Source organism: Kribbella lupini (genome assembly GCF_039529595.1).
GTDB classification, from domain to species: domain Bacteria; phylum Actinomycetota; class Actinomycetes; order Propionibacteriales; family Kribbellaceae; genus Kribbella; species Kribbella lupini.
Map to the genome: position 1 here is coordinate 2,656,446 of NZ_BAAANC010000001.1, position 56,195 is coordinate 2,712,640.

Sequence of the window (56,195 nt, forward strand, 5' to 3'; positions counted from 1 at the left end):
GCGAGTCGATACCGGCGATCTCGGCGACCACCGCGTCGGTCTTGCCCTTCAGCTCCTGGCAGATGTAGGTGCCGGCCGAGACGCCCATGCCCTTGTTGTCACCGAGCACGGTGGTCCGGGCGGCGAAGGTGCTGCCGAACTCGCGGTCGACGTTGACCACGATGATGCCGGCGTCCATCGCCTTGGTGGCGACCGCGGTCAGCGCGGCGCCGTCGAACGGCAGCAGCACGATCGCGTCGACCTTCTGGTTGATGAAGGTCTCCACCTGGCTGATCTGCAGGTTGACGTCGTTGGTGCCCTCGGCCACCACCAGCTCGACGTCGGAGAACTTCTTCGCCTCGGCCTGGGTGGCCTTGGTGATCGCGCCCATCCAGCCGTGGTCGGCGGCCGGTGCGGAGAAGCCGATCTTGACCTTCTTGCCCGGTTCGTCGTTCTTGCCTCCGGCCACGGCCTGGGTGGCGCCGGTGTCGGAGGTCTTCTCGGCCTCCGGGGTGTTGCTGGTGCAGGCGATCAGCGCCAGCGAGCTCAGGCCGGCGATACCGGCAACCTTCAGGAACCGCGCGGGTCGTGCGGACATCATCGTCCTCCAATGTGCGAACTGCTCTACAGGGGTTACGAAACTCATGGGGTGGTGGCGCGGGCGGCCAGGCGCTGCTGGAGGAGGACCGCGATCACGATGATCAGGCCCTTCGCCACCGACTGCGCGGAGATGCTCAGGTTGTTCAGGGTGAAGACGTTGTTCAGGGTGGTGAAGATCAGGACGCCGAACACGGTGCCGACGATCGTGCCGCGGCCGCCGGACAGCAGCGTGCCGCCGATCACCACCGCCGCGATCGCGTCCAGCTCGTACAGCTGGCCGTGCGTCGAGCTGCCGGTCGTCGTACGGGCCATCAGCATGACGGCGGCGATGCCGCAGCACAGGCCCGCGAGGACGTAGAGCGCGACGGTGTGCCGCTGGACCTTGATGCCGGCCAGGCGGGCCGCTTCGGCGTTGCCGCCGACCGCGAACGTCCGGCGGCCGAAGGTGGTCCGGTTGAGCAGCACCCAGCCGAGCGCCGCGACGATCACGAACATCCAGACCAGGACCGGTACGCCGAGGAACGAGCCGCCGAAGAAGTCGAGGAACGGGTTGACGGTGATGATCTGGGTCTTGCGGTCGGAGATGATCTCGGCCAGACCGCGCGCCCCGGCCAGCATCGCCAGCGTCGCGATGAACGGCACGACCTTGCCGTAGGCAACGAGAAGGCCGTTCACCAGTCCGCAGGCGGCGCCGACCAGGAGCGCTGTCGAGACCATGAAGATCACGCCGTAGTCGGCGGCCATCTGCTGGGTGGCCAGGGTGGTGGCCCAGACCGAGGCCAGCGCGAGCATCGCGCCGACCGACAGGTCGATCCCGCCGCCGGTGATGACGAAGGTCATCCCGATGCTGACCACGCCGACCACCGCGGCCAGCCGCAGGATGGTGAGCACGTTGGCGCTGGTGGCGAAGGTGTCGCCGGCGGTGATCACCCCGACGATGCACAGCAGCACCAGCGCGACGACCAGGCCGACGTTGCGGCCCATCCCGGTGCGCAGGATGCTCAGCGCTCCCCCACCGTTGCGTGGCGCGCCCGGCTGGCGGGTGGTGGACTGCGTGGACGCCGTGGTCGGCACCGCGTCCTGGACCTTGTCACCACTTGCTGTTGCCGTTTCCGGTCGTGCGACTTCCTCACTCATCACACGGCACTTCCTTCCATCACCAGGTCGAGCACCCGGTGCTCGTCGATTTCGTGCGCGGGACCGGTGTGCACGGCCCGCCCCTCCCGCATCACCACGACCCGGTCGGCCAGACCGAGCACCTCTTCGACCTCGCTGGAGACCAGCACGATCGCGACGCCGTTCGCGGCCAGCTTGCGGATCAGCGCGTAGATCTCCGACCGGGCCCCGACGTCGACCCCGCGGGTCGGTTCGTCGAGCAGCAGCACCCGGCAGTCGCGGAGCAGCCAGCGGGCCAGGACGACCTTCTGCTGGTTGCCGCCGGACAGGTTCCGCACCGGGTGCTCCACGCCGGGTGGCCGGACGTCGAGCGCCTTGGTCAGCTCCTCGGCCGCCTTCTTCTCGGCGTGCCCGTTGAGGAACCCGCCGCTGGCGAACCGCTGCATGGTGGAGACCGTGATGTTCTTGTAGACCGCCTCGTCGAGCAGCAGCGCCTGGCTCTTGCGCTCCTCGGGCGCGAGCCCGACGCCCGCCTTGACCGCCGCCTGCACCCGGCCCGGCCGCAGCGTGACGCCGTCGACGCGGACCTCGCCGGTGGCGGCCTTGCGCGCGCCGTACACGGTCTCCAGGACTTCGGACCGGCCCGATCCGACCAACCCCGCGAAGCCGACGATCTCGCCGGCCCGCACCTCGAAGCCGATGTCCTCGAACTCGCGCGGCCGGGACAGGCCGGTCACCTCGAGCACCGTCTGCGCGTCCCCGGGGAGCGTGGCCCGGGGCGGGAACACGTACTCGATCGAGCGGCCGGTCATCAGCCGGATCAGCTCCGACGTCGGCGTCTGCCGCGCGTCGAGACCGGTCGCGACCGTCGCGCCGTCCTTGAGCACGGTGACCCGGTCGCCGATCTCGCGGATCTCCTCCAGCCGGTGGGAGATGTAGATCACCGCCACGCCGCGGGCGGTGAGGTCGCGGATCACGCGGAACAGGTTGCCGACCTCTTCGGAGTCCAGGACGGCGGACGGCTCGTCCATGACGATCAGCTGAGCGTCACGGGACAGGGCTCTCGCCATGCTCACCACCTGCTGGCCGGCGGCCGGGAGCAGCCCGACCGTGCGGCCGACCGGGATCTCGCCGTGGCCGAGGCCCTTGAGCAGCTCGCGCGCCCTGGTGTTCACCTCGTGCCGCCGGGTCAGCCCGAACCGGGCCGGCTCGTGGCCGAGGAACACGTTCTCGGCGACGGTCAGGTCGGGGACGAGGTCGAGCTCCTGGTAGATCGCGGCGATGCCGAGATCGATCGCGGCGGTCGGGCTGTTCAGCGCGACCTCGTTGCCGTTGACAACGATCGAGCCCTGGTCCGGCTGGTGCGCGCCGGTCAGGACGCGGATCAGCGTCGACTTGCCCGCGCCGTTCTGGCCGAGCAGGCAGTGCACCTCGCCCCGGCGGACGTCGAGATCGACGCCGTCCAGCGCCCGGACACCGGGAAACTCCTTCACGATCCCGGTCATCCGCAACAGTTCTTCGTCGGCCACCCCATCACCTTTCCCACTCACCCCGGTGTTCTGACTGCTCATTGCGCGACTCCCGTGGCCTCGCGACCGATCAGGGTCGGGTCCAGGAAGACCTGGTCGAGCGAGATCTGGGCCCCGCCGCGGACCGCGGCGGTGAACCCGAGCTCCGACTGCACCACCCGGCAGCCGCCACCGTCGGGAGCGATCACGCGATCGCGGATCGCGTTCTCCAACGGTTCCTTCAGCCACGGGCCGAGGACGGCGAAGTACCCGCCGAGCACCAGGACGTCCGGGTTCAGGATGTTCACCAGGATCGCGCCGCCGATCCCCAGCCAGGTGCCGACCTCGGCGAGCGCGCGCAGGGTCCGCGCTCCCCCGGCCTCGGCCCGCCGGGTGATCTCCGCCAGTCGCTGCTCGACGTCCATCGACGGGTCGCGGACCGGGTCGTCGGCGTCGGTCGCCTTGTTCAGCAGGGCGGTCAGCCCGACGACGGTCTCCCAGCACCCCGTCCGGCCGCAGCCGCAGATCCCGCCGGCGGGCGCGACCGGCATGTGCCCGACCTCGCCGCTGAACCCGCGGCCGCCGAGCAGCAGGTGCCCGCCGGCGACCACGCCGCCACCGACACCGATCGCGCCGGTCAGCAGGACGATGTCCTCGACGGTGCTGCCGGACTCCTTGCGCAGTTCCGAGTACGCCGCCAGCGCGGCCAGGTTCGCCTCGTTGTCGACGCGGACCGCGTACGCCGGACCGCCGAGCCGCTCGCGCATCTCGTCGACGATCTGCAGCTCACCCCAGCCCAGGTTCGGCGCGAGCTTGAGCGAACCGGTCGTCCCCTGCACCAGCCCCGGCACCGCCAGCGTCACGCCGGCGGTCTGGCCGCCGCGCGCGTCGACCGCGGTCACGGCTTCCTGGACCAGCGTCGCCAGGTGGTCGAGCGTCGTACCGGGGTCGAGGTGGGCCACGTCGAGCGGGACGCGGCGTTCGATCAGGGTGTCGCCGCTGAGGTCGAGCGCGGTGACGGCGAGGTAGTCGACGTTGACCTCGGCGCCGACGCCGCAGACCGCGCTGCCGTCGAGCTCGACCAGTTGCCCAGGGCGACCAAGGGCGCCGCGCTCGGACTCGGCGCGACCCTCCCGGAGCAGACCGCGCTCGACGAGCTCGGCGACCAGGCTGGAGACGGTGGCCTTGTTCAGGCCGGTGTCCGCGGCGATGCGGGCCCGCGACTTCGGGCCGTCGGAGCGGACGTGCCGGAGGACGACGGAGAGGTTGTTGCGGCGCAGCGAAACGTGGTCGGCGGCAACCACCCCACCGCCCGGCCGAGTGCCGTCGGTCAGCGTCACAGAACCCCCACCCCTTCTCCCCCGACAGGAGAACGGCACCGGCGTTGTGACGCCGGTCACAGACTTTGTCTGTTGAGCCAACAAACTAAGTACGCCGTCACGCCGCGTCAAGATGTTGCGCCCATGTTTCTCGAAGATGACGGCCAGCGAGGGAACGGTCTCTCTTCGGATGCAGTCACCTTGTTGCAAAGTTTCGTCCGGTTCTTGCGATGAAGTCTTGCGCTCTCAAGCGACCGTTTGTACGCTCGGCGCCACTCTCCGCAGTCCTGTCCGCCCATCCAGGAGCCTGCACAATGGCACTCACACGACGTACCTTCCTGGCCGCCTCCGCGGCCGCAGCGGCCGCCGCTTCGTCGGCGGGAACCGCTCTGTCCGCCTCCGCGACGGCCGCGGCCAGCCCGCCCGGTGACGTGGTCGGCAAGATCACCGTCGGGTACCAGGGCTGGTTCGCCTGCGCCGGCGACGGCGCCCCGATCAACGGCTGGTGGCACTGGAGCAGCAACTGGGGCCAGCCGCCCTCGCCGACCAACAACGCGCTCGGCAGCTGGCCGGACGTCCGCGACTACACGGCGACGTACCAGACGGCGTACGCGAACCTCGGCAACGGCCGGCCGGCGAAGCTGTTCTCGTCGTACGACCAGCAGACGGTGAACACGCACTTCCAGTGGATGCAGCAAAACGGCTGCGACACCGCGGCGCTGCAGCGGTTCAACCCGTTCGGCGGTGAGGGCCCGACCCGCGACGCGATGGCGGCGAAGGTGCGCCAGGCCGCCGAGCAGTACGGGCGGAAGTTCTACATCATGTACGACGCGACCGCGTGGCAGAACATGCAGTCGGAGATGAAGCAGGACTGGATCGACAAGATGCGCGCGTACACGGCCTCGCCGGCGTACGCGAAGCAGAACGGCAAGCCGGTCGTCTGCATCTGGGGCTTCGGCTTCAACGAGGCGAACAAGGCGTGGCCGGCCTCGGTCTGTCTGGACGTCGTGAACTGGTTCAAGAACCAGGGCTGCTACGTCATCGGCGGTGTGCCGACGCACTGGCGGCGCGGGGTCGAGGACTCGCGGGCCGGCTACCTGGACGTCTACCACGCCTTCAACATGCTCTCGCCGTGGATGGTCGGCCGGATCAGCGACGTCGCCGGCGCGGATCACTACTACAACAACGTGAACCAGCAGGACCAGGCCGACTGCAACGCGTTCGGGATCGACTATCAGCCGTGCGTGATCCCGGGCGACCTGCAGTCCGGGCACCGGCGGCACGGCGACCTGATGTGGCGGCAGTTCTACAACCTCACCCGGGTCGGCGTGCAGGGCATGTACATCTCGATGTTCGACGAGTACAACGAGGGCAACCAGATCGCCAAGACCGCCGAGAGCTCGGCCTGGATCCCCAACGGGTCAGGGATCCGGGCGCTCGACGAGGACGGTACGGCGTGCTCCTCGGACTACTACCTGCGGCTGACCAACGACGGCGGCCGGATGTTCAAGGGCCAGATCGCGCTCACCCCGAACCGGCCGACGCCGCCGATGCCCGCGCAGGGCAGCGGCGGGGTGATCTTCTACGAGCACGTCGACTACCTCGGTACGGCGGGCGCCGCGCTTGCCAAGGGCAACTACACCCGCGCGCAGCTGCAGGCGGCCGGCGTCCAGGACAACTGGGCGTCGTCGGTGCGGATCCCGTCCGGGTGGACGGTCACGGCGTACGCCGAGGACAGCTTCGGCGGGCAGTCGTGGACGTGGACGTCGAACACGCCCAACTTCACCACGCTGTCGCCGAACGCGAACGACCACCTGACGTCCTGCCGGATCTCCTGACGACGCTCGGGTCCCCCGGCCTGTTGCCGCCGGGGGACATCGTTCAGTACCGGGTTTCGCTTGCTTCGAGCAACGGGTTGGCGGCGGAGGCGCGGCCGTCCACGGTGGCGCCGGCGAACTGGAGGCTCGGGGCGAGGAGGCGGTTGTTCTCGGCGGGGAAGTTCAGCGTCGGGGCCGAGAGCTCGTCGAGCGTGCTGCGCTGCGCGTCGGTGAGGGTGACGTCCAGCGCGCGGAGGTTGGTCTCGAGCTGATCCATCCGGCGGGCGCCGATCACGGTGGAGGTGACGCCGGGCCGCCCGGTCACCCAGGAGAGCGCGATCTCGGCCGCCGTCGTACCGGCTTGCTCGGCGACTGCGTTGACGGCGTCGATCACGACGTACTCCGCCTCGCTCGGCATCCGGCCGCGGGTGGTGTCGACGTCCTTGGTGGTGCTGGAGTACTTGCCGGACAGGAAACCGCCGTTGAGCGGCGACCACGGCATCACGCCCATCCCCAGCGCCTCGGCCATCGGGATCAGCTCACCTTCGGAGGTGCGCTCGAGCAGGGAGTACTGCAGCTGAAGCGCGATGATCGGCGACCAGCCGCGCAACTGCGCGATCGTGGCCGCCTGCGCGGTGGCCCAGGCCGGGACGTCGGAGAAGCCGACGTACCGGATCTTGCCGGCGGCCACCAGGTCGTCGAGGGCTCGCAGCGTCTCCTCGACGGGCGTCACCGGGTCGAAGTTGTGCAGCCAGTAGAGGTCGACGTAGTCGGTGCGCAGGCGGCGGAGCGAGTTCTCGAGCTGTTGCACGATCGCCTTACGGCCCGGCCCGCCGCCGTTGGGATCGTTCGGGTACAGGTTGCCGAAGAACTTGGTCCCGAGGACGACGCGGTCGCGGCGTGAGGACTGACCGTTCAGGTGGTCGCCGACGATCTGCTCGGCGTGGCCGTTGGTGTAGATGTTCGCGGTGTCGACGGAGTTGCCGCCGCGGTCCAGGTACGTCGCGAGGATCTTCGTGGACTCCTCGGGGCTGCTGCCCCAGCCCCAGTCGTCGCCGAAGGTCATCGTGCCCAGGGTGAGCGGACTGACCCGCAGGCCGGAGCGGCCGAGGGTGCGGTAGGAATCGAGCGGCATGAGTGCGAGCCTCCAGGTTTTCGGTGGTGACTCCAGTGGATCGCCCGCACCGGCCGTTCCCTAGACCGATGCGGGCGATCAAGTGCACGATCCGCTCACCTTTGCTTGGCCCGATGTGCTTCACTCGGACCATGGACCAGCTGGGTGAGCTCGGCCGCCGGATCGAGTCGCTTGCCGGAGGCAACATGCGGCCGCGGTGGATCGACGGAGTGCTGGTGTTCGCCGCGGGCCGGGTGACCGAACCGACGATCTCGGTCACCGAACCGATGCTTACGCTGGTCGTGCAGGGGGTCAAGCAGACGATGCTCGGCGACCACGTCTTCGAGCACGGACCCGGTCAGGTCGCGGTGGTGACCGTCGACCTTCCGCTGACCGGGAGGATCGTCCGGGCTTCGGCGACCGAGCCCTTCCTCGCGCTGGGGCTCCGGCTGGAGCCGACCACGATCGCGCAGCTGCTGGTCGACGGCGGCCCGACCGCGATCCGTCCGCACGACGGTCCGGGGCTCGCGGTCAGCGACGCGGACGACAGACTGCTCGACGCCCTGGTCCGGCTGGCGCGACTGCTGGACTCACCGCGGGACCGGCAGGTGCTGGCGCCCGGCGTACGGCGGGAGATCCACTGGTGGCTGCTCAACGGCCCGCAAGCGGCGATGATCCGGCAGGCCGGCTCGGCCGACAGCCGGCTGGCGCTGGTCGCGCGGGCGATCGCGTGGATCAAGGAGCGGTCCGACCGGGTGATCCGGATCGCGGACCTCGCCGAGGACGTCGGGACCAGCGTGTCCTCGCTGAACCGGCACTTCCGGGCAGTGACGGCGATGAGCCCCCTGCAGTACCAGAAGCAGATCCGGTTGCAGAAGGCTCGCCTCGCGCTGCTGGCCGCGCCGCACGACGTGGCGGCCGTCGGGTACGCCGTCGGCTACGACAACCCGTCGCAGTTCAGCCGCGAGTACCGGCGGATGTACGGCGCTCCGCCGGGGCGGGACGCCGTACGGCTGCAGACGATGGCGATCGTGCAGGAGTAGGTCTGTTGCGGTGTCAGAGGAGCTCGAGGCTGTCGGTGGCCAGGGTGATGACGGCTCCGTCGAGGTGAAGGCGGCAGGCGATGGCGTGGCCGGCGCAGGTGAACAGGGCCGGGCCGGCGACGTCGACGACCTTGTAGGCGACCGGCTGCGCGCAGCGCTCGGTCGGGCCCTGCTGCTCGTGGCGGCAGCCGAGGACATGGCAGGTGGCCACGTCGCCGACGTTCATCAGGGTGAGGCCGTGCTCGGGGCAGACGCCCCAGGTCACGCCGCAGACCTGCCCTTCGCTCGCGGCGAGGCGGACCAGGCTGCCGGCCGTCGACTGCAGTTCGCTGGCCACGGCGCGGAACGTCTCGACGGCTTCATCGAGATCGCGCCGGAGCTGGCGTGACGCGACCGTCTCGGGCATGCCCTGGGTCGCGGCGAGCAGATCCTCCGACAGCGCCTTCGCGGCCAGGGCGATCTCGTCCACCCGGACCGGCGTACCGAATCCTGCCTGGCGTGGGGCGACCGTGACCGGGCGTCCGTTGGCGGTGGCGATCTGCTGCCAGCTCGGGGGCTCCGGAGAGCGCTCCCCCGCGTTCTCGGGCGGCTTGACGCCGGCCGTCTCAACCGTGCTCACTCGGGCGGTCTCACCTGTTCTCGCTGGGGCGGCCTGACCGGTCTTGGGTCCGGCGGTCTCGTCCGTCTTGGGCCCGGCGGTTTCGTCCGTCTTGGGCTGCCGGCGCGCCGGTGTCTTGTCCTCGGCGGTGGGCCGGGCGGTCGTCGGCTTGTCGCCGGCTGGTTGCGCGTCGGCCGGCTGGGCGTCGGCCGGCTGGGCGGTGGTCTCACCAGGACCGCCGCCGGGCTCGTCGAAGAAGCCGTTCGGCGGTCGACTGGGCTCGTTTCCACCGGCCACGACCTGGGCGCCCCACCCGGGTTCGCCCTGGTGGCCGGCGTCCGTCGTACCGTTCGACCAGCGCGACCGCTCGGTGTCGCCGCGGTTCGCTCGTTTGGCTCTCGCCATTCGCCGCCCCCTGATGACGTATCTCCCCCGGTGGCCGATGGTGCCATGCCCGCAGGGGGTGCGGCCAGAGCAAATCACCGAGCGTCACACAGGGCTGTCCAAGCCTTGCGTAGAGCAACGACCCCAGCCGGTGCGGCCGCGTTGGCGCGACCGGCACCTCGTCGACATGAACAGTGCCCGCACCGCTCAGGCCCCAATCACATCAGGGGAATTCCCAACGCGCCCTTAACACTTGCCGTCAGCACGTGTCGGTAACCACACGCTGTGAAACCGAGGGTCCTGTCAGCGCTGTGAGTTACATCGAAAATTGATATGGTTGTGGTCGTGCCGGAACCGACGCCCGAGCTGGACGACCTGACCACCGCGATCGAGGACTTCACCACGATCTTCATCCGGCTGCCCTCGGTCCGCCGGTTCAACTTCTCCACGCTGTCGGTCTTGCACACGCTCGCGCGCCGCGGCCCGCTGCGGCTGACCGACCTGACCGCCACCGAGCAACTCAAGCAGCCGGCCCTGACCAGCCTCGTCGCCAAGCTGGAACGCGACGGGCTGGTCTCCCGCGCTCCCGACCCCCGGGACGGCCGCGCGGTGCTGCTCTCGCTCACCGACGAAGGGCAGGCGATCGTGGACTCCCGCCGCGTCAGCCGCGTCGAGCGCCTGGCCGAGCTGGTGGACCAGCTGAGCGACGAAGAACGCGCTCTCCTGAGCGACTCCGCGCGGGTCCTGAAACGCCTGACCGAGATCGCCACCCTGTGAGGACACGATGACCTTCCCGCTCGACCCGGCCCCGATCCATGTCGCCGACTCGGTGCTCGATGATCTCCGCGATCGGCTGCGCGCGACCAAGTGGCCGCTCGACGCCGGCAACGAGGACGGCCACTACGGCGTACGGCGTACCGAGCTGCAGGAGCTGGTCGCGTACTGGGCCGATGGGTTCGACTGGAGAGCTTCGGAGAGCGCGATCAACAAGTATGAGAACTACCGGGTCGATGTCGGTGGTGTGCCGGTGCATTTCATGCGTCGGGCGGGAGTCGGGCCGCGGCCGGTGCCGCTGATCCTCAGTCACGGCTGGCCGTGGACGTTCTGGCACTGGTCGAAGGTGATCGACCGGCTGGCCGACCCGGCGTCGTACGGGGGTGATCCGGCCGACGCGTTCGACGTGATCGTGCCGTCGCTGCCCGGGTTCGGGTTCTCCACGCCGCTGGAGCGGCCGGACATGAACTTCTGGAAGATGGCCGACGTCTGGCACGCGCTGATGACCGAGGTGCTGGGCTACGAGCGGTACGCGGCCGCGGGCAACGACGTGGGCGCGTTGGTCACCGGGCAGCTCGGGCACAAGTACGCCGACGAGCTGTACGGGATTCACATCGGGTCGGCGCTGAAGCTGTCGTTCTTCGAGGGCGAGCGCGCGTGGGACATCACCGGCGGGCGACCGATTCCTGACGGCGTACCTGACGAGGTCCGGGCGCGGATCCTCGAGGTGGAACGCCGCTTCGCCGTCCATCTGTCCGCGCAGATGCTCGCGCCGTCGACGCTCGCGTACGGGTTGTCCGACTCCCCCGCCGGGCTGCTCGCATGGTTGCTGGAGCGTTGGGACAAGTGGTCCGACGACGGCGGGGACGTGCAGAGCGTCTTCTCGAAGGACGAGTTGTTGACCCACGCAACGATCTACTGGGTGGGCGGTTCGATCGAGACGTCGATGCGGACGTACGCCAACAACAACCGTTACCCGTGGACGCCGTCGCACGATCGGTGGCCGGTCGTTGAAGCGCCGACCGGGATCACGTTCGTCGACTACGAGAACCCGCCGGGGGTGCGGACCGGCGAGGAGCGGATCGCGAACTTCCTGGCCGGCGACCGGGCGGCTTGGTACAACCACACGCAGATCACCTGTCATCCGCGCGGCGGGCACTTCATTCCGTGGGAGATCCCGGCGGAGTGGACGGACGACGTACGCCGGACGTTCCGGGGTCTTCGCTGATCAGGTTCTCGCGAAGGAACTGGACCACGCGGGTGCGGGCGGCCAGCGCTGGATGACCGGGGGTCTCGCGGACCTCGGCGGTGAGGACCTGGTGGGCTCCCTTGGAGAAGCCGCCGGGGTTGCCCGGGCCAGAGTCGAGCTCGATCACCTCGAAGGCGTCGCCGAGCTGCTCGCGCAGGGTCGCGAAGCGTTCCGCCGGTACGGCGCGGTCCTTGGTGAAGCGCAGGCCGAGCACGCAGAGGCCGTCGGTGCGCGTGCGCTCGGCAATGTGCTCGAGCTCCTGCCGCGAGACCCCGGGATCGCGCCGCCGCGCGGCACCGAGCGGGAACGGCGTCGCCGGCTGGCTCATCACCGGCGCCCGGACCACGTCGTCCACCGCCGTCGCCAACGCGAACCCACCGGTGAAGCACATCCCGATCACACCGACGCCGCGCCCCGGCGTACGGGCTGCCAGCTCGGCGGCGACCGCGCGCAGGTACCGCGTGATCGGCCGCTCGGCGTCGACCGCGAACGCCCGGAACTCCTTCGACACACACAGCCGTGCGAACACGCCCATCGTGTAGCCGGCCGTCTCCTCCCGCCCGGGCGTGCCGAACGGCGACGGTACGACGACCGTGAACCCCTCCGCGACCAGGTGCTCAGCCAGGCCGAGCACCTCCGGCGTGATCCCGGGGATCTCCGGGATCAGTACGACGCCGGGCCCGGAGCCCTTCTCGTAGCAGTCGAAGGTCAGCCCGCCCCCGGTGAACGGCGCCTTCTTCCACCCGGCCAGGTCGGACCTCGGTGCATCAGCCATCGTCGCGCTCCTTGAAGATTGCACGTATTGACATCTCGGTGCCCCCGAAACTGTCCCCCAGCTCTGACATACTCCGGCGCAGAATGTCACTCTGAGACCCTTGGGGGGGTCCCCGCAATGCCCATCCGCCCGTCCCACCTCCTGAAACTGGGCCTGCCGGCCGCGCTCGTCGCGACCACCTTGGTCACCGTCACCGGTTCGTCGGTGTCCGCGGCCGAGCCGAAGCCCTTCTACAACGCCTTCCAGGTCCCGGCCCGTCCGGCCACCGCCGCCGTCGAGGCCTATGACCCGCACTCTGTCCTGGTGAAGTTCTCGCCCAAGGCGAGCGCGTCCGCCCGTTCGACGGTCCTTGCCAAGCACAACAGCCGGCAGGCCTCCGCTCCGGTCGACGGCGACTACGCGACCGTGACCAGCAACGCCGCCGCGCCCGAGCTGCTGAAGAAGCTGCGCGCCGAGTCGAGCGTCGAGGTTGCCTCGCTCAACTACCTGCGGACCAGCGCCGCGACGCCGAACGACGAGTACTACCGTTCCGACCAGGCGTACCTGTCGACCATCCGGATGCCGCAGGCCTGGGACCTGTCCAAGTCCGCCGGCAGCCAGACCGTCGCCGTACTGGACACCGGAGTCGACGGCGGCCACCCGGAGCTGGCCGGGCGTGTCTACACGGGCTACAACGCGATCAACCCGAAGGCGTCGGCGAACGACGACAAGGGTCACGGCACCATGGTGGCGGGCATCATCGCCGCGAACACCAACAACGCCCGCGGCATCGCCGGCGTCGCGTGGAACGCGAAGATCCTGCCGGTGAAGGTGCTCGACAGCACCGGTACGGGCAGTGACTCGAGCGTCCTGGCCGGGATCAACTGGGCCGCCTCGCACGGCGCCCGGGTGATCAACATGTCCCTGGGCGGTCCGAGCTACAACGCGGTCGTGCACGACGCGGTGAAGAAGGCCGTTGCCAAGGGCATCGTCGTCGTCGCTTCCTCGGGCAACGAGTACGACAACGTACCGAACTACCCAGCCGCCTTCCCGGAGGTCATCTCGGTCGGTGCCACCGACAACAACGGCGTCCTGACGGCGTTCAGCTCGTGGGGCGACTCGGTCGACATCGCGGCTCCGGGCTGGAACATCCTGTCCACCGGCCCGCGCGCACTGACCGACCCCGACTACCTGCCGTACTGGGGTGGTAGCGGCACCTCCTTCTCGGCGCCGATGGTGGCCGCCGTCGCCGCGATGGTGCGCAACAAGTACCCGAGCTGGACGCCGGCTCAGGTCGAGGCGCAGCTCAAGAACACCGCCCGAGACGCGGGCCCCCGCGGCCGTGACCCGTTCTACGGCGCCGGGGTGCTCGACGCCGCGAACGCGCTCGGCGCGACCTGGGCCCCGGAGTTCTGGGCCGCCGGGCCGGACGGCAACGACGTACCGGTCCGAGCGACCGCGATGGCGCACGCCTCGATCACCGGCGCGATCGGCACCGAGGGTGAAGAGGACTGGTACTCCGCCCAGTCGAGTGCCGCGCGCAACGTCCTCGTGACATTGACGCAGCCGGCCTACGACCCGAACCGGCCCCAGAACATCGACCCGATCCTGTGGATCTACAACGCCCAGCTCCAGCTCATCGGTTTCGCTGACGCCAGTGACAGGAAAGCCGAGACCGTCAGGCTGACGCTGCCGGCGGGGCGCGCGTACATCAAGGTGACCAACTTCAACGGCTCGCGCGACAGCCGTCCGTACACGCTGTCCGTCGGTGCCAGCTCGACTGGTGGATCGTCCGTCGGTGCTCGCTACTGGGTCCGCGACACCGCCCCGGCCGACCTGACCGGCGGCGTGCCGCAGACCTACTCCCCCACGTTCACCTTCGAGCGTGAGCTGTCCGCGGCGAGCGTGAACTCGACGACGGTCCGCCTGCTGCACGGCAAGACCGGCGCCGTCGTCCCGAGCACCGTGTCGTACGACCCGGCGACCAAGCGGGTCACGATCGACCCAACCGCGACGCTGCAGGACAACACGCCGTACCGGGCGGTCGTCGGCGCGGTGAAGGACGCGGGCGGCGCGACCATGCCGGGCTCGTACTTCGTCTTCTTCCGCACCGTCGACGTCGCCCCGGCGCCGATCACCAACTTCACCGTGACGGGGCAGTACGCCGCGGCCGCGATGAAGTGGACGCTGCCGGGGATCACCGACCTCGACCAGGTCGTCGTACGGCGTAACGCCGGGACCGTCGCTCCGGGCGCTCCGAACACCGGCACCTCGGCGTACATGGGTCCGGCCTCGAGCGCGACGGCGACCGGGCTGGCGAACGCGACGAGCTACGCGTTCCGCGCCTGGGTCAAGGACCGTAGCGGCAAGTGGAGCTCGTCGGTCGCGGCCAACCTGACCGGGACCTACACGACGATGACCGGCAACGCGACCGCGTTCGACTTCGGCGGCAAGGTCACGCTGAGCGGCAGCGTCGTGCGCGTCGACACCAAGGCGCCACTGGCCGGCGTCCTGGTCTCGCTGTACGGCCGGAACAAGAACAGCTCGACCTGGCGCGAGATCACCCGCGTCACGACGAGCGCGACCGGCACGTACTCGGTCACCTACCAGCCGACGTACTCCACGATCTTTGCCTGGGGCTACAACGGCTCGCCGCAGCTGCTCGGCTCCCGCACCGGTAACTGGACCACGGACGTTCGCCCGACCCTGACCGCGAGCCTGTCCGCGACGTCGATCAAACTCGGCGCCTCGACGACGCTCTACGGCTACGTCCGCCCGCAGCACGCTGGTTCGCCGGTCTACCTCCAGCGCTCCACCGGCACCACCTGGACGACGATCACGTCGACCAAGCTGAACTCGACGGGCAACTACGGCTTCTCCATCAAGCCGACGGTCCGAGCCAGCTACACCTACCGCGTCGTCTTCCAGTCCGACGGCGACCATGCCACGGGTGTCAGCCCCGCCAGAAGCTTCACGGTCAGCTGACCTCAGCTCGGTGACTCGAGCCCCCGACTCCTCGAGGAGTCGGGGGCTCGAGTGCGTTTCCGACTGATGCTCTTCGGTGCTGTGGTCGCTGTTGACGCGGGGCCCCTTACCACATCCGTACAGTCGTGTTGAGTTCGTGTGTACGACGGGTGGTGGCGCGCCGGGGGTAGTTGAACCGGTGGGCGGTGGGTGATAGATCTGAGGGTCGATTCGGTGGTTCAAACTCGAAGCCACCGCCTTGGCCTGCCTCTTGCAGGCCGTTCAGACCGGCTCCTGGCACCACGGCGGGTAGCGGGGTAAGGAGCCGACGTGCTCACCGATGACGAAGCCTCCTTCAACCTCGAACTCGACACCTCGGGCCCCGGCCCTCTGGTCCGCGTCCACGGCGACCTCGACCTGGAGACGGCCCCTGAACTCACCGGCGTGCTGAAGACGCTGCTGGGTCCGCATCCGGTTGTCGTTGATCTGACCGACGTCGAGTTCATGGACTCGTCCGGCCTCGGCGTACTGGTCGGTGCGCACAAGGAGTCCATCGCGCATGGCGGCGCGCTGATCGTCGTCGGCCCGCAGCCCCGCATCCAGAAGATCCTCCGCATCACCAAGCTGGACAAGGTCTTCACGGTCTACCCGACCCTCGACGAGCTCACCGCAGTCCTCGCCGAGCAGCAGGTCGCCGAGGCGTCTGAAGACTTCGAGCCGCAGCCCTCACAGCAGCCTCCCGCGACGTTGCAGGAGCCTGGCTCAGCCCACCCGGTAGCTCCGCGGCAGACGCCCGCCCAGCCACAGGTGCCCGGCTCGACCTACACAGCAGGTGCGTCGCAGACGCCGGCTTCGCCGCAGGAGTCCGGTTCGCCTCGCCCGTTAGCTCGCCCGCCCGTCTCGCCGCAGACGCCCGCCTCGCCGCAGATGCCGGCGTCAACTCAGGAGCACGGCTTGCCTCACTCGTCAGGTGCACAACAGGCCCCGGCCTCGCCACAGAGCGGTGGGTCGGCGTCCGCGCCGACGCCGCAGGTTGGTGGGTCGGCGCCCGCGCCGAGATCGCCGCAGGTTGGCGGGCCGGTATCTTCGCCGGCGCTGCAGGGTGGTGAGTCGGCGTCCGCGCCGAGATCGCCGCAGGACGGCGAGCCGGTGTCCGCGCCGACGCCGCTTGTTGGTGGTTCGGCGTCCGCGCCGAGATCGCCGCGCGTTGGCGGGTCGTCATCCTCCCCGGGGCTGCGGGGCGGTGAGTCGGCATCCGCACCGGGGTTGCCGGAGGTTGGTGGGGCGGCGTCTTCGCCGGGGTGGCCGCGGGATGGTGGGCCGCCGTTGGCGGAGGAGGGTGAGCGCGGATGACGCCCGGGGAGACGATTCCGGGTGAGGTCAAGGGTGCGCTGCTGGGGCAGCGGGACGGGTCGCGGTCCGGTGTGCGGGAGGAGATCGTCGAGCAGATCGGGGTCAGCATGACCGGGTCGCTCAACCTGCGGCGGTGCGTTCTGCAGTTGTTGACCGGCGTACAGCCTGAGGTGGCTGACTGGGCTGTGCTGGTGTGGGTCAACCCACGGAACGGCGCGCTCACCTTGTGGGGCGGCGATGATCCGGCGGCGACTGCTAAAAGCTCCCGCCGGGCGATTGCTGGGCAGGCCCTCGAGCGGATCCTTACTACCGGGCACACCGAGCTGCTGCATGTCGCACTCGAGGAGTCGGACGCCGGGGCCCTCGCGAGCATGGTGCCGAACGCCGTACTTCGTGAGCAGGCGGCGGCTCTTCGACCCGTCGATGTGCTTGGGCTGGGCCTGACCGCCCGTGGCGTCACGCTCGGTGCGCTGGTGATGGTCCGCGGGCAGGGGCGCGGTTTCTCCGAGGACGACGTCGCCATCGGCGAGCAGCTCGCGGCGCGTGCGTCGCTCGCTCTCGACTCCGCGCGGCTCTACGAGCAGAGCAGTCGCGTCGCCGCTGCCTTGCAGGCGAGCCTCGTACCGCCCGCTCTGCCGACGATCCCCGGCGCCGACCTCGCTGCGAGGTACCGGCCGGCGATCGAGCAGTTGGACGTCGGCGGCGACTTCTACGACGTCTTCCCCGCCGGTGACGAATGGCTTGCGGTACTCGGTGATGTTTGTGGCAAGGGCGTCGACGCCGCGGTGCTGACGGGCCGCGCCCGCCAGAGCATCCGCACAGCCGCGCACTTCGAACGCAGGCCGGGGGCGCTGCTGTCCGCGTTCAACACGGTCTTCTCCCAAGACCCGTCGAATCGGTTCATCACGCTGGTCTGCGTACGGATTCGCCCGGCCGCCGACGGCTTGTCCGCCGAGGTGGACGTCGCGGTCGCCGGTCACGCGGGCCCTGTCGTCGTCCGTGCCGACGGACGTGCCGAGCAGCTGCCGATCGAGGGCACCGTCGCCGGCGTCGTATCGGACGTGGACTATCCGACGACCACGGTGCGGCTCGAGCAGGGCGATGCGTTGCTGATGTTCACCGATGGTGTCGAGGAAGCGCGCGGTGCCGACGGGTTCTACGGAACGGATCGGCTGCTGCGGCTGCTCAGTGAGTACGCCGGTGCCGGGGCTGATGCGATCTGCGGTGCTGTCGAGCAGGACGTCGTCGAGCACCTGGACGGGCGGGCTCATGACGACATCGCGCTGCTGGCGATCAGTTGCGGGGGTTCCCTCGGATGGCGGAGCCGCGAGGCGCGGTTCACGATTGACCTCGCGCCGGCCTCGAGTGTGGGCGTGAGGTCGTGACCGTCGGGGACGGCCGGGTCACTGACATCCGCGGGGATGAGTCCGATCCCCTGTTGCTGGCCGGACCAGCGAACGACGCTCTGGTTGCCTTCGAACTGGCACTGGCCACCGTCGACACCGCGGCGGCACTGGAGGTCGTCGAAAGTCAGCTCGCGCAGGGGGTGCCGCCTGTCGTCGTACTGACTGACGTCGTCGCGACCGCTCAGCGGAATGTCGGAACGCGGTGGCAGCGCGGTGACTGGACTGTCGCCGAGGAACACGCCGCGACTGCGGTGGCTGCGGCGGCGACCGAGGCCGTTGCTCGGTACACGCGGCAGTTGCCGGTGACGCGGGGCAAGGCGTTGGTGGCGTGCGCCGAACGCGAGTGGCATGCGTTGCCGGCCATGATCATCGACTGCGCGCTCCGGGCCGACGGCTGGGACACGACGTTGCTGGGAGCCTCGACTTCGCCGCTGCGGCTCGGCCAGTACCTGCAGGATCTTGGGCCGGACGCGTTGGCCGTGAGCTGCTCGATGCTGGGCGCTCTCCCAACGACCCGGCGCTTCGTCGAAGCCAGTACGACGGCGGGAATCCCGATCGTTGTTGGCGGCGCGGCGTTCGGGCCGGACGACGTACGCGCTCGCGCGCTGGGGGCGACTGCCTGGGCTGCGGATGCGCAGAGCGCCGTACTGGCTGCGCGTGAGCTGCCGACCGTTGTGCAGGCTGCCGCTCCGCTGCCTGTCGAGGCGACTGCGGAGCAGGCGACGCTGGAGCTGTCGCATCGAGAGCTCGTAGCCCGGCTGCAGTCGGTCTGGGAGGTCGACCCTGCCCTCGAGATCGTCGAGGACGCCATCACACAGACCCTCCATGCCGTGTGGGCCGCCCTGCTGACCGGCGACTCCCGGCCGATCCCGCAGACTGCGCACTGGATCACCGAACTGCTCGACGCTCGCCAAGGGGACCCATCGGCCACTGTTGCTTTAGGCCACCATTTGAGGACGGAGCTGCGGGACTATCCGCTGTCTCACTCGCTCGTCGCCGGATCCTGGCCTACTGGAGGTTAGTAAAAGCAGCGTCGGTGAGATGACCGTGGTCTTCGGTGGGGGTCATGGGGCGTAGTGCTGGACGGCGCCAGGCTTGGTGAGGTTTACGAGGGTGTGGGCTACTGCGTTGGCTTCGGTGAGGATTTCGGTGAGGTCTGCTGTGGTGAGGGTTCGGTCTTTGACTACTACTTCGCCGGCTACCAGTACGTGGACTACGTCTGTGGGGCGGACGGAGTAGACAAGGGCTGCCAGAGGGTTGTGGAGGGGTTGGTTGTGGGGCCCGGATAGGTCTACTAGAGCGATGTCGGCTTGGTGGCCTGGGGCTAGGGTGCCGGTTTTGTGGCCGGAGGCTTTGGCGCCGTTGTGGGTGGCTAGGCGGAGGGTGTCGGAGAGCGTCATCCATTCGGCGTTGTTTTGTTGGTGTTTCTCGGTGAGGGCTACTAGGCGTAGGGATTCCCAGACGTCGAGGGTGTTGTGGACCGCGGCGCCGTCGGTACCTATGGCTACGGGGATGCCGATGGACTGGAGTTGCTTGATGGGAGTGGTGTTGCCCATGGCTAGTTTCAGGTAGACCTTGGGGCAAGTGGCGATGGTGGTGCGGTCGGCGTACGGGTGGAGGAGGTCGAGGTCTTCGTCTGCGAGGGCGCAGGCATGGGCTATGAGGGCGCCTGACTCGAGGATGCCGGTGCGGTGGAGGATCTCGATCGGGGTGGCGCCGTGATGGGTTTGGGACGAGGTGGTTTGGGCCATCGTTTCGGCGGCGTGGAGGTGGACTCGGAAGTTCTCGGACTGGGCTACTTCGGCGGTGCGGCGGAGATCTTCTTCGGAGACTGTGTACGGGGCGTGGGGGCCTAGGCCGGCAGTGATCCGACTGTTGCCTAGGGCACGGATTTGACGGGCGGTGTCAAAGGCTGCCTCGCGGGCTTCGGGGCCGGTGGAGGTGAAGAAGGTGGGGGCTAGGTCGGCTCGGATGCCTAGTTCTGCGGCGGCTTGGGCGATCTGGTCGGCGTGGAAGTAGTGGTCTACGAAGGTGGTGACGCCGGCCAAGAGCATTTCGGCGCAGGCCAGGCGGGCGCCGGCTCGGACGCGGTCGGGGGTGAGGTTCGTTTCCATCGGCCAGATCTTCTGGTTGAACCAGTTGTCGATGGACAGGTCCTCGGCGGCGCCTCGCATCATGACCATGGGGCTGTGGGTGTGGGCGTTGGTGAGGCCGGGGACTGCCAGGAGGCCAGTGGCGTCGAGGGTTTCGAGATGGTCGGCGGCTTCGGCGTCCGCCGAGGTCGCCGGGGTTGGGGAAACGGCTGGTGCCGGGCTTCGCGGGGCGGTGGGGGTGATCGAGGTGATCTCGCCGTTGGTGATCAGGATGTCCTGGGCGGGGTCGACTCGGCACTCCCCTGTGTCGGGGACCACGAGGACCGAGCAGTTCTGGATCAGCAAGGGTGACATGGGGGCTCCGATGCGGTCCGCGTTGTTCTTACGGGCAGTCTTTCGTAGGTGAGGGCCAGGGTCTGGAGCGCCTCATTTGCCCCATTGGCACCACTGGTTTCAGGTGGGCGTGGGCTTCGTCCAGAGAGGTCGCGGTCAGGGGAACGTATGTTCGAATCTCGGGTACAGTGGCGGTATGGGTGCTGACCTTCAAGCGTCCTTGCTGGATGCGTTCGCTGATCCGGAGCTCGGTTCGCTGGACGCGTTGCAGCGGACGGAGCTGAGCCGCGGGGCATGGATCGACGTGCTGCCGGGGTGGTTGTCGGGAGCCGACCAGGTGTACGAGCGGTTGGCGGTGGATGTGCCGTGGCGGGAAGAGCGGCGGCAGATGTACGACCGGGTGGTCGAGGTGCCGCGGTTGCTCTGCTTCTACGGCGAGAGTGACACGTTGCCGTTGCCGATCCTGGACGAGGGTCGGGAGATGTTGAGCGAGCATTACGCCGAGGAATTGGGTGAGCCGTTCCGGACGGCTGGGTTGTGTTACTACCGGGACGGGCGCGACAGCGTTGCGTGGCACGGGGACAAGATTGGGCGCGGGGAACGCGAGGACACGATGGTCGCGATCCTGTCGGTGGGTGAGCCTCGGGTGCTGGCGTTGCGACCGAAGCCTGGGTCCGTGAGTGGGCCGGTGGGGTCGACGATCCGGTATCCGTTGGGGCATGGGGATCTGATCGTGATGGGTGGGTCGTGCCAGCGGACCTGGGAGCATGCGATTCCGAAGGCTTCGGGGCGGATTGGGCCGCGGATCAGCGTGCAGTTCAGGCCGCGCGGGGTGCGGTGAGGGCGGGTCCGGTGAGTGCGACATGGGTGCTCCTGGGGTCGGCGGTGGTTGAGGTGGTTGGGGATGCGGCCGGTGGGGTTGGTGGGGGCTGAGGTCGCTGCGGCCGGGAAAGAGAGAGCGAGGCGGGGCAAGGTAAGGGTGGTTGGGTTGGTGGGTGTGATGGGGTCCGCAGGCTGGCTCGGGGTCAGGCTGCGGTGGGGAGGTCGGGGTCAGGCTGCTGTGGGTAGGTCGGCTGGGGCGGTGGTGAGGTCGGCTGGGAAGACGGTGTCTCGGGAGGCGACGTAGAAGCCGAGTAGGCGGACTCCTAGGGAGCGGCAGGCTCGGGTGGCGGCTTCGGCCCATTCGCGGTCGGAGGTGGTGGTTGCCGAGGGGCCTCGGCGGCCGAGGGTGAGGAGTAGGGCGCCGCCGGGGTAGACCTGGAGGGGGCGGATGACTGGGCGGAGGGCGGCAGCGCGGCGGGTTGAGCGGGACGGTCCTCGAAGGGTCGCAGCGGTGGCAGCGGGTCCGGGGAGGATTGCGCCGGGCGCCGTGGGAGAGCCGGGGAGGACGGCGCCGGGGATCGAGGAGCGCGGGAGAACCGCGGGCGTGACGGATCTGCGGCGGCGGCCGTCGGCGGCGGCGTTCGGGGACGGGTGCGAGGGCTTGCGGTGGCCGCCGGCGGGTGTGCTGGGGGTCGGCGGGTCGGGGAGTAGGTCTTGGAGGTCGATGGCTATGGCTCCTTTGAAGTGGTTTTTTTCGTCGCAGATGATGAGGGTGAGGGTGCCGCGGCTGCGGTCGCCGGCGGTGCAGTAGAGGTCGGCGACGTTGGTGGCCAGGGTCTGGTTGGTGAGGGGGCGGTGGCGCCAGTCCGGCGGGAGGTCGAAGAAGGTCATGCCTAGAAGATGCCGTCGTCGAGAGCTGGTTCCGGGGTTTTCCACAGGGGAATATTGGCCCAACAGATGCGGGCACAAGTGGACCGGGATGATGGGCCTCTGAGCCTTAGAGTCTACGTATGACGACCTCGAAGCGGCTTGCGGCGGCGCAGTTGGCGAACTCGGTGGGCGATGGAGCTTTCATCGTCACGTCGGCGTTGTTCTTCACCCGGGTGGTTGGGTTGTCGACCGCTCAGGTCGGGGTCGGGCTGACCATCGCCTGGCTGGTCGGGTTCCTGACCGGCGTACCGCTCGGGCATCTTGCCGACCGGTACGGGCCGCGGGCGGTGGCGATCCTGCTGGCCCTCACGACGTCACTCTCGGTCGGATCGTTCCTGGTGGTTCGGAGCTTTCCGCTCTTCGTGGTTGCCGCGATCGCTTATGCGAGTAGCCAGACCGGACTGACCGCGGCCCGGCAGGCGCTGCTGGCCGGCCTGGTCTCCCCGGCCGAGCGGACGAGGATCCGGGCGACGCTGCAGGCGACGGCGAACGGCGGCCTCGCGGTCGGAGCGACGCTGGGTGGGGTCGCGTTGAAGTTCGACACCACGACGGCGTACCTGACGGTGTTCGCGATCGACGCGGTGAGCTTTCTGGTGGCGGCCGCGCTCATCCACAGGGTGCCGCCGGTCGCCGCGGTGAAGGTCCGCGTCGAGGGTGAGCCCAGGCTCGCCGTACTGCGTGACCGCCCGTACGCCGTACTGGCGCTGCTGAACGCGGTGATGCTGATGTTCATGCCGCTGCTCAGCCTGGTCGCGCCGCTGTGGATCGTCGAGCGCACCAACGCTCCCGGCTGGGTCGTCGCGTCGCTGCTGGTGATCAACACGCTCGGAGTCACCGCGTTCCAGGTCCGGATCGCTCGCAGCGTCACGAACCTGAAGACGGCGACGCGGTCCGTGCGGATCGCCGGGGTCGCGATGCTCGCCGCGTGTGCGGTGTTCGCCCTCTCCGCGATCGGCGCTCCCCCGGCCGCGACGGCCGTCGTACTGGCCGCGGCCGCCGCACTCCTGACCTTCGGCGAGATGAAACTCGCCTCCGGTGCTTGGGAAATCAGCTTCGGTCTCGCCCCGGCCGACCAGCAGGGGCAGTACCAGGGATTCTTCGGGACCGGCCCCGCGATCGCCCGCATGCTGGGCCCGGTGCTGCTCACGACCCTGGTGCTCGGCTGGGGTCCGATCGGGTGGATCGTGGTCGGTGCGCTGTTCCTGGGGACCAGTTGTGCAACTGGTCCCGCCGTACGATGGGCCGCACGGACTCGGCCCGCCAGCAAGGCGGTCCGGCCTTCTTCCGTAGAGGAGTACGCCGCCTGATGGACATCCCCGGCCTGGTCGAGATCACTACCTACGAAGAGCTTCGCGAGATCGTTCCGGAGCCCCTGGCGCACGCTTCCGGCAAGCTGCGCAAGGAGTTGCACGACCTCGACAAGGAGTGGCTCGCGGCGTCACCGTTCTGCCTGATCGCGACCTCCGCGGCCGACGGCAGCTGCGACGTCTCCCCCAAGGGCGACCCGGCCGGCTTCACCAAGGTCCTCGACGACGCCACGATCGCGATCCCCGAGCGGGCCGGCAACCGCCGCATCGACGGCTTCCAGAACATCCTCACCAACCCGAACGTCGGGCTGATCTTCCTGATCCCCGGCCGCGGCGAGACGCTGCGGATCAACGGCCGGGCCCGGATCGTCCGGGAGGCGCCGTTCTTCGACGACATGGTGGTCAAGGGCAACCGTCCGCAGCTGGCCCTGCTGGTCGACATCGAGGAGATCTTCCACCACTGCTCGAAGGCGTTCCTGCGATCCCAGATCTGGAAGCCGGAGACCTGGGAGCCCGACGCCGTGCCGAGCCGGGCGCAGATCGCCAAGGCACTGGACCGGCCGAACGACGACCTGGCCGAGCTGGAGCAGTACTACGGACCGAAGTACGAGGCGGGCATCTACAACGTCAAGTACTGACGTACTCCGGCCGACGCAGGCGCGACTACTCCGTGGCGACGACGACACGGAGTCGCCGCGGCCTCTAGTGTTCTGAGGGTGAGCACCACGACGTACTGGCCCCAGGTGAGACGGATCGCCCTGCCTGCGGTCGTTTCGGTCGTGGCGCTGGTCGGGTCGATCGGCTCGAGCAACAACCAGCCGGACCGCCGTCAGGCCGACTGGCTGCTGGTCGTGCTCGTCCTGATCGGGTCGGTGTCGCTCTACTGGCTCAGGACCCACCCCGTACCGATTCTGTGGGCGACCGGCGCCTCGACGCTGGTCTACATGCTGCGCGAGTACGGTTACGGCCCGATCGTCCTCAGCTTCGTGATCGCCGTGTTCGCGGCGATCCGCGCCGGCCATCGGTCAGCCGGCTGGGCGGCGATCGCGGCGCTCTACGCCGGGCACGTGCTCGGCCGGTTCGTGCTCGGCATCAACGACCAGAACGTCTACCAGATCCTCCTGGTCGGCACGTGCTTCCTGGTGCTCGGCTTCCTCGCCGAGCTGTTCCGGTCGCATCAGGATCGCGTGGCGGCCGCCAACAGGACCCGCGAGGAGGAGGAGCTGCGCCGCGCCGGCGAGGAGCGTCTGCGGATCGCCCAGGAACTGCACGACGTCGTCGCGCACCACATCTCGCTGATCAACGTGCAGGCTTCGACGGCATTGCACTTGGTCGATCGTAAGCCCGAGCAGGCCGCTCCGGCGCTGTCGGCGATCAAGGACGCGAGCAAGGAAGCGCTGGTCGAGCTCCGGTCGATCGTGGGCATCCTGCGGCAGAACGACGAGTCGGCACCCCGGCAGCCGGTGGCCGGGCTCGAGCGGCTCGACCATCTGATCAGCGGTACGTCGCGCGCTGGGCTGGAGGTGCACACGATCGTGCACGGAGACCCGCGGCCGTTGCCGACCGGGCTGGACCGGGCGGCGTTCCGGATCATCCAGGAGTCGCTGACCAACGTCGTACGGCATGCGAAGGCGACCGCTGCGACCGTGCGCATCCAGTACGGCGAGGAGTCGCTGGTCCTGCAGGTGGACGACGACGGCGAGTCCCTGACCGGGCCGCCGCACGAAGGCAACGGGATCAGCGGGATGCGGGAGCGCGCGACAGCTCTCGGCGGCACGTTGACCGTCAGCCGTACGCCGACAGGTGGGCTCCGCGTTGTCGCCCACCTGCCGCTGGAGGCTCGTACGTCAGGGCAAGCGGACGTGTGACGGGTTCAGGTCCTTCACACTCGGTACGCCGAGCAGAGCCATCGTCCGCTTCACCTCTGCGGTGAGGATCTGCGCGGCCCGCTCGACACCACGCTGCCCGCCGGCCATCAGCCCGTACAGGTACGCCCGGCCGACCAGGCAAGCGTCCGCACCCAGTGCGAGCGCCGCGACGATGTCCGCGCCGCTCATGATGCCCGTGTCGAGGTAGACCTCGGCGTCGGTGCCGACGGCCTTGCGGACGTCCGGCAGGATGCGCAGCGGTGTGGGAGCCCGGTCCAGCTGCCGGCCGCCGTGGTTGGACAGTACGACGGCGTCGGCCCCCGCATCGACCACCCGGCGCGCGTCGTCGACGGTCTGGATGCCCTTGATGATCAGCGGGCCGTCCCAGATCGAGCGAATCCAGGCCAGGTCGTCCAGCGTCATGGTCGGGTCGAACAACTGGTCCAGCAGTTCGGCGACCGTGCCACCCCAGCTCGACAGCGACGCGAATGTCAGCGGCCGGGTGGTGAGCAGGTTGACCCACCAGGCCGGGTGCAGGGACGCGTCGAGCACAGTCTTGGCCGTGAGTGACGGCGGGATGGTGAAGCCGTTGCGGACGTCGCGAAGCCGAGCACCGGCGACCGGTACGTCGACGGTCAGCATCAGCGCTTCGTACCCGGCCGCGGCCGAGCGCTTGACCAGGTCCTCCCCCGCGTCACGGTCGCGCCAGACGTACAGCTGGAACCACTTGCGCGCGTCCGGACCGGCTGCCGCGACGTCCTCGATCGAGGTGGTGCCCATGGTCGACAGCGCGTACGGGATGCCGACCTGCTGGGCGACCTTGACGACCGCGCTCTCGCCCTCGTGGTTCATCATCCGGGTGAAGCCGGTCGGCGCGAACGCGAACGGCAGCTCGGAGCGGCGGCCGAGGATGTCGGTGCCGAGGTCGATGGCGGAGACGTCGCGCAGGATCGACGGCTGCAGCTCCATCTCGGCGAACAGCTGCCGCGCCCGCCGCAGGCTGATCTCCGACTCGGCCGCACCGTCGGTGTAGTCGAACACCGAGCGAGGCGTCCGGCGCTTGGCGATGCTGCGCAGGTCCGCGATGGTGAGGGCCTTCTCCAGCCTGCGCTCGGTCGGGTTCGTGGTGATCGGCTTGGCGCGCAGCAGAGGCTTCAGCTCGGACCAGCGGGGGATCTGGCGGTCGGTCATCGGGGTTCCTCGTGGTGTGCGCGAGTGTGGTCGGACCACAGCATAGCCTGTGGTCTGACCACACAGCTACACTCACCGCTGTGAAGAACTACGAGCTGGTGCTGCAGCAGGTCGAGGCCGACCTCGCAGCCGGGCGGTTGCGGCTGGGCGGACGGCTGCCCGGGGAGCGGGCGCTTGCCGAGCAGCTGGGGATCAGCAGGCCGTCGGTGCGGGAAGCCGTGCGGGTGCTGGAGGCGCTGGGCGTGGTGCGGACGGCGACTGGGTCAGGGCCTGAGGCGGGGGCTGTGATCGTTGCCGAGCCCTCGGCGCCGTTGACGGCGTTGCTGCGGTTGCATCTGGCGACCAGCCATCTGCCGATGGAGGACATCGTGCAGACGCGGGTGCTGCTGGAGGCCTGGTCGGTGCGGGAGGCGGCTGGGCGGGAGGCCGAGGCCGGGAAGCTGGAGGCCGCCGAGGACCTGCTCGAGCGGATGGATGCCGGCGGGTTGTCGCCGGAGGAGTTCCACCTGCTCGACGCCGAGTTCCACGTGGCGCTGGCGAGCCTGGCGGGGAACGTGCTGATCGCGGCGGTGATGGGGTCGTTGCGGTCGGCGATTCACGGGTACGTGCTGGCCGCCGTACCGAATCTGCCGGACTGGGACGCGACGGCGGTCACGCTCCGGGCCGAGCACCACGGGATCGTGGCGGCGATCCGGGACGGGCGCGGTGACGACGCGGCGCGGTTGGTGACCGAGCACATCGAAGGCTTCTACCGCGCCGCCCGGTTGTCGTCGCCTACCTGGTAGCGGCGCCGGCGATGAACGGGATCGGAACCAGGCCCGGCATCGTGTAGTGGTCCAGCTCGATCGTGGTGAAGCCGGCCGCCTCGACAGCGGCTGCGATGTCGCGGGCCGGGTTGCAGCCGCGGTCGAAGCGTCGCGTGAACGGCGCGGCCAGCTTCTGCAGGCGGTACGTCCAGGTACCGCGAGGTGCGGCGACGTGCTCGACGAAGACGAAGCGGCCGCCGGGACGCAGTACGCGCCGCAGCTCCGCCAGCGTGGCCGGGAGATCAGCGACGGAGCACAGTACGACGGTCGACAGCACGCCGTCGACGCTTGCCTCGGGCAACGGGATCTGCTCGGCGCCGGCGGCCAGGACGCGGCGTCCGGCCGCCGTACGAGTGAGCTGGGCCCGGGCGCGGCGGTTGGGCTCCAGGCCGATCCACTCGACGTCGTCGGGCAGGTCGGCGAAGTTGGCGCCGCTGCCGGCGCCGATCTCGAGGACCGTGCCGGACAGCGAACGGATCAGGTCCCGCTTCGCTGACCGGTAGCCGCTCCAGTTCCTCATCTCGGTCGTCATGCTAGTTGCAGCGGTCGCAGGCGGACAGGGCTGTGCGGCGCAGTCCGGCGATCACGACGGCGCCGACGATCAGGTGCAGCGACGCCAGGCCGAGCTTGGCGCCGATCCCGATTCCGCCGACGAGCGGGCTGCCGAGCGACAGGACGCAGGCGGCCGCCGCGAGGATCGTCCACAGCTTGCGGGCGTTGACGGTACGACGTTCGAGCAGCGCGAGCAGCCCCCAGCCGGCGAACGCCATCGCGGTCGCCGCGACGAAGACCGAGACGCCGGTGACGTCGATCGTGGAGGTGCCCTGCTCGGCTTTCAGGTCGATGCCCGCCAGCGGACCGAGCACGGCCCAGGCGACGAGTGCCGCCGCCGAGGTCGCGCCGACCACCGCCAGGCGGCTCTTACCGGGGACTCGGGTGACGGGTTTGTTCGCGGTGACGGTCATCGTGGTGCCTTCCGATCGGTTGGTCGCTGTGGGACTCAGCGTCACGGGAGAGCGCGTTCTCGGGCATCGGCCGCGGGTCTGCAGCCGACTGCCCGGAAGTCGATCGGGCATCGACTTTGGTCGGTGGCCCGCCCGCAGGGCCCGATCTAGTCTCGACGCCATGGACACGACGTGCGAAGGCGACGGTCGGCGGTCGGTCGGCCGATCGCGACGGCTGATCGAGGACTGGATCGGGATCGGCGCGATCGCCCTGCTCACCGCGGCCACGATCTTCGGGCGGCAGACCGGACAGGACGCCGGCCGGTTCATGGTCTTCGACATCGTGGTCGGGGTCGTTGCCGTCGGCCTCGTTGTGCTGCTCGGGCCGCGCCCGGTGCAGTCGGCGCTGGCCCTGGCGGTGCTCGCCGCCCTCTCCCCCGCCGCGACGCCGCCGTCCACGGTCGGGACCCTGACGGTGGCGCAGCGCCGGCCGTTCAAGCTCGCCGCGCTGATCGCGCTCGCGGGAGCGGCCGGGCATCTGATCCAGTTCCTCTGGCGGCCGATCGAGGGCCTGAACCTGTTCTGGTACGTCGTGGTGGACCTCGCCGTTCACGCCGCGCTGCTGGCGTGGGGCCAGTGGGCGCAGGCCCGGCGGGCGCTGCTCGTGTCCCTGCGAGAACGCGCTCTCCGCGCCGAGGCCGAGCAGGGCCGACGGGTCGCCGAGGCGCGCACGCTGGAGCGGACGAAGATGGCGCGCGAGATGCACGACGTACTGGCGCACCGGCTGTCATTGCTCGCGACGTACGCCGGAGCGCTCGAGTACCGGCCGGACTCGTCGCCGGAGAAGCTCGCGCAGGCCGCGGGCGTGATCCGGACCGGCGTGCACCAGGCGCTGGACGAGCTGCGCGAGGTGATCAGCGTCCTGCGCGACGGCGAGATCGACGAGCTGCCGGGCGGCCGGCCGCAGCCGACGTTCGGGGACCTGGACGCGTTGGTGCAGGAGTCGAGAGACGCGGGGAGCGCGATCTCGTACGACGCCGAGGTGAGCGCCGCCGAAACGTTGCCGCCGGCCACCGGGCGGACGGCGTACCGGGTGGTGCAGGAAGGGCTGACCAACGCGCGCAAGCACGCGGCGGGGCGGCCGGTGAAGGTGGTGGTGCGTGGGCGGCCGGGTGACGGGCTCGTGATCGAGCTGACGAATCCCGGCGGGAACGGCGTACCGGCTGCTCCTGGTAGTGGGACCGGGTTGGTCGGGCTGACCGAGCGCGTGAACCTGGCGGGCGGGACGCTGGATCACGGGAAGACGGCGGGCCAGTTCCGGCTGCATGCTGCGTTGCCGTGGCCGGAGTGACTACGGTGACGTCCATGGGTGATGCCGCGATTCGCGTGCTGGTGGTGGACGACGACGCGCTCGTCCGGGCCAGTCTGGAGATGATGCTCGACGGAGCGAACGGGATTGCCGTGGTCGCTCAGGCGGCCGACGGGGACGAGGTGCCGGCTGCGGTCGACGCGCACTTCCCCGACCTGGTGCTGATGGATCTGCGGATGCCGCGGGTCGACGGGATCGTCGCGACCCGGCGGGTGCGGGCGCGGAAGAATCCGCCGGAGGTGATCGTGCTGACCACCTTCGACACCGACGAGAACGTGCTGCACGCGCTCCGGGCCGGCGCGAGCGGCTTCCTGCTGAAGGACACGCCGCCGGCGCAGATCGTCGACGCCGTACGGCGGGTTGCCGCCGGGGACCCGATCCTCTCGCCGGCGATCACGCGACGGTTGATGGATCGTGCGGCGACGCAGGCGGACGCGCACACCGAGGCGCAGGGAGCGCTCTCCCGGCTGAGTCCGCGCGAGTACGACGTGATGCTGGCGGTCGCGCAGGGCAAGGCGAACGCGGAGATCGCGGCCGAGCTGTTCATGAGCCTGGCAACGGTGAAGGCGCACATCTCGCACATCCTCACCAAGCTGGAACTGGGCAACCGCACCCAGATCGCGCTGCTCGCCCACGACGCCGGGCTCGCCTGACGGCAGTCGGGCCGTCGAGATTGTCGCCGGGAAGGAGGCCCGCGTTGCGCACCAGTACGTCGAGCCGCCCCTCGGCTGCGGACGGCCCGACCGGGACGTTCCAGGACGAGACCGGGGTGCTGGCCTGGTAGACGGACAGGACCGATCAGCGGCCGCCGGCCTGACCGGGCGATGCCCTAGCGTGGGCGCATGATTCGGGTGTTGCTGGCGGACGACCAGGCGTTGGTGCGGGCGGGGTTCCGGTCGTTGCTGAACGCCGAGGACGACATCACCGTGGTCGGTGAGGTGGCCGACGGGGCCGAGGCGGTCGCGGTGGCGCGGGCGGAGAAGCCTGACGTCGTACTGATGGACATCCGGATGCCGGGGACCGACGGGCTGGAGGCGACCCGGCAGATCGGGGCCGATGAAGCGCTCTCCGGCGTTCATGTGGTGATCCTGACGACGTTCGACCTGGACGAGTACGTGTTCGAGGCGTTGCGGGTCGGGGCCAGCGGGTTCCTGGTGAAGGACACCGAGCCCGTGGAACTGCTGCAGGCCGTCCGCGTCGTGGCGCGCGGCGACGCGTTGTTGTCGCCAGGCGTGACTCGGCGGCTGGTCGCCGAGTTCGCGACGCGGAGCCGGCAGCCGCACGCGAGCAAGGAGCTCGACGTCCTGACCGATCGCGAGAAGGAGATCGTCGCGCTGGTCGGCGAGGGGCTGTCGAACGACGAGATCGCGGCGCGGCTGGTGCTGAGCCCGGCGACGGCCAAGACGCACGTCAGCCGGGCGATGGTGAAGCTGGGGGTTCGGGACCGGGCGCAGCTGGTCGTACTGGCTTACCAGACAGGCCTGGTGCGGCCGGGCTGGCTGGGGTGAGGTAAGCCCGCCGACCGGGGTGGGGTGAGCCCGCCGGCCGAGGTGCTACTCCCCCGGCGGTAGTGGCGATGCCTCCTGCTGGGCGACGCGGCGGGCGGGGCTCAGGCGGCACTGTCTTCGTATGGAAACGACAGCTGCCCCGATGGTTCAGGTGCACGGCCTGACCAAGCGCTACGGCGACACCCTCGCGGTCGACGGTGTCGATCTGGAGGTCCGGCCGGGTGAGGTCTACGGGTTCCTCGGGCCCAACGGCGCCGGGAAGACCACGACCCTACGGATCCTCACCGGGCTGATCGCCCCGACCAGTGGAAGCGTCGAGGTGCTCGGCGGTGCGCCCGGCCAGGCGCGGGTGCTGGCGCGGACCGGGTCGATGATCGAGTCGCCCGCGTTCTACCCGTACCTGTCGGGGCTGGACAACCTGCGACTGCTCGCCGAGTACGCCGAACTGCCGCGAGCACGGGTCCGCGAGGTGCTCGAGCTGGTGGATCTGGCCGACCGGGCCAAGGACCGCTTCTCGACGTACTCGCTGGGCATGAAGCAGCGGCTCGGCGTCGCGGCGGCATTGCTCAAGGATCCCGAGCTGGTCATCCTCGACGAGCCCACGAACGGGCTGGACCCGGCCGGGATGCGGGACATGCGGCGGCTGATCCGCGAGCTGGGGTCGGACGGACGGACCGTGGTGCTGTCGAGCCATCTGCTCGGCGAGGTCCAGCAGGTCTGCGACCGGGTCGGGATCATCAACGCCGGCCGGATGGTCGCCGAGCACGACGTCGAGGAGCTGCGCGGCCAGCAGGAGCTGGTGATCCGCGCGAGACCGCTGGAGAGCGCTCACTCGGTTCTCCGGGAGGTTCTCGGCGCCGATGCGGTGCACCTGTACGACGACACGCTGCGCGCCAAGGTCTCGCCGGACCGCGCGGCCGAGCTGAACCGGTTGCTGGTGCAGGCGGACATCGCGGTGTCGGAGCTGCGCAGTACGGAGCGAGCGCTCGAGGACGTGTTCTTCGAGCTGACCACGGAGGAGAAGGCTCATGCTGGGTAGCTATCGCGCGGAGCTGATCAAGCTGCGGAAGCGGTCGGCGGTGTGGGTGCTGTTCGGGGCCGGGCTCGTGCTGAGCCTGATCTTCGGGTACGTGCTGCCGTACGTCGGCTACCTCACCGGCGACGACAATCCGCAGACCAACGGGATCCCCCGCGCCGAGGTGCTGCGCGGGCTGCTGCCGGAACGCGTGCTGGACAACACGATCGGCGGGTTCCCGGTGTTCGCGGGAGCGCTCGCTCTCGTGCTCGGGGCGATCGTGGTCGGCGGCGAGTACACCTGGGGCACGCTGAAGACCGTGCTGACCCAGCGGCCGGGGCGGATCTCGGTGCTGGGTGGGCAGTTCCTCGGGTTGTTCACGATGGTCGCGGTGTGGGTGCTCGGGATCTTCGTGGCGTGCGCGCTGTGCAGTGTGGGGATCGCGGCGGCCGAGGGTGGGTCGATGGCGTGGCCTGGTGTGCTGGAGATCGTCGAGGCGTTGGCCGGCGGGTGGTTGGTGCTGACGATGTGGTGTCTCGCGGGCGCTGTGCTGGCCGTTGCCTTCCGCAACGTCGCGTTGCCGATCGGGCTCGGCGTGGTGTGGATTCTGGGGATCGAGACGTTGCTCGCCGGCGTCGTGAGCAGCCTGTTGCCGGATCTCGAGGTGCTGTCCGATGCGTTGCCTGGGGCAAATGCCGGAGCCCTGGTGTTCAGCGTGACGGGGATGGTGGCGGCCGACGCGCCGCCCGGCGTACGGGATGCCGTGGGTGGTGGACGGGCGCTGGCGACGTTGGCGGCGTACAGCCTGGTCTTCGTGGGGCTCGCGATGTTCACGACCCGGCGGCGTGATGTCGTGTAGGTGTGAGGACAGCTTTGGTGGTGCACGCTCATCCGGACGACGAGGTGTTCGCGACGGGAGCGGCGACGATCGCGCTCTCGGACGCGGGCTGGCGGGTTGTGCTGCGGGTGGCCACGGGCGGAGAGGCGTCGGAGGATCCCGCACTGGGTGAGGTCGAGGCTCGGCGGGTTCGGACCGAGAAGCTGAGTCGGTCGTGTGAGTTGCTGGGGATTGCCGAGTGGGGATGGCTCGGTGACTGGGTGGATCGTGGAGGCGCCGGGGCGGGGACTGTTGCCAACGAGGAGAGCGCGGTCTTGGTCGACGCCGTACGACGGGCGCTGGGTGAGGTGCGGCCGGAGTTGGTGCTGACCGTCGGCAGCGACGGGCTGACCGGGCACCCGGATCATGTGGCGATCGGCGCGGCCGTGCGGGAAGCGGCTGACGACGTACTGGGAGCTCGGTTGAGGGCGGCCGATGTGGTCGCCGCTCACAAAAGTTTGAAGGAGTACGCCGGTGGGCGGCCAGTGGGGTCGGGGCGAGTCCTTGGGGTTGGGAACGAGACAGTGCTCGAAGAGATCCGTGGAACGGCGGAGGACCGTCGGCGGCAAGCGCTGGACGTGTATCGAGCCGGGCTGGGGACGCTGCCGCTCGATCAGGTCCTCGGAGGACGGCTCGGCGACTCGGTGCTGCTCCGAGCCGTCCTCGATGTCGCTGGGTGGGACCGCGACCTGTTCGAGCGGAGTTAGAGCCGGCGGCCTGCGTGGGCCAGGGCCAGCTCGCAGAACATCGCGTTGGCCCAGGAGAACCACTCGCGGGTGTACTGGTTGGGGTCGTCGACGTGGAAGCCCTCGTGCATCTGACCGGTGCCGCCGGTGGTGTCGCGCAGGGTCTCGAGGATCTGCGCGCGCTCGTCGGCCGACGTCGCGGTGATGCCCTGGACAGCCAGCGCGATGTGCCAGACGTAGTTCGGCGGGGTGTGCGGACTCCCGATGCCTGACGCGTGCGTACCGCTGTAGTAGTACGGGTTGTCGGGGCTCAGCAGCAGCTTGCGGGTCGCCAGGTACGTGGGGTCGTCGACGGCGGCGTACCCGCTGAGCGGCGCGGACAGCAGGCTCGGCATGTTCGCGTCGTCCATCAGCAACCGCTCCCCGGCGCCGTCCACCTCGTACGCGTAGACCCGCCCGTACGTCGGGTGGTCGACCGTGCCGTGCTCGGCGATGCCTTCGTCGATGCCGACCCGCAGCTCCTTGGCGCGGGTGCCGAGCGCCTGGTCGCCGAGCACCTCGGTCGCGATCGCCTCGACGTACCCGAGCACGACGGAGGCGAACATGTTGCCGGGGACGTTGAACCCGTACTCGGTCGCGTCGTCGCTCGGCCGGAACGCGCTCCACGACATGCCCGTCGGTCGCGTCCACCGGCCGCGACCCTCGCGGACCAGCGTGTCGGTGACCGGCTCGCCGTGCCGCTCGAACCGGTACGGCGACCGCGCCTCGTGGTCCAGCTCGACGGTCCACAGGTCCAGCGTCGCGTTCGCCGCGGTCCGGAACCGCTCGTCGATCACGTCGTCGCGACCGGTGATCTTCCACAGCTTGTACGCCAGGTCGAGCGGGAAGCACAGCGAGTCGATCTCGTACTTGCGCTCCCACACCCACGGCGACATCTCGGTCAGGTCGGTGGTGTGGCCGGCGCCGTTCGGCTCGCGGTTGAAGGCGTTCGCGTACGGGTCGATCGCGATGTACTCCAGCTGCCGGTGCAGTACGCCGATCAGCACGTCCTGCAGGCCGGGGTCGTCGGCGCACAGCACCAGGTACGGGCGCAGCTGGGCGGCCGAGTCGCGCAGCCACATCGCCGGGATGTCGCCGGTCAGCACGAACGTCGTACCGTCGGCGAGCCGTTCGGCCACGGCCGGCAGGTTCTGCGCCATCGACTGCTGGAACATCGTCGCGATCACCGGGTCGCCGGTGGCCTGGCGGACCTCCTCGGTGGCGCGGGCCAGCACGTCGGGGTCGATCATCAACACTTCACCTTTCAGCGGGACCGGATGTCTCATCCGGCAGTATTCACGGCGGGCGCCGGACGGGATCCGGAGGGAGCGCTCTCCGGGGGCCCGAGCAGCAGGACGGACGGGTTCGGGGAGAAGGTGTGGTCGAGGACCAGGCTCGCGGCGCCGACCGCTCCGACGTCGGCGCCGAGCGCCGTACCGGCGACGTCGAACGGGTGCACGGAACGGACCAGGAAGCGCTCTCTCAGCGTTTCCCGCACGGAGTCGCCGAAGAACGGCGCGAGGCGGTCCCAGTGCGGCCCGCCGAAGACGACGCGCTCCAGGTCGAGCAGGTTCGCGATGTCCTCGACGACCTTGGCGATCCGGCCGGCCAGCGCGGCGACGATCTCGCGCGCGGCACCCGGTGCCTCGGCGGCGGCCGTGCAGACCGTGGCGAAGGCGACGTCGACGGCGCGGCGGTCGTCAAGGTCGATGCCTTGGGCAATCACTCCGGCGTGGACGGCCTGCTGGACCAGGTACCGCGGCTGGCTGGTCTCGCCGACGCAGCCGCGGCGGCCGCAGAAACAGAGCGGGCCGTCGGGATCGACGATCACGTGGCCGATCTCGCCGACGTTGCCCGACGTACCGCGGACGACCTCGTCGCCGATCACCAGACCCGCACCGACGCCGGTGCCGAGGTAGAAGAAGACGAAGCTGCCGCGGCCGTGGGGGCCTCCGGCCCACTTCTCGGCGGACGCGGCGGCGGTGACGTCCTTGTCCAGCAGGACAGGGAGTCCGGTGCGATCGCGCAGGGCGTCACGGAGCGGAACGCGGTTCCAGGCGGTCAGGTTGGGCGGGTCGACGACTGCGCCACGCGCGACGTCGATCGGGCCGGGGGCTGCGATGCCGACGCCGACCACGCGGTCGCGGGCCGCACCGGCTTCGGTGATGACCTGCTCGACCATCGCGGCGATGCCATCGATGAGCGCATCGGGCTCAAGCGCAGAGTTGGCGATGGCCTCGGTGTCGGCTCGGCGACGGGCGACCACCTGGCCCGTGAGATCCAGTACGACGACGGTGACGACGGCGGGGTCGAGGTGGACGCCGACGGCGTACTGGCCGGTCGGCTCCAGTTCGAGCAGCGTGCGCGGTTTGCCGAGGCCGGAGTTCTTCTGGCGGCCGGCCTCGCGGACCAGGCCGGCGTCGAGCAGGCGTCGGGTGATGTTGGAGATGGCCTGGCCGGACAGTCCGGTCGAGGCGGCGAGCTCGACTCGGCTCAGGAGCTGCTCGGCGCGACGGATCGCGTCCAGGACGACGCTGTCGTTGAACCCCCCGACGCGATCCAGATTCGTGCCCCGGCGGACCACAGCCGGTGGCTGATCGGTACTCACCACTCCCCCTGTCCTCGCACCGCGCTCACCTCACCCGGAAGCCGGGTCAGCGCCCCACGGCAGCGACCAGTCGTAGTGGATGGTGCCGGTGCTGGTCCCCCAGGTGTTGGGCGTCGTGTTCACGAGCCAGTCCAGCGGTTCGAGCTGGTCACCACCACTGAGCGCCAACCGTATACCGTCGCCCAGCTCCCGATCGGCCCGTGCGGTCCGGGCGGCCGGATCGACGGAGACGAAGAGAGCGCTCCCCGAGCGAGCGACGAGATCGAGGAATCGCGCGTTGAGCTCCCACGGGGTTTGCGGGGTGCACGGCACGCAGTCGGCGTCGAGCGTGAAGAAGCGCCGGTGCTGCGGCAGCCGGAAAGCCAGCGAGTTCACGCCCATCTTGCGGGTCCGCTCCCAGTCGCGACCGGAGGTGTCGTCACCAGTGCGCTGGACGTCGACCAGGCCGGCGGCCAGGTGCCCGACGGTGTTGCAGCCGATCAGCACCAGGTCCTCACCCGCCGCGCGGATCTCGCGGTAGAAGTCGAGCACGATCTCGGCGGTGGTCCGGGTCGGGTCGTGGAACTGCCAGCCACTGTCGGTCAGCCGCGCGCCCATCGCCGGGCCGAAGCGACCGAACACGTCGTACGTGCTGAAGTCGTGCTTCACGAGCTCGAAGCCCCACGACCGGAAGCGCTGCAGGTCGCCGCGGACCAGGTCGAGGACTTCCGGGTACGTCGGGTCGAGCGCGCGCCCGGGCGCCTCGCCGCCGAGGGGATGTCCCCAGAGACCGCTCTCCCGCGAGAGCAACGGGCGGAACCACAGGCCGGGCCTGGCGCCGAGCTGCTTGACCGCTTCGGCGGTCGCGGCCATGTCGTCGAAGAGTCCCGGGATCCCGCTCTCCCAGGGACCGCCGGAGCCGTTGCCGCCCGGGTTCCAACCGTCGTCGACGACGCTGAAGGGCTTCACCGGGTGGCCGTCGGCCAGCTCGACGATCGTGGCGGCGTCCTGCAGGACGGCCTTCTCGTCGAAGCCTTCGCCGTACGCGTAGTACCAGTTGTTCGCGCCGACGACCGGGCCGATGTCCGGGCGGTCGGGCAGGTGCGCGCTCATCGCCTCCGTCGCGGCTTCGAGCGTCTTCCACGGCGTACCGGCGTCGGCGAACTCCCGTACGACGGCTGCCGTCAGGCGGCGTCCATCGAGCTGGGTCGGGCCGCCGCCGTTGCGGAGATCCAGCCAGAGCGTGACGCCGGTGCGGTCGACGGTCCACGAGCAGAAGGCGCCCGGGTGGACATCGACGCCCATGCCGGTGGTCGCGCCGGTCTGCTGGTCGTGAGCGAGCCAGTACCACGGGAGCAACCGCTGGGGCTGGACGTGGCGCCACTGGAGGTCGCCGTACGAGCGCTCCCAGGCGTCGCCGAGAACGAGCGCGTTCTCCGGGAGAGCGCGCTCCCAGCGGAGCGCGACACGGGAGATCGCACCGTCCGCGACGACGTCGACCGCCCCGCCGGGTGCGCCGGCGCCGGGGACCTCCGACCAGATGAGCTCGGTCCGCGGGGTCGTCCAGCGGTGGCCGTCGCGGGCGGCCTGGACCAGCCCGTCGGCCGGGCCGGGCTGGACGAAGACGTGGGTCGGTTCGTTCACCTGCGCGAATTTACCCCACAGACTTTAGTAAGTCTTGTAGTAGACGAGTTCTCCTGATTCTCCCGGGGCGGCACCTTCGCTCGGGACGAACAGCGTGAAGACCAGGGCGGGGGCGCCGTTCGGAGCGCGGAGAGCGCTCACCGTGGGGTTCGCGAAGGCCGTACTGCCGCCGTCGGTGCGGATCGTCGTCCGGTCGGCGTTGCCGGTCTGGTAGTCGTAGACGAAAGTCCGCCAGGAGCCGAAGTCGCCCTTGGTGTACTGGCCCTCGATCAGTCCGAGGCTGAAGTTGCGGAACGTCACCTGATCGCGGTCGCCGATGTTGCCGCCGACTCCCCAGTGCAGCAGGGCGTTGTCGACGTTGGGCTGTGCCGCCGTCGACCAGGAGGTGAAGTTGGTCAGAGTGCCGCGCTGCTGACGGTCGCGGTCGCAGTTCCACCAGTAGTGGCCGCCGAGCTCGATCGTGGAGTGGTCGATGTCCGGGGACAGCGTGATCTTGGAGATGTTCGGCGTTCCCTCGGCGCAGGATGAGAGGCGTCGGGGCGCGTCGAAGGAACGGCCGACTCGGCCGGCCAAAAGGTCGGCGCGGTTGGCGTAGTAGCGGAAGGCGAGGTGGTTGTCGCCGCCGCCTGGCTTCTCCTGCTCCCAGGCGAGGACGAAGCTGCCGTTCGAGGCCTGCGCGATGGTGGGCTGCGAGGCGGGGCCGGTGTTGCTTCCGGCGAGTTCACGCTCCCAGTGCCAGTTGAGCAGGTCGGTCGACGTGGCCAGGTTGACGCGGAAGTGGCCGTCGGACGCGAGGTGGTGCGAGACGGCCAGGTAGCCGCCGGTGGAGTCCTGGATGATCTTGACGGTGTCCATCACGTGGCCGGCGTCGTCGCGGGTGTTGTACCGCTTGCCGGTGGCACCAACCACGTTCTCCAGCATGCCGCGGAGCTCTGCGCGGGCCGGGTCCGAGGGGGCTGCTGCTGGGACGGCATGGGCCGGGGCCGTCAGCGCGGTGGCGAGCAGGACGGCGACGACGAGGATCGATCTGGTCGGCATGGGGCGGTGCCTCCTTCGGTCGTCAGGAGGCTTCCCCGCGCCGCCTGGTCAGGAAACCAGGCGCTCGACCGCTTCCACCAGGCGGTCGACGTCGGACTGGTTCGTGTACGGCGCGAGGCCGGCGCGGGTTGCGCCGGTGTCGCCGAGGCCCAGGTGGCGGGAGGTCTCGATCGCGTAGAACGATCCCGACGGCGCGTTCACGCCGTACTCGGCGAGCTTGGTCGAGACCGCGACCGGCTCGTGGCCGGCGACGCTGAAGAGCAGGGTCGGCGTACGGCGTTCTGCCTTGCCGTGCAGAGTGATCGCGTCGATCGCGGCCAGCCGGTACTCGAGCTCGGCGCGGAGGGCGTCCTCATGGATCTCCAGCTGGACGAGAGAACTCAGCAACCGCTCTCTCCGGGTCTCCCCCGCTCCCCCGAGTCCGGCGATGAAGTCGATCGCGGCGGTGGTGCCGGCGAGCAGTTCGTACGGCAGGGTGCCGAGCTCGAAGCGCTCCGGGACGGCGTTGCTGGACGGGAGGAGCTTGTCCGTCTGGATGTTCTCGAGCAGCGCCGGCGCGGCCGAGAGGACGCCGCAGTGCGGGCCGAAGAACTTGTACGGCGAACAGGCGTAGAAGTCGGCGAACGAGGTGTCGATCGGCGAGTGCGCGGTCAGGTGCACGCCGTCGACGTACAGGTAGGCGTTCGTCGTACGGACGGCGGCGGCCATCGCGTCGAGGTCGGGGCGGGTGCCGAGCAGGTTGGAGGCGGCGGTGACGGCGACGAGCTTCGTCCGGGGCGACAGCAGGGCTGAGATGTCGTCGAGCTCGGTGGTCGCGGGGTCGAAGTCGAGCCAGCGGACGGTCGCGCCGACGGCCTCGGCGGCCTGCACCCAGGGACGGACGTTGGCGTCGTGGTCGAGGCGGGTGACGATCACCTCGTCGCCTGGGGCCCAGGTCTTGGCCAGGGCGCGGGAGAAGTCGTAGGTCAGCTGGGTCATGCTGCGGCCGAACACGATGCCTTGCGGGTCGGAGCCGAGGAGGTCGGCCATCGCTTGGCGGGCCTCGATGACGATGTCGTCGGCTCGGCGTTCGGCGGGGGTGAGTTGCCCGCGGTTGGCGAGGGCGGAGGTCATCGTGCGGGCGACGGCGTCGGCCACCATCTGCGGGGTTTGGGAGCCGCCGGGGCCGTCGAAGTGCGCGGCGCCTTCGTTGAGTGCGGGGAACTGCTTGCGGACCGCGTCCACGTCGAAGTCGGGCATGAGTCCATCCTTCCTTGCTGCCTGGCAAGGAAGGAAGAGATGCGGCGAGTCAGGGGCGGGGGCGGTCGCTGTCGTCGTATGCGGTGCGGTTGGTTTCTACGGTGGGCAGGTTGGTTTTGGCCCAGTCGGCGAGGTTGGCGAAGAGGGGGGCGAGGGTGAGGCCGAGGGGGGTGATTTCGTACTCGACTCTTGGGGGGACCTCGCGGTGGTAGGTGCGGGCGACCAGGCCGTCGCGTTCCAGCTGGCGGAGGCGCTGGGTGAGGACCTTCGGGGTGATGGAGTCGATGCGGCGTTCCAGCTCGACGAAGCGCTGGCGGCCGTACTCGTTCAGGGCCCACAGGATCGGCGTCGTCCAGCGACTGAAGACGATGTCGACCACCGGGGCGATCGGGCAGGCGAGCTCGGGCGTGACGTCGGTCACCAGATCACCTTTCGGCCGATACTTTCTCCTAGGTACCTACTATCACGAGGACAGTAGCGTCGTCACCAGTCCCCTACAGAACCTGGAGTACGACGTGATCGTGGTGACCGGAGCAACGGGAAACATCGGGCGGCCGCTGGTCCGCGCACTGGCCGCCGCCGGCGAAGAAGTGACGGCGGTGTCGCGGAAGGCGGCCGACCTGCCGGCCGGCGTAAAACATCAAGCGGTGGACCTGACCGAGCTGGACCTGACCGGTGCGGACGCGCTCTTCCTTCTCCTGCCAGGCGGGCGGTCCGACGCCGAAGGGATCATCGCGAAGGCCCAAGTAGCCGGCGTACGTCGGATCGTCCTGGTGTCGTCGCAAGGCGTCGGCACCGGTCGACACCCCGCCGCGATCGAGGACGCGGTCAAGGCGTCGGGCCTCGAGTGGAGCATCCTGCGGCCGGCCGGCTTCCAGAGCAACACGCTCGGCTGGAGTCAGTCGGTCCGCGAGCACCGGCTGGTCGAGGCGCCGTATGGCGAGATCGCGCTCCCCCAGATCCATCCGGCCGACATCGCGGAGGTGGCCGCGGTTGCGCTGCGCGAGCCCTCGTACGCCGGAACGACGTGGGAGCTGACCGGACCGAAGGCGATCTCACCGCGGGAGCAGACCGAACTGATCGCGGCAGCGCTCGGAGAGCCGGTGCGGTTCGTCGAGCTGACGCGGGAGAACGCCAGAGAGCGCTTCCTGCGGTTTCTCCCGGAGCAGGTCGCGGACAGCACGCTCGACATCCTCGGGCAGCCGACCGACGCCGAGCGGGCGGTCAGCGGAGACGTCGAGCGGGTGCTCGGACGACCAGCGCGCGGGTACGCCGACTGGCTGACCGAGTACGTCGCCGCCTTCCGCTGAGCGGGCGGCGGTCAGATCCTGCCCAATTTCGGACCAAAAGCGGAAAATGTCCTCGGCGTACTGCAGGATGTCAGGAGTGAGCACCTTGACGACTCCTGACAAGCCGCCGGTCCGGGCCTGGCTTCCCACCATGTTGACGCTGGCCGCGATCTGGGGCTGCAGCTTCTTGTTCATCTCGGTCGGCGTGCGCGAGCTGCACCCGATGTACCTCGCGCTCGGGCGGGTGATCGCCGGGTCCGCCGTCCTGCTGGTGTTCCTGGCGTTCAAGCGGGAAGCGCTCCCCCGCGATCCCCGCCTGTGGGCTCACACCTTCGTGATCGGCGCGGTCGGCTCGGCGCTCCCGTGGACGCTGTTCGGGTACGGCGAGCAGCGCGTCCCCTCGCTGCTGGCCGGCATCTGGAACGGCATCACCCCGCTGGTCGTGCTGCCGGTCGCCGTCCTGGTGTTCCGGACCGAGAAGTTCACCGCGCAGCGGGTCGCCGGCCTGCTGATCGGGTTCCTCGGGATGCTCGTCGTGCTCGGCGCCTGGAACATCGAGGGCGGCGCCGACCTGACCGGCCAGCTGCTCTGCATGGCCGCGGCGGTCTGCTACGGGCTCGCCGTTCCCTACCAGAAGCGTTTCGTGGCCGGAAGCAACGTTTCCGGCACCGCGCTCTCGGCGAGCTTGTTGCTCTGCGCAACAATCCAGCTGGCCGTGGTCGCGCCGATCGTCACCGGCGAGGCGCCGCCGATGCCGTGGACGCTGTCGCCGGAGGTGATCGGCAGCGTGCTCGCGCTCGGCGGGCTGGGCAGCGGGATCGCGTTCGTGCTGAGCATGCGCAACATCCGGCTGATCGGCGCCAGCATGTCGTCGATGGTGACCTACCTGATGCCGATCTTCGCGATCGCGGTCGGCGTGCTGGTGCTGGACGAGCACCTGACCTGGTACCAGCCGGTCGGCGCGCTGGTGGTGCTCACCGGAGTCGCCGTGTCACAGGGCGTCGTACGACGTCCGGTCCGTTCGGGCAGGAAGCCGAAAAAGCCTCTACAGCCGGAGGTCGCGCCGGTACCGTGAAGTGAACCGGCGGCTCCGGGGAGGGCTGTCGCCGGGCTTCACGCACAGGGGGCGCCACGATGAGCACAGGCACGAAACCCGACACCCACGCGATGGTCGTGGTGCACCGGGTCTTCCGGCGGGAGTTCGACCTGCTGCCGGACCTGATCGAAGGGGTGCGCGCGGGTGACACCGCGCGCGCCGCCGTACTGGCCGAGCACCTGACCGACCTCGTCGGCGCGCTGCACCACCATCACCAGGCCGAGGACGACCTGATCTGGCCGCTGCTGCTGGACCGCGCGACGCTGCACCAGAATCTCGTCCACCGGATGGAGGCGCAGCACACGGCGCTCGAGTCGGCACTGGACCGGATCGACCAGCTGACGCCGCAGTGGCAACGCAGCGCGGATCCGGCCGAGGGCCGGGAACTCGCGGCCGTGGTTCGTGAGGCGTCCGCGCTACTGCGGGAGCACCTGGGCGAGGAGGAGCGGGACATTCTGCCGGTGATCGCCGAGCACCTGACCGTCGAGGAGTGGGGCAAGGTCGGCGAGCGCGGCGCGAACTCCATCGTGGACAAGCGCAAGCGGCTGCTGTTCCTGGGCGCGATCCTCGAGGACGCCTCGCCGCAGGAGCAGCGAGAGTCCCTGGGTGAGCTGCCGCCGCCGGTCCGCGTGCTGTGGAAGCTCGCGGGGCGTCGTGCGTACGGCGGGTACACCCGGTTGATCAGAAATTCCTGAGCCAGGAACCAGAACCTCTGCCAGGATCGGGGCTGCTGCCGACTCCTGGAGAGGCCTTCATGCGCACGACTGAACCCGCGGTGACCGCTGCCACGTCCATCGCGTCGTCGCTCGGGCTGCCGGTCGACGAGGCGATCGAACTCAACAACTCGAACAAGCTCACGCTGCGGCTGGTTCCGTGCGATGTCCTGGCCCGGGTGGCACCGGTCGCCGATCAGATCGCGCAGTTCGAGGTCGATCTCGCGCAAAGCCTCGCAGCGGTCGGCAGCCCGGTGGCCGCGCTCGTGGAACCGCGGGTCTTCGAGCGCGACGGCTTCACGATCACGCTGTGGCAGTACTACGCACCGGTGGGCTCGATGTCGCCGGCGGCGTACGCCGAGGCGCTCGAGCAACTGCACGCCGGGATGCGCAAGGTCGATTTCCCGACACCGCATTTCACGGACCGGGTCGCGGACGCTCAGCAGCTCTTGGCCGACCGTGACCGCACTCCCGAGCTCGCCGACGCGGATCGGGAACTCCTCACCAGCACCTTGCGACGCCTCACGCAGAGGATCGTCGATCGCGAGGGCGCCGAGCAGCTTCTGCACGGCGAGCCCCACCCGGGCAACCTGCTCGCCACCAGCGACGGGCCGATCTTCATCGACCTCGAGACCTGCTGCCGCGGACCTGTCGAGTTCGACCTCGCCCACGCTCCGGAGGAGGTCAGCGCCCACTATCCCGACCTCGACCAGTCCGTACTTCACGACTGCCGGCTGCTCGTCCTCGCCATGATCACCACCTGGCGCTGGGACCGAGCCGACGAGTTCCCCAACGGCCGGCACCTGGCAGTCGAATGGCTCGCAGACCTCCGTACGGCGCTGGACGGTCCGGTGCCTACGCCGTGAGGCGATCCGCTTCGGCCAGCAACTGCTCGCCGAACGGCTGGAAGCCGATGCTGCAGGAGTAGACGCCGCCGACGACGCGGTGGATGGTTCCCCATTCCCAGATGGCGGTGACATCCACCCCCGTCCGCGAAGCCAGCCGCTCGGTCCGCGCCCGGAGGTCGTCGCCAAGGCCCGGGTTGCACCGCACGATGGTGCCGAGATCGCACGCCGGCTCGGCCCGCAGCCCGGCCGGATCGATGAGCTTGTAGCTGCCGTCGCCGGCCTGCAGGGCGTTCATCTCGTGAAGATCCCCGTGGACCAGAACCGCGGACCGGTCGTCGTGGGCGAGGCGACGACGGTTCATGCAGTCCAGCGCGTCCGCCACAGTGGCCGGCGTACACGGTCGTCCCGCCTGCTCCCACAGTTCGGGCAGCCGACGGGCGTACTCCTCCGCCAACTGCGCGCCGGTCGAGAGGTCGAGGTCGGGATCGAGCGGACGCCACAGGCGAACCGCCACCTCGCACAGCAGGTCGTGGCGGGTCGCAGGGTCGGCCACGACGTCGTACATCGGAGCCCCGAGGCGCTCCAGCAGCAGGGCCTGCCGGCTCAGGTCCTCGCCCAGCAGCTTGGCGCATCCCTCTCCGTCCGCCAGGCGCAACGCCGTGGCCTCCTGCCCGAGGTCCCGACCTGGCACACCGATCTTGAGCACCGCCGGAGTTCCGTCGGCCAGCCTCACCTCGACGACCAGGGCGGCATGTCCGCCGGCGAAGCTGGACCCGATTGTCAGGGACCACTCTCGGGCCAGCGAGTCGACGACGTCAGGCAACTCGTCCAGCCAGTACGCGTTCCCGTCGGCAATGACCGTCTTGCGGACCTGGTCGGGCACGTCGAGGCTCATCCCGCGAGCCTAGGTGAACGGCGTGACCGGCACCTGACCTGATGGCTGGACGAGAATGACCCCGTCGACCATCTTCCCGACCTCCCAGGAGAATCCGATGCAGGTCATGGTTTCCGTCATCGACGACAAGACCAACCCGGGCAGCACGGACCGGCAGCCCTTCATCAGTGAGTTCAACGAGCGGTTGATCGCCGACGGCTACTGGGTGTTCGCCGGTGGCCTCGCGGACACCGACGACGCCACGGTCGTCGACAACCGGGGCGAGCAGGCGGTGTTCACCGACGGGCCGTTCGTGGAGTCGAAGGAGTACCTGGCCGGCGTCTGGGTGTGGGAGGTGCCCGATCTGGAGGTGGCCCGCAAGCTCGCCACGGAGGCGTCGAAAGCCTGCGACCGGAAGATCGAGCTGCGCGCGTTCCAGTGAGTCAGGCTTTACGCAGGTTCGGGAGCGCGGCCACTACCACCGCGGCCAGCGCCAGGAAGGTGCCGGCTACTACGGGGAAGGTGACCTCGGTGCCGGCGGTCGGGGCGAAGAGGTCGAGGAACAGGCTGGCGATGAGCTGTCCGGCGATGGTGCCGAGGCCGAGGACGAAGACGCCGACGATGCGGACGACCGCGGCGGCGGAGCTGATGAAGACGACGCCGCAGGCGCCGCCGACGTACAGCCACGGGTCGGTCGGCAGGGAGCTCGGTGCGCCGCGCAGAGCCAGGTCGACGAGGAAGACGACCAGCAGGGCGCTGGTGCCGACGAGGAAGTTGATGACGCCGGCCGCGACCGCGCCGTAGGAGTCGCCGGAGGCCGTGCGGGCGACTCGGCCGTTGATGCCCTGCTGGACCGCGGTGCCGATTCCGCCCAGGGCCGGGAGGATGGCCAGGAGCAGACCGGACGGGTGGCTGAGCTGGTCCGAGACGGCCAGTACGACGGCGACCAGCGCGACGATCGCGCCGACGACCCGGAGCGGGGTGAACGCCTGCGGGCCGGCCGGGCCGAAGCCGAGGCGGTCGACGACGAGGCTGCTGACCGCCTGACCGCCGACGACCGCGACCGTGAAGACCGCGACGCCGATCGTCGCGACCGTGATCGACTGCGTCGCCACCAGGAACGCGCCGGCGAGGCCGCCGATGCACTGCCACCAGCGCAGCGGGCCGCCGGCACCTTCGGACGGCGTACGGACGGTGCGCCAGACGGTCCCGAGCGAGTGGCGGATCCGCGGGACCAGCGCGGTGGCGAGCAGCAGGATGACGAGCCCGGTGCCGAACGAGATCAGCGCCGCCGCGATGCCGTCGCCGAGCCGATGGCCGAGCTCGCCGTTCACCCGGGACTGCAGCGCGACCAGCATGCCGATCCCGAAGGACGCTGCGAGCCCGACGAGCTGGTACTGCTGGGCGCTGCGGACGGGACGGGTGTCGGTCGTTGTCACCCCTCCATCATGACCGTTCGACTCAACGCGCCTGACACCGGTCCACCGTTCAGGACCGGCGGATCAGCGCCAGGTACATCGCGTCCGTTCCGTGCAGGTGCGGCCACAGCTGCACGTCCGGGCCGTCTCCGAGCGACGGTACGCCGGGGAACAGCGCTCGCGCATCCTCCAGTACGGCGTCCGGCCGGCTCGCCAGCACGGCGTCGACCACCTCGCGGGTCTCCCCCGGATGCGGCGAGCACGTGACGTACGCGACGACCCCGCCCGGCCGCACCGACGTGATCGCGGACGCGAGCAGCGCCTCCTGCAGTGGGCGCAGCTCGGCGACGTCTTCCGGCGTACGGCGCCAGCGCGCCTCCGGCCGACGACGCAGCGCGCCGAGGCCGGTGCACGGGACGTCGGCGAGGACCCGGTCGTACCAACCGGACGGCCAGGTCGGCTTGGTGCCGTCGCCGACGAGCACCTGGTGCTCGCCCGGGATCGCGCGCAGGTTCGACCGGACCAGCTCGGCGCGGTGCTTCAGCGGCTCGACCGCGGTCAGCACTGCCTCGCCCTGGTTCGCGATCGCCGCCAGCAGCGCGGACTTGCCGCCGGGGCCTGCGCACAGGTCGAGCCACCGCGCGTCCTTGCCGTCGAGCGGAGCCGTCGCCAGCGCGGTCGCGACGAGCTGCGAGCCCTCGTCCTGGACGCCGGCACGACCGGTCGCGACGGCCTGGATCCGCCCGGGATCGCCGCCGCCCTGCAGGACGGCGGCGTACGGCGACCAGCGGGCGCGGCTCGCGCCGGCCTCGATCAGCTCGTCGATGTCGGACAGCCCGGGCCGCGCGACGAGCGTGACCTTCGGGGGTTCGTTGTCGGCGTCGAGCAGGTCCTCGACCTCGCGCTCGATCGAGTCGGTGAGGTGATCGGGAGCGCCCGGGTCGAGGTCCGGAGCGGCGCGTTCGGGGGCGGGCGTGCCTGCGGCGGAGTCGCGCGCACCCAGCGCGTCGGCGAAGGCTTCGATGACCCAGCGGGGGTGGGCCTTGGCGATCGCCAGGTAGCCGAGGCGGTCCTCGTCGGGCTTCGGCGCGACCGTGGCGATCCACTGGTCGAGATTCCGCTGGCTGATCTTCCGCAGTACCGCGTTGACCAGACCGCTGCGGCTCTGGCCGACCTCCGCGCGGGTCAGCGTGACCATCTCGTTCACCGCGGCGTACGAGTCGACGCGCATCCGCAGCAGTTGGTGGGCACCGAGCCGGAGCAGGTCGAGCAGCTCGGGGTCGAGGTCGGCCAACGGACGCGAGACGCTCCGGGCCAGGAACGCGTCGTACGTGCCCTGCCAGCGCAGCGTGCCGTGCACGAGCTCGGTGCAGAACGCGGCGTCGCGACCGCCGAGGCGCTGGTCGCGGAGCGCCTTGTTGAGGGCGAGGTTGGCGTAGCCGTCCTCGCCGTTCACCTGCCGGATCACCCGGTACGCGACCTGCCGGACCTTGTCGGGACGCCTTTGCGGGGCGCGGTTACGGGGACTGCGGTCGCTCACTCGGAACCCAACTGATCGTCTGCGGTGATCCGTACGCCGCGGGCCCAGTCGGCCCCGGCCATCGGCTTCTTGCCCTGCGGCTGGACGGTGACCAGCTCGATCGCCTTGCTGCCCGTGCCGACCTTGACCGAGGACTTCGTTGCTTCCAGTACGCCGGGCGCCAGTTCGTCGTCGGTCGGTGCGGTGGCCAGCACCTTGAGCCGCTCGCCACGGAACGTCGTCCACGCACCCGGCGCCGGGTTGCAGCCGCGGACCAGCCGATCGATCTGCTGGGCCGGGTGCTTCAGGTTGATCTCGGCGTCCTCGACGGTCAGCTTCGGCGCGATCGTGACGCCGTCGGCCGGCTGCTCGACCGCCTGCAGTACGCCGGCCTCGATGCCGTCGAGCGTGTCGACGAGGAGCTTCGCGCCGGACACCGACAGCCGAGTGAGCAGGTCACCCGCGGTGTCCTTGGGCCCGATCGGCTCGGTCAGTACGCCGTACACGGGACCGGCGTCGAGCGCCTTGACGATCCGGAACGTGCTCGCTCCGGTGACGTCGTCGCCGGAGATGATCGAGTGCTGCACGGGCGCGGCGCCGCGCCAGGCGGGCAGCACCGAGAAGTGCAGGTTGATCCAGCCGTGCCGCGGGATGTCGAGCGCTGCCTGCGGCAACAGTCCGCCGTACGCGACGACCGGGCAGCAGTCGGGGTCGATCTCCTTCAGCCGGGCCAGGAAGTCCGGGTCGCTGGGCTTGACCGGCTTGAGGATCTCGACGCCGCCGAGCTGCTCGGCGTACTGGGCGACCGGGGAGGCCACGAGTTTGCGGCCGCGGCCCGCGGGAGCGTCGGGACGAGTGACGACGGCAACGAGTTCATGGCCGCTGGCAACGATCGCCTCGAGCGCGGTGACGGACACCTCGGGGGTGCCGGCGAAGACGAGTCTCACAGGCCGAATCCGTTCATCGAGTGCGGTGACACCTTGATCTGCGGCGGGCCGGACAGCCCCGACCACTCCGCTTCGCGGATCGCCTTCATCGCGGCCTTGCGGGTCTCGCGGTCGAGCCGGTCGACGAACAGGACGCCGTCCAGGTGGTCGGTCTCGTGCTGGATGCAGCGCGAGAGCAGGTCGTCGCCCTCGATCAGCACCGGGTCGCCGTACATGTTGAAGCCGCGGGCGATCACGTGCTGGGCGCGGCGGCAGTCGAAGGTCAGGCCGGGGATCGACAGGCAGCCCTCCGGGCCGAACTGCTCCTCGGCGCCGAGCGTGAGCTCCGGGTTGACCAGGTGCCCGATCTCGCCGTCGACGTTGTACGTGAAGACGCGCAGGCCGACCCCGATCTGCGGCGCGGCCAGGCCGGAACCCGGCGCGGCCTGCATCGTGTCGGTCAGGTCGGCGACCAGGCGGCGCAGCTCGGCGTCGAAGTCGACGACCGGGTCCGCCTTGGTCAGCAGAACGGGGTCGCCGAACAGGCGGATGGGTTGGACCGACACACAGACTCCTTCGCAGCGCAGGACCAGCCAAGTCTAGGGGGTGTCTGTCTGTTCCCCGCCGTAGCGAGCAGGTGCTCGGCGCGGTAGCTCGGTGTGCGGGAGACGAGCGTGGCGATGCGAAGCATCGTGAGCTTGGCTCCCGTGCAGCGAGATGCCGTGCCGAGTGCCGCGCAGTAGGCGGGGAGCAGACAGACACCCCCTACGTGGGGGCGGTACGGCGGGCAGATTGCACCTTTGTAATTCGGGGACCTCACTCCCGGTTGTTGCTTCGAGCACGTAGTGTGGCCTCAGGCGTACCTACAGTCACACAAGCCACACGCCCAACGGGAGTTAACAATGCGCACAGCGACACGGGGGGCTGCCGCACTGATCACCCTGGGGGTCCTGCTCTCGCAGGCACCGCTCGCCCGGGCCTACGAGTTCGTACCCAGGGACGGTGCCGTGGGGGCGGCGCCGACAACCGGGCCGTTGGGGGCGGAGCCGACGGCCGCGCCGTCGAGCGAGGTCTCGGACCGGGTCGAGCCGTCCGATGACTCGACTCCGGCCGAGCCGTCGGTCCCGCCGACCGCCGTACCGACGCCTGCCGACGACGAGCCCGTCGCCGAACTGCCGGCCGCGCGGAGCTGGAGCGAGCTGGCGGGTCAGGTGGCGGCGACCTCGCCGACCCATCTGACACTGCGGGCCACCACCGCGGAGCAGTCCAAGCAGGTGATGCGCTGCTTCAAGCTGGAGACCGAGAACTACTGCCTCGGGCTCGGGTTCGTGGACAAGATCCCGACCGGCGCCGAGATCAGCTCGACGGTCGCCGAGCCGGACGTCGCGCGCGACGACCTGCGGGCCGGGGTGTCGGCCGAGCAGGACATCGCGACCGGGGCGTTGAGCCCGGCGGCGTTCGTGGCCGAGCGGGCCGAGATGACCAAGGGCGAGCGGACCAACGCCGAGCTCGAGGAGATGCAGGCAGCGTGGGACGGGCGGGACAAGGCTCGGGCGCTGCGGGAGCTCGACGCCGACGGCAATCCGCCGCCGAGCTCGACGCCCGCGCCGGGATCCGGTACGACGACCGTGCCGGGGTCGGACGCCGGGCGGACCGGCGTACCGGCGGCCGGTGAGCCGAGCGGCGGGCAGACCGTCGTACCGAAGCCTGGTGATCCGTCGACCAAGCCGACGCCGCCGCCGTTGAAGCCGCCGACCGTGACGAAGCCGAAGCCGGTCGCGAACTACATCATGAAGGGCTTCCAGACCTCGCAGGACAAGGGGTACTGGTGCGGTCCGGCGACCTTCCAGTCGATCGACTGGGCCGACGACAAGCAGAAGGACACCCAGGCGTCCTGGGCCAAGGACCTCGGCGCGACGACGTCCGGTACGGCGATCACCTCGATGGTCAAGCAGACCAACCTGAAGACCAACTGGGACCTTGCCGCCGGCACCTACATCGTGCAGAACGTGAGCCACTGGACGCCGGCCAAGTTCCTCCAGGTGCACCAGAACCACCTCGGCGACGGCGCCCCGGCGCCGGTGATCGAGCACGTGCAGCTGCTGAAGCGGTACTTCCCGTACCTCGCCTTCAACCACAGCGGGCACTACCAGGTCGGCCGCGGCTACGACACCAAGGCCAAGACGATCGGCATCTTCGAGGTGTTCAACGAGCGCCGCTTCAACAGCCGCGGCAACGTCACCGACGGCCCGCGCAACATCCCGGCCACGGCGATGTTCAACGCGACGCTGGCGAACTCGTTCAAGAACATCGGTCTGTAGGTCGCACCGTGAACTCTGCTCACCGTCGGCGCCACCTCCTGGTCCCGGTCACCGCGGTCGCCCTGCTGGCGGCCGGGTGCTCGGGATCGCCGGAGAGCGCTCCCTCCCCCAGTACGTCGAGCAGCACGCCGTCGAGGCCGGCCGGTACGCCGAGCCAACCGCCCGCGAGCACCCCGACGTCGAGTCCGGGAACGCCGTCGGGCAAGCCGACCTGGACGAAGATCCTGCGCCAGCCGGTCGACGGCCAGCACATCGTCACGCAGCAACGGAAGTACCTGGTCACCCGCGGCAGCGACGAGGCCGGTACGACGACCATCACCGATCGAGCGAGCCGGAAGGTCGTCGTACGGCACGCTCCGCCGGCCGGGTTCGTCGCGCAGTCGCCGGTGGTGATCGACGACCGCTGGGCGCTGATCGAGGACATCCGCTCCGACGGACCGGACCCGCAGATCCGCGCGTACCGCTACGACCTCACCACCGGCGCGAAGACTGATCTGGCGACGCAGAAAGCGCTCCCCCGGATCTCCGAGCCCGAGATCGGCGCGTACGACGGGACGTTCGCGTACACCAGCACGGATGCCCGGAAGCGGTCGTGCCTGGTCGTCGCCTCACTGGACACGCTGGTGTCGCGGACGGTGACGTGCGTGGCGGACCCGGGCTACATCGCGGATCCGATCGTGTCGGCGGACGCGGTCACCTACAGCGCGATCACCGCGCCGCAGAGCCCGCAGCGTTGCAAGCGGTTGTTCACGGCACCGCTCACGGGCGGGGCCGCGCAACCGGTCGTTGCCAGCCGCAACTGCATCCAGTGGAGCGGGGCAACCTTGCGTGGGGCGACGGTCTGGTCGGAGATCGGTGCGGACGACCCTGATCAGTACCAGAGTCGCGCCTACGTCCGAGAGGCTCCTGGCGGTGCCGCTCGGTCGCTCGGTTCGATCGTCACCGACACGATCGTCGCCTGCGGCAACTGGATCCACTGGGAAGTCCGCAGGATGACCGACGGCGCCGAGTCCTACCAACTCCAGCGCTGGCAGCCTGGCCTGGCTCGCCCGCAGGTCATCTACACCACTCCCCCGGACACGGCCATCACCGCACCGACCTGCCAGGACAACACCCTCATCGTCGAAGCAGCCCACCTGGGCGGCAGCACGAAGTACACGGAGGCACTTGCCACCGGCACTACCTAGGCCTTGAGCGAGATTCCTCGGTCGCGGAGTTGGGTGCGGAGGGTGGCGGCTGAGGTGAACAGTTCGGCGTCGAGGCCGGCGGCTCGGGCTCCGTCGACGTTGCGTTGGACGTCGTCGGTGAAGAACGTGCGGGACGGGTCGAGGGTGAAGCGGTCGACGAGGAGGCGGTAGATCTTCTCGTCGGGCTTCACGACCTGCTCGTGGCCGGAGACGATCTCGCCGGTGAAGCTGTCGAGGATCGGGAACGTCTGCTTCGCGACGGCCCACTTCTCACCGGAGAAGTTGGTCAGCGCGTACGTCGGTACGCCGAGGGCCTGCAGCTCGGTGAGGATGTCGACCGTGTCGGTCAGCAGGCCCTTGACCATCTTCAGCCAGCCGGTGTCGTACGCCGCGATCCACTCGGCGTGCTCGGGGTGCAGCGCGGTGAGCTCCTCGACGGCCTCGGCCCACGGGCGGCCGGCGTCCTGCCGCATGTTCCAGTCGGGCGTCGTGATGTTGGTCAGGAAGTGCTGACGCTGCGCCTCGTCGGGGATCAGGTCGGCGTACAGGTAGTTCGGGTTCCAGTCCAGCAGGACCCCACCGATGTCGAACACCACCACGTCGATCGTCCGCTCCGTCATGCCCGCAACCCTAAACGACCGTGGTCAGGGCGTCGGTACGGCGTCCTGGGCCGCGGCGTTGGCGGCGGCTCGGGCGTGGAGGGCCGGAGCCAACGCCAGCTGACCGACGAACAGGACGACGCCGAGGGCGGCGCAGCCGAGCCAGACCGTGGTCGCGCCGGCGTGTTCGAGGGTGTTGGTGCCGAGAAGCGGACCGATGACGCTGCCGAGGCCGAACGACATGCTGCCCGCCAGTCCCATGTAGCCACCGCGCAGGTCGACCGGTGCGAGATCCGCGAAGACCGCGCCGATCACGGCGGCAAAGCCGATCTCGCCGACGGTCCAGACGACGACCGACAGCCCGTAGCCCCACCAGCTGTCGACGGCCGCGCCCACTCCGAAGCCGAGCCCGACGACCAGCATCGAGCCGGCCAGCAGCTTCGGGCGGTCGAGCGCGGCGAGGCGCCGGTTCACGAACGGCTGGACGACGACGATCACGACGCCGTTCAGCGCGATCACCAACCCGTACGTCGAGCTCGGCAGCCCGTCGGCGGCCATCGCGAGCGGCAGCGTGGAGTAGCCCTGGAAGTAGATCGTGGCGTAGCCAATCTGGAGCAGGATCATCAGCAGGAACGTCGTGTCCCGCAGTACGACGGGCAGCAGCGCGCGACGCGACGCGCCCTCGTCGAGCACCGGCCGGGTCTCGGGGACCATCCGCCAGATCACCACAGCGGCGACGACCGACGTACTGGCGTTGATCCAGAACAGCAGGTTGTAGCCGATGCTCGCCAGGACGCCGGCGCTGACCGTGGAGACCGAGAAGCCGAGGTTGATCGCCCAGAACAGCAGCCCGTACGCGCGAACGCGCTCTCGCGGCTGGAGCAGGTCGGCAACCGTCGCCTGGACCGCCGGGCGGAACAGGTCGCCCATCAGGCCGACCACGAACGCGGCGACGGCGATCGTCTCCAGCGACCGGGCCGAGCCGAGCAGGATCAGCGCGGCCGCGGTGCCGAGGAACCCGATCAGCATGGTCCGGCGGCGGCCGATCCGGTCGGACAGCCAGCCGCCCACGAGCTGCGAGACCACCGAGCCGGCGCCGACGGCCGCGGCAACGGCGCCCGCCGTACCGGCGGACAGGTGCCGTTCCTGGGTCAGGTACAGGACGAGGAACGGTTGGACGAAGCTGCCGAGGCGGTTGACCAGCTGGCAGACCCAGAGCGCCCAGAACGCGCTGGGCAGCGGAGAGCGCTCCCTCGGAGAGCCGATCACAGTCATGGAACCAGCCTCCCGGCCATTGGCGGCGCTGTCGAACATTAGTTTCTGCACTAATCCTCGCGTCGCAGGACGGCCGTCGTTAGAGTCGTCCACGTGATCAGCATCAGGCTCAACACCGGCGATGTCAGCCGAATCAGATTCGCGTTCTCGCCGGTGTGGGAGACGGTCACGAGTGTGCGCGCCCTGAGCAACAACTCGACCGGCAGCGTGCACGGACCGTGGCTGCGCAAGGTGCGGCCGCTGCTGGGCGAGGCCGACCGGAGCTCCGGTGCGAACGGGCGGAGCCTCGAGGCCCGCGACGAGCTGGCGGATGCTGTGCGGTTGCTGCAAGCTCTCGTTCCGCGCATCGGCTACATCGCCGACTTCATGACGCCGGCGCCGCCGCGGCGGTCGACCGGGTTCGACGCCGGGCTGGCGGCGATCGAGGCGACGCCGTACGAGCTGGTGGTCGACGAGCTGAGCCGGGTGCACCAGGGAAACCCGAACCCACTGCTGCCCGGCCTGATCGCTGATCCCGGGGAAGCGCTCTCTCGGATCACCGGGGCGTTGCGCACGTACTGGCAGCGCGCGGTCGAGCCGGACTGGCGGCGGATGCGGGCGTTGCTGCAGGAGGACCTCGCGTTCCGGCTCGACGAACTGGCCGCGGGCGGGCTGGATCGGCTGTTCCGCAACCTGCATCCGTCCGTGCGGCTCCGCGGCGACCGGATCGAGATCGACCGGCCGTTCGTCTGTCCCGACGGTGTGCCGACGGCCGGGCAGGGCGTGCTGCTGGTGCCGTGCGTGTTCACCTGGCCGGCGGCGCTGCCGGTGACGGGTGCGCCGCACGTACCGACGATCACCTATCCCCCGCGCGGGCTCGGGCGCTTGTGGGAGAGCCAGCAGGAGACGGCCGGTTCACCGCTCGCCGAGTTGGTCGGGCGGACGCGTGCCGCGATCGTGAGCCATCTGGATCTGCCGATGTCGACGACGCATCTCGCGCACGCCCTGGACGTCTCGGCGCCGACGCTGAGCGTCCACCTCGGCATCCTGCGGAACGCTGGCGTCGTCGACTCGCGCCGGGACGGTCGGACGGTGCTCTACTTCCGGACCGCGTTGGGCAATCACCTGCTGGCGGCCTCGGGCGCGGGTGAGCTCTCGGAATCCGCCTGACGGCGACCTTCTGGGGCCCGTCGACGGCGACCACTGATCAACCCCTCGCCCGAGCGGCGCCGCGAGCCGTCGGGCGCAGGGGCCGGGATACTGAGGAGAGGGTTAGTCAGTGGTGGCCGACGACGGTTATGCGGCGGGCTGTCGCCGGCGAGGTCACGCGGTGCGCCGCTGCCGGCGAGGTCGCGCGGTGGGCCGTTGCCGGCGAGCGCGCGTGGGTTGTTGCCGACGAGCGCTCAGCCGAACGTCGCGGGGTCGACCTGGACGCGGAGCGGGCCGGGGAGCTTCTTCGCTCCCCGCGCGGCCAGGGCTTCCTTGAGGACGCGGGCCAAGGCGTAGCCGCGCGGCGTACGGACGACGGCGCGGACGGTCTCGTCGTCGACGTCGACCGGCCCGAGGACCTCCAGCCCGGCTGTCGGATCGACGAGCTCGCGGACGCGGGCGACCATGTCGGCGACCGCGTCGGACGAGCCGACGAGTTCGGCGAGCTTGGCGGCGGGGGCCAGTCGGGCGGTGCGGCGGTCCTCGAGCTCGCGGGTCGCGTAGCCCTCGGGGCTCCAGCGGACGACGGCCTGCAGCGGCATCGCCGACGGTTCGCCGACCATGATCACCTTGCCGCCCTCGCGTGCCGGACGGACCATCGCGGCCGCGTTGAACCAGCGACGAACGGCTTCCTCCGGCGCGCGCAGGTCGGGCCGGGCGAGCAGCAA

The 56,195-nt window shown here is 69.9% G+C and carries 53 protein-coding genes (2 of these 53 cut by a window edge); 27 read left to right on the forward strand and 26 right to left on the reverse strand.

Features of this window, described 5'->3' with window-relative positions:
* The 4 genes in view from ABD235_RS12225 to ABD235_RS12240 are tightly spaced (at most 44 nt apart) and all read right to left on the reverse strand, a layout consistent with a single transcriptional unit that may run on beyond the window.
* A protein-coding gene (locus ABD235_RS12225; RefSeq protein ID WP_344173226.1) for a substrate-binding domain-containing protein crosses the window boundary here: on the reverse strand, positions 1 to 577 show its 5' portion. Its footprint begins 476 nt before the window's first position; the window shows 577 of its 1,053 coding nt (coding positions 1-577); its start codon is at positions 575 to 577; the stop codon falls past the left edge of the window.
* A gap of 44 nt (positions 578 to 621) precedes the next feature.
* Positions 622 to 1,716: an ABC transporter permease gene (locus ABD235_RS12230; RefSeq protein ID WP_344173228.1), complete on the reverse strand. Its 1,095-nt coding sequence runs from the start codon at positions 1,714 to 1,716 to the stop codon at positions 622 to 624.
* Positions 1,716 to 3,224 carry a sugar ABC transporter ATP-binding protein gene (locus tag ABD235_RS12235; RefSeq protein WP_344173230.1) on the reverse strand — a complete coding sequence of 503 codons (1,509 nt, stop codon included), beginning with the start codon at positions 3,222 to 3,224 and terminating at the stop codon, positions 1,716 to 1,718. The genes ABD235_RS12230 and ABD235_RS12235 overlap by 1 nt, the downstream gene beginning before the upstream one ends.
* A 38-nt stretch (positions 3,225 to 3,262) precedes the next feature.
* Complete coding sequence (locus tag ABD235_RS12240) at positions 3,263 to 4,543, reverse strand: ROK family protein (RefSeq protein ID WP_344173233.1); 1,281 nt, start codon at positions 4,541 to 4,543, stop codon at positions 3,263 to 3,265.
* Positions 4,544 to 4,836: 293 nt separating this feature from the next.
* Between ABD235_RS12240 and ABD235_RS12245 the strand changes: the two genes are divergently transcribed.
* Positions 4,837 to 6,360, forward strand: a complete 1,524-nt coding sequence (locus ABD235_RS12245) for a glycoside hydrolase family 99 protein (protein WP_344173235.1) — start codon at positions 4,837 to 4,839, stop codon at positions 6,358 to 6,360.
* A gap of 43 nt (positions 6,361 to 6,403) precedes the next feature.
* Here ABD235_RS12245 and ABD235_RS12250 read toward each other — a convergent pair whose 3' ends face one another.
* Positions 6,404 to 7,474: an aldo/keto reductase gene (locus ABD235_RS12250; protein ID WP_344173237.1), complete on the reverse strand. Its 1,071-nt coding sequence runs from the start codon at positions 7,472 to 7,474 to the stop codon at positions 6,404 to 6,406.
* A 131-nt stretch (positions 7,475 to 7,605) separates the two neighbouring features.
* Between ABD235_RS12250 and ABD235_RS12255 the strand changes: the two genes are divergently transcribed.
* Positions 7,606 to 8,496: an AraC family transcriptional regulator gene (locus tag ABD235_RS12255; RefSeq protein WP_344173239.1), complete on the forward strand. Its 891-nt coding sequence runs from the start codon at positions 7,606 to 7,608 to the stop codon at positions 8,494 to 8,496.
* A gap of 13 nt (positions 8,497 to 8,509) precedes the next feature.
* Here the strand turns inward: ABD235_RS12255 and ABD235_RS12260 are convergent, their stop codons facing one another.
* On the reverse strand, positions 8,510 to 9,499 hold the full coding sequence (locus tag ABD235_RS12260) for a hypothetical protein (protein ID WP_344173242.1): 990 nt from the start codon (positions 9,497 to 9,499) through the stop codon (positions 8,510 to 8,512).
* A gap of 324 nt (positions 9,500 to 9,823) precedes the next feature.
* Between ABD235_RS12260 and ABD235_RS12265 the strand changes: the two genes are divergently transcribed.
* On the forward strand, positions 9,824 to 10,255 hold the full coding sequence (locus ABD235_RS12265) for a MarR family winged helix-turn-helix transcriptional regulator (RefSeq protein WP_344173244.1): 432 nt from the start codon (positions 9,824 to 9,826) through the stop codon (positions 10,253 to 10,255).
* A 7-nt stretch (positions 10,256 to 10,262) separates the two neighbouring features.
* On the forward strand, positions 10,263 to 11,480 hold the full coding sequence (locus tag ABD235_RS12270; protein ID WP_344173246.1) for an epoxide hydrolase family protein: 1,218 nt from the start codon (positions 10,263 to 10,265) through the stop codon (positions 11,478 to 11,480).
* Here ABD235_RS12270 and ABD235_RS12275 read toward each other — a convergent pair.
* A complete protein-coding gene (locus ABD235_RS12275; protein ID WP_344173248.1) occupies positions 11,413 to 12,276 on the reverse strand; it encodes a dienelactone hydrolase family protein in 864 nt (287 codons plus the stop codon). The two genes, ABD235_RS12270 and ABD235_RS12275, sit on opposite strands and share 68 nt — an antisense overlap.
* 117 nt (positions 12,277 to 12,393) lie before the next feature.
* Here ABD235_RS12275 and ABD235_RS12280 point away from each other — a divergent pair, with 117 nt between their 5' ends.
* The 4 genes from ABD235_RS12280 to ABD235_RS12295 all read left to right on the forward strand — a co-directional run bounded on the left by ABD235_RS12280 (position 12,394) and on the right by ABD235_RS12295 (position 19,000).
* Positions 12,394 to 15,240 (forward strand): S8 family serine peptidase, encoded by a 2,847-nt coding sequence (locus tag ABD235_RS12280; protein ID WP_344173250.1) that lies wholly within the window; start codon positions 12,394 to 12,396, stop codon positions 15,238 to 15,240.
* 309 nt (positions 15,241 to 15,549) lie between these two features.
* Complete coding sequence (locus ABD235_RS12285) at positions 15,550 to 16,572, forward strand: STAS domain-containing protein (protein ID WP_344173252.1); 1,023 nt, start codon at positions 15,550 to 15,552, stop codon at positions 16,570 to 16,572.
* Complete coding sequence (locus ABD235_RS12290; RefSeq protein ID WP_344173254.1) at positions 16,569 to 17,957, forward strand: PP2C family protein-serine/threonine phosphatase; 1,389 nt, start codon at positions 16,569 to 16,571, stop codon at positions 17,955 to 17,957. The genes ABD235_RS12285 and ABD235_RS12290 overlap by 4 nt, the downstream gene beginning before the upstream one ends.
* Positions 17,954 to 19,000, forward strand: coding sequence for a cobalamin B12-binding domain-containing protein (locus tag ABD235_RS12295; RefSeq protein WP_344173256.1), 1,047 nt, complete (start codon positions 17,954 to 17,956; stop codon positions 18,998 to 19,000). Before ABD235_RS12290 ends, ABD235_RS12295 begins: the two co-directional genes overlap by 4 nt.
* A gap of 42 nt (positions 19,001 to 19,042) precedes the next feature.
* Here the strand turns inward: ABD235_RS12295 and ABD235_RS12300 are convergent, their stop codons facing one another.
* Entirely contained in the window at positions 19,043 to 20,425 is a 1,383-nt protein-coding gene (locus tag ABD235_RS12300) for an amidohydrolase (protein ID WP_344173258.1), read from the reverse strand.
* A 175-nt stretch (positions 20,426 to 20,600) separates the two neighbouring features.
* Here ABD235_RS12300 and ABD235_RS12305 point away from each other — a divergent pair, with 175 nt between their 5' ends.
* Entirely contained in the window at positions 20,601 to 21,245 is a 645-nt protein-coding gene (locus tag ABD235_RS12305; RefSeq protein ID WP_344173261.1) for an alpha-ketoglutarate-dependent dioxygenase AlkB, read from the forward strand.
* A 209-nt stretch (positions 21,246 to 21,454) separates the two neighbouring features.
* Here the strand turns inward: ABD235_RS12305 and ABD235_RS12310 are convergent, their stop codons facing one another.
* Complete coding sequence (locus ABD235_RS12310) at positions 21,455 to 22,117, reverse strand: hypothetical protein (protein ID WP_344173264.1); 663 nt, start codon at positions 22,115 to 22,117, stop codon at positions 21,455 to 21,457.
* A 119-nt stretch (positions 22,118 to 22,236) separates the two neighbouring features.
* Between ABD235_RS12310 and ABD235_RS12315 the strand changes: the two genes are divergently transcribed.
* From ABD235_RS12315 to ABD235_RS12325, 3 genes are all read left to right on the forward strand, one after another.
* Positions 22,237 to 23,463: an MFS transporter gene (locus ABD235_RS12315; RefSeq protein ID WP_344173267.1), complete on the forward strand. Its 1,227-nt coding sequence runs from the start codon at positions 22,237 to 22,239 to the stop codon at positions 23,461 to 23,463.
* Positions 23,463 to 24,101 (forward strand): pyridoxamine 5'-phosphate oxidase family protein, encoded by a 639-nt coding sequence (locus ABD235_RS12320; RefSeq protein ID WP_344173269.1) that lies wholly within the window; start codon positions 23,463 to 23,465, stop codon positions 24,099 to 24,101. Before ABD235_RS12315 ends, ABD235_RS12320 begins: the two co-directional genes overlap by 1 nt.
* Before the next feature lie 78 nt (positions 24,102 to 24,179).
* Positions 24,180 to 25,331: a sensor histidine kinase gene (locus tag ABD235_RS12325; protein WP_344173271.1), complete on the forward strand. Its 1,152-nt coding sequence runs from the start codon at positions 24,180 to 24,182 to the stop codon at positions 25,329 to 25,331.
* Here the strand turns inward: ABD235_RS12325 and ABD235_RS12330 are convergent.
* Positions 25,311 to 26,522 carry an alpha-hydroxy acid oxidase gene (locus tag ABD235_RS12330; RefSeq protein ID WP_344173273.1) on the reverse strand — a complete coding sequence of 404 codons (1,212 nt, stop codon included), beginning with the start codon at positions 26,520 to 26,522 and terminating at the stop codon, positions 25,311 to 25,313. The genes ABD235_RS12325 and ABD235_RS12330 overlap by 21 nt on opposite strands.
* A gap of 80 nt (positions 26,523 to 26,602) precedes the next feature.
* On the opposite strand from ABD235_RS12330, the gene ABD235_RS12335 reads away from it, so the two are divergent.
* A complete protein-coding gene (locus ABD235_RS12335) occupies positions 26,603 to 27,307 on the forward strand; it encodes a FadR/GntR family transcriptional regulator (RefSeq protein WP_344173276.1) in 705 nt (234 codons plus the stop codon).
* Here ABD235_RS12335 and ABD235_RS12340 read toward each other — a convergent pair.
* Positions 27,297 to 27,848 (reverse strand): class I SAM-dependent methyltransferase, encoded by a 552-nt coding sequence (locus ABD235_RS12340; RefSeq protein WP_344173278.1) that lies wholly within the window; start codon positions 27,846 to 27,848, stop codon positions 27,297 to 27,299. The genes ABD235_RS12335 and ABD235_RS12340 overlap by 11 nt on opposite strands.
* A gap of 13 nt (positions 27,849 to 27,861) precedes the next feature.
* Positions 27,862 to 28,293, reverse strand: coding sequence for a DUF6069 family protein (locus ABD235_RS12345; RefSeq protein ID WP_344173280.1), 432 nt, complete (start codon positions 28,291 to 28,293; stop codon positions 27,862 to 27,864).
* Positions 28,294 to 28,453: 160 nt separating this feature from the next.
* Here ABD235_RS12345 and ABD235_RS12350 point away from each other — a divergent pair, with 160 nt between their 5' ends.
* The 6 genes from ABD235_RS12350 (at position 28,454) to ABD235_RS12375 (ending at position 33,748) form a co-directional block, all read left to right on the forward strand.
* A complete protein-coding gene (locus ABD235_RS12350) occupies positions 28,454 to 29,623 on the forward strand; it encodes a sensor histidine kinase (RefSeq protein WP_344173282.1) in 1,170 nt (389 codons plus the stop codon).
* 14 nt (positions 29,624 to 29,637) lie between these two features.
* The gene (locus tag ABD235_RS12355; protein ID WP_344173284.1) at positions 29,638 to 30,294 is read left to right on the forward strand and encodes a response regulator; all 657 of its coding nucleotides are present in this window, start codon (positions 29,638 to 29,640) and stop codon (positions 30,292 to 30,294) included.
* 189 nt (positions 30,295 to 30,483) lie between these two features.
* Positions 30,484 to 31,149 carry a response regulator gene (locus tag ABD235_RS12360; RefSeq protein WP_344173287.1) on the forward strand — a complete coding sequence of 222 codons (666 nt, stop codon included), beginning with the start codon at positions 30,484 to 30,486 and terminating at the stop codon, positions 31,147 to 31,149.
* A 121-nt stretch (positions 31,150 to 31,270) separates the two neighbouring features.
* A complete protein-coding gene (locus ABD235_RS12365) occupies positions 31,271 to 32,188 on the forward strand; it encodes an ABC transporter ATP-binding protein (protein WP_344173289.1) in 918 nt (305 codons plus the stop codon).
* Positions 32,178 to 33,023, forward strand: coding sequence for an ABC transporter permease (locus ABD235_RS12370; protein ID WP_344173291.1), 846 nt, complete (start codon positions 32,178 to 32,180; stop codon positions 33,021 to 33,023). The genes ABD235_RS12365 and ABD235_RS12370 overlap by 11 nt, the downstream gene beginning before the upstream one ends.
* Positions 33,024 to 33,025: 2 nt before the next feature.
* Positions 33,026 to 33,748, forward strand: a complete 723-nt coding sequence (locus ABD235_RS12375) for a PIG-L deacetylase family protein (protein ID WP_344173294.1) — start codon at positions 33,026 to 33,028, stop codon at positions 33,746 to 33,748.
* Here the strand turns inward: ABD235_RS12375 and ABD235_RS12380 are convergent.
* The 6 genes from ABD235_RS12380 to ABD235_RS12405 are packed head-to-tail and all read right to left on the reverse strand — an operon-like array spanning position 33,745 to position 40,695.
* Positions 33,745 to 35,016 (reverse strand): glycoside hydrolase family 125 protein, encoded by a 1,272-nt coding sequence (locus ABD235_RS12380; RefSeq protein ID WP_344173296.1) that lies wholly within the window; start codon positions 35,014 to 35,016, stop codon positions 33,745 to 33,747. The genes ABD235_RS12375 and ABD235_RS12380 overlap by 4 nt on opposite strands.
* 32 nt (positions 35,017 to 35,048) lie before the next feature.
* Positions 35,049 to 36,374, reverse strand: coding sequence for an ROK family transcriptional regulator (locus ABD235_RS12385; protein WP_344173298.1), 1,326 nt, complete (start codon positions 36,372 to 36,374; stop codon positions 35,049 to 35,051).
* A gap of 30 nt (positions 36,375 to 36,404) precedes the next feature.
* Positions 36,405 to 37,997, reverse strand: a complete 1,593-nt coding sequence (locus ABD235_RS12390; protein WP_344173300.1) for an alpha-amylase family protein — start codon at positions 37,995 to 37,997, stop codon at positions 36,405 to 36,407.
* Between the two features lie 24 nt (positions 37,998 to 38,021).
* A complete protein-coding gene (locus tag ABD235_RS12395) occupies positions 38,022 to 39,035 on the reverse strand; it encodes a glycoside hydrolase family protein (protein WP_344173302.1) in 1,014 nt (337 codons plus the stop codon).
* 48 nt (positions 39,036 to 39,083) lie between these two features.
* Positions 39,084 to 40,274, reverse strand: a complete 1,191-nt coding sequence (locus ABD235_RS12400; protein ID WP_344173304.1) for a cysteine desulfurase-like protein — start codon at positions 40,272 to 40,274, stop codon at positions 39,084 to 39,086.
* Positions 40,275 to 40,323: 49 nt separating this feature from the next.
* A complete protein-coding gene (locus tag ABD235_RS12405; protein ID WP_344173306.1) occupies positions 40,324 to 40,695 on the reverse strand; it encodes a winged helix-turn-helix transcriptional regulator in 372 nt (123 codons plus the stop codon).
* A gap of 94 nt (positions 40,696 to 40,789) precedes the next feature.
* On the opposite strand from ABD235_RS12405, the gene ABD235_RS12410 reads away from it, so the two are divergent.
* From ABD235_RS12410 to ABD235_RS12425, 4 genes are all read left to right on the forward strand, one after another.
* Positions 40,790 to 41,584, forward strand: coding sequence for an SDR family oxidoreductase (locus ABD235_RS12410; protein WP_344173308.1), 795 nt, complete (start codon positions 40,790 to 40,792; stop codon positions 41,582 to 41,584).
* 67 nt (positions 41,585 to 41,651) lie between these two features.
* A complete protein-coding gene (locus tag ABD235_RS12415) occupies positions 41,652 to 42,638 on the forward strand; it encodes a DMT family transporter (RefSeq protein WP_344173310.1) in 987 nt (328 codons plus the stop codon).
* 59 nt (positions 42,639 to 42,697) lie between these two features.
* The gene (locus ABD235_RS12420) at positions 42,698 to 43,354 is read left to right on the forward strand and encodes a hemerythrin domain-containing protein (protein ID WP_344173312.1); all 657 of its coding nucleotides are present in this window, start codon (positions 42,698 to 42,700) and stop codon (positions 43,352 to 43,354) included.
* Positions 43,355 to 43,413: 59 nt separating this feature from the next.
* Positions 43,414 to 44,238: a phosphotransferase gene (locus ABD235_RS12425; RefSeq protein ID WP_344173314.1), complete on the forward strand. Its 825-nt coding sequence runs from the start codon at positions 43,414 to 43,416 to the stop codon at positions 44,236 to 44,238.
* On the opposite strand, the gene ABD235_RS12430 is transcribed toward ABD235_RS12425, so the two are convergent.
* On the reverse strand, positions 44,228 to 45,115 hold the full coding sequence (locus ABD235_RS12430; RefSeq protein ID WP_344173316.1) for an aminoglycoside phosphotransferase family protein: 888 nt from the start codon (positions 45,113 to 45,115) through the stop codon (positions 44,228 to 44,230). The genes ABD235_RS12425 and ABD235_RS12430 overlap by 11 nt on opposite strands.
* A gap of 97 nt (positions 45,116 to 45,212) precedes the next feature.
* Here ABD235_RS12430 and ABD235_RS12435 point away from each other — a divergent pair, with 97 nt between their 5' ends.
* Positions 45,213 to 45,536 (forward strand): YciI family protein, encoded by a 324-nt coding sequence (locus tag ABD235_RS12435; RefSeq protein WP_344173318.1) that lies wholly within the window; start codon positions 45,213 to 45,215, stop codon positions 45,534 to 45,536.
* 1 nt (position 45,537) lies between these two features.
* Here ABD235_RS12435 and ABD235_RS12440 read toward each other — a convergent pair whose 3' ends face one another.
* From ABD235_RS12440 to def, 4 genes are read right to left on the reverse strand one after another with little or no spacing between them, the layout of a single operon-like run.
* Entirely contained in the window at positions 45,538 to 46,533 is a 996-nt protein-coding gene (locus ABD235_RS12440; RefSeq protein WP_344173320.1) for a DMT family transporter, read from the reverse strand.
* A 49-nt stretch (positions 46,534 to 46,582) separates the two neighbouring features.
* Complete coding sequence (locus tag ABD235_RS12445; protein WP_344173322.1) at positions 46,583 to 48,052, reverse strand: RsmB/NOP family class I SAM-dependent RNA methyltransferase; 1,470 nt, start codon at positions 48,050 to 48,052, stop codon at positions 46,583 to 46,585.
* Positions 48,049 to 48,978 carry a methionyl-tRNA formyltransferase gene (fmt, locus tag ABD235_RS12450; RefSeq protein WP_344173324.1) on the reverse strand — a complete coding sequence of 310 codons (930 nt, stop codon included), beginning with the start codon at positions 48,976 to 48,978 and terminating at the stop codon, positions 48,049 to 48,051. Before fmt ends, ABD235_RS12445 begins: the two co-directional genes overlap by 4 nt.
* Positions 48,975 to 49,523: a peptide deformylase gene (gene def, locus ABD235_RS12455; RefSeq protein WP_344173326.1), complete on the reverse strand. Its 549-nt coding sequence runs from the start codon at positions 49,521 to 49,523 to the stop codon at positions 48,975 to 48,977. Before def ends, fmt begins: the two co-directional genes overlap by 4 nt.
* Positions 49,524 to 49,859: 336 nt before the next feature.
* Here def and ABD235_RS12460 point away from each other — a divergent pair, with 336 nt between their 5' ends.
* Both ABD235_RS12460 and ABD235_RS12465 read left to right on the forward strand, forming a co-directional pair.
* Positions 49,860 to 51,278 carry a C39 family peptidase gene (locus tag ABD235_RS12460; RefSeq protein WP_344173328.1) on the forward strand — a complete coding sequence of 473 codons (1,419 nt, stop codon included), beginning with the start codon at positions 49,860 to 49,862 and terminating at the stop codon, positions 51,276 to 51,278.
* An 8-nt stretch (positions 51,279 to 51,286) separates the two neighbouring features.
* Entirely contained in the window at positions 51,287 to 52,465 is a 1,179-nt protein-coding gene (locus tag ABD235_RS12465) for a hypothetical protein (RefSeq protein WP_344173330.1), read from the forward strand.
* On the opposite strand, the gene ABD235_RS12470 is transcribed toward ABD235_RS12465, so the two are convergent.
* Positions 52,462 to 53,085, reverse strand: coding sequence for an HAD family hydrolase (locus tag ABD235_RS12470; RefSeq protein WP_344173332.1), 624 nt, complete (start codon positions 53,083 to 53,085; stop codon positions 52,462 to 52,464). The genes ABD235_RS12465 and ABD235_RS12470 overlap by 4 nt on opposite strands.
* A 24-nt stretch (positions 53,086 to 53,109) precedes the next feature.
* The gene (locus tag ABD235_RS12475) at positions 53,110 to 54,339 is read right to left on the reverse strand and encodes an MDR family MFS transporter (RefSeq protein ID WP_344173334.1); all 1,230 of its coding nucleotides are present in this window, start codon (positions 54,337 to 54,339) and stop codon (positions 53,110 to 53,112) included.
* Positions 54,340 to 54,432: 93 nt separating this feature from the next.
* Between ABD235_RS12475 and ABD235_RS12480 the strand changes: the two genes are divergently transcribed.
* Positions 54,433 to 55,488: an ArsR/SmtB family transcription factor gene (locus ABD235_RS12480; RefSeq protein ID WP_344173336.1), complete on the forward strand. Its 1,056-nt coding sequence runs from the start codon at positions 54,433 to 54,435 to the stop codon at positions 55,486 to 55,488.
* A 233-nt stretch (positions 55,489 to 55,721) separates the two neighbouring features.
* Here ABD235_RS12480 and ABD235_RS12485 read toward each other — a convergent pair whose 3' ends face one another.
* Positions 55,722 to 56,195: the 3' end of a primosomal protein N' gene (locus tag ABD235_RS12485; protein WP_344173338.1), read on the reverse strand. 1,560 nt of this gene lie beyond the right edge of the window; 474 of the gene's 2,034 nt are visible here — the last part of the coding sequence; its start codon lies beyond the right edge, outside the window; it ends in the stop codon at positions 55,722 to 55,724.

Bases quoted from the DNA above. Each gene is read 5' to 3' on its own strand.
- ABD235_RS12435 (WP_344173318.1), top strand. From the start codon at position 45,213: ATGCAGGTCATGGTTTCCGTCATCGACGACAAGACCAACCCGGGCAGC.
- ABD235_RS12275 (WP_344173248.1), bottom strand. From the start codon at position 12,276: ATGGCTGATGCACCGAGGTCCGACCTGGCCGGGTGGAAGAAGGCGCCG.
- ABD235_RS12310 (WP_344173264.1), bottom strand. From the start codon at position 22,117: ATGACCTTCTTCGACCTCCCGCCGGACTGGCGCCACCGCCCCCTCACC.
- ABD235_RS12355 (WP_344173284.1), top strand. From the start codon at position 29,638: ATGGGTGATGCCGCGATTCGCGTGCTGGTGGTGGACGACGACGCGCTC.
- ABD235_RS12280 (WP_344173250.1), top strand. From the start codon at position 12,394: ATGCCCATCCGCCCGTCCCACCTCCTGAAACTGGGCCTGCCGGCCGCG.
- ABD235_RS12395 (WP_344173302.1), bottom strand. From the start codon at position 39,035: ATGCCGACCAGATCGATCCTCGTCGTCGCCGTCCTGCTCGCCACCGCG.
- ABD235_RS12255 (WP_344173239.1), top strand. From the start codon at position 7,606: ATGGACCAGCTGGGTGAGCTCGGCCGCCGGATCGAGTCGCTTGCCGGA.
- ABD235_RS12415 (WP_344173310.1), top strand. From the start codon at position 41,652: ATGTCAGGAGTGAGCACCTTGACGACTCCTGACAAGCCGCCGGTCCGG.
- ABD235_RS12425 (WP_344173314.1), top strand. From the start codon at position 43,414: ATGCGCACGACTGAACCCGCGGTGACCGCTGCCACGTCCATCGCGTCG.
- ABD235_RS12315 (WP_344173267.1), top strand. From the start codon at position 22,237: ATGACGACCTCGAAGCGGCTTGCGGCGGCGCAGTTGGCGAACTCGGTG.
- ABD235_RS12430 (WP_344173316.1), bottom strand. From the start codon at position 45,115: ATGAGCCTCGACGTGCCCGACCAGGTCCGCAAGACGGTCATTGCCGAC.
- ABD235_RS12330 (WP_344173273.1), bottom strand. From the start codon at position 26,522: ATGACCGACCGCCAGATCCCCCGCTGGTCCGAGCTGAAGCCTCTGCTG.
- ABD235_RS12475 (WP_344173334.1), bottom strand. From the start codon at position 54,339: ATGACTGTGATCGGCTCTCCGAGGGAGCGCTCTCCGCTGCCCAGCGCG.
- ABD235_RS12230 (WP_344173228.1), bottom strand. From the start codon at position 1,716: ATGAGTGAGGAAGTCGCACGACCGGAAACGGCAACAGCAAGTGGTGAC.
- ABD235_RS12300 (WP_344173258.1), bottom strand. From the start codon at position 20,425: ATGTCACCCTTGCTGATCCAGAACTGCTCGGTCCTCGTGGTCCCCGAC.
- ABD235_RS12305 (WP_344173261.1), top strand. From the start codon at position 20,601: ATGGGTGCTGACCTTCAAGCGTCCTTGCTGGATGCGTTCGCTGATCCG.
- ABD235_RS12320 (WP_344173269.1), top strand. From the start codon at position 23,463: ATGGACATCCCCGGCCTGGTCGAGATCACTACCTACGAAGAGCTTCGC.
- ABD235_RS12250 (WP_344173237.1), bottom strand. From the start codon at position 7,474: ATGCCGCTCGATTCCTACCGCACCCTCGGCCGCTCCGGCCTGCGGGTC.
- ABD235_RS12350 (WP_344173282.1), top strand. From the start codon at position 28,454: ATGGACACGACGTGCGAAGGCGACGGTCGGCGGTCGGTCGGCCGATCG.
- ABD235_RS12270 (WP_344173246.1), top strand. From the start codon at position 10,263: ATGACCTTCCCGCTCGACCCGGCCCCGATCCATGTCGCCGACTCGGTG.
- ABD235_RS12360 (WP_344173287.1), top strand. From the start codon at position 30,484: ATGATTCGGGTGTTGCTGGCGGACGACCAGGCGTTGGTGCGGGCGGGG.
- ABD235_RS12290 (WP_344173254.1), top strand. From the start codon at position 16,569: ATGACGCCCGGGGAGACGATTCCGGGTGAGGTCAAGGGTGCGCTGCTG.
- ABD235_RS12460 (WP_344173328.1), top strand. From the start codon at position 49,860: ATGCGCACAGCGACACGGGGGGCTGCCGCACTGATCACCCTGGGGGTC.
- ABD235_RS12420 (WP_344173312.1), top strand. From the start codon at position 42,698: ATGAGCACAGGCACGAAACCCGACACCCACGCGATGGTCGTGGTGCAC.
- ABD235_RS12365 (WP_344173289.1), top strand. From the start codon at position 31,271: ATGGAAACGACAGCTGCCCCGATGGTTCAGGTGCACGGCCTGACCAAG.
- ABD235_RS12380 (WP_344173296.1), bottom strand. From the start codon at position 35,016: ATGATCGACCCCGACGTGCTGGCCCGCGCCACCGAGGAGGTCCGCCAG.
- ABD235_RS12370 (WP_344173291.1), top strand. From the start codon at position 32,178: ATGCTGGGTAGCTATCGCGCGGAGCTGATCAAGCTGCGGAAGCGGTCG.
- ABD235_RS12345 (WP_344173280.1), bottom strand. From the start codon at position 28,293: ATGACCGTCACCGCGAACAAACCCGTCACCCGAGTCCCCGGTAAGAGC.
- ABD235_RS12400 (WP_344173304.1), bottom strand. From the start codon at position 40,274: ATGCCCGACTTCGACGTGGACGCGGTCCGCAAGCAGTTCCCCGCACTC.
- ABD235_RS12470 (WP_344173332.1), bottom strand. From the start codon at position 53,085: ATGACGGAGCGGACGATCGACGTGGTGGTGTTCGACATCGGTGGGGTC.
- ABD235_RS12260 (WP_344173242.1), bottom strand. From the start codon at position 9,499: ATGGCGAGAGCCAAACGAGCGAACCGCGGCGACACCGAGCGGTCGCGC.
- ABD235_RS12245 (WP_344173235.1), top strand. From the start codon at position 4,837: ATGGCACTCACACGACGTACCTTCCTGGCCGCCTCCGCGGCCGCAGCG.
- ABD235_RS12340 (WP_344173278.1), bottom strand. From the start codon at position 27,848: ATGAGGAACTGGAGCGGCTACCGGTCAGCGAAGCGGGACCTGATCCGT.